Source organism: Sphingobacterium sp. NPDC055431, assembly GCF_053644255.1.
In genome coordinates this window covers 49,299-106,969 of the sequence record NZ_JBSHLH010000007.1, presented here as the reverse complement: position 1 = coordinate 106,969, position 57,671 = coordinate 49,299, and the positions used below count along the sequence as shown (strand labels likewise).

The following is a 57,671-nucleotide window of genomic DNA, read 5'->3' as shown; positions in this document are numbered from 1 at the left end:
ACAAGCCATGCGATTCAGTGAATTGAATGAATCGCTGAGTGGGAAGGCGATCGATGTGGGAATCGATGCGGCAAAGGATCTGCTTGCCAGAAAAGCGAAGCTAATCAAGGTGACCATTAAGGATGGTTATCGGGTCTTGCTTAAGCAGAAATAATAAAGAGTCAACAACATTTAATCAATAGATAGATCATGAAAAACATCATTATGTACTTGGCAATCCTTGGGATCTGGTATCCTTGGAATGCCGCGGCTCAGCAGAGGAAGCCGACGAAACTCGCCATAAGCCATAACAAAACCACCAATATTGTCTTTCCTTTTTCCATTGTCGGTGTTGATCGCGGAAGTCCGGATATTTTGGTGCAGAAAGCCCAAGGTGTCGCACACATCCTGCAGGTAAAATCTTCCATAGCCGATTTTGACACCACAAACCTCTCGGTTATTACCGGAGATGGACGTCTGCACAGCTTTATATTAAGCTATGCAAAATCACCAAAGGAGCTCGAGTATGTTGTTCCTAAAATCAGTAGCAGACAGATTCCGGGGCCAGATGCCAATGAGGAGCGCTTGGAATCAAATATCAGATTATTAAAACAGCTACCTACCGATAAGCTGATTAAAAGTAGCAAAGCATTCGGTATGGAATGTGCGCTTCAGGGATTATTCGTGCAAGATAACCTGTTTTATTTCGTATTCCAGATCAGCAATAAATCGGCTATCGATTATGACATGGAAAACCTGAGGTTCTTTGTCCGGGATAATAAACAGGTCAAAAGGACAGCATCCCAAGAACTTGAAATCAGCCCGATCCCTACACCTAAAAACAACGTATCCGTGGCAGGTTCTGCAAAACAAAAAATCGTCTATGTGCTCCCCAAATTTACGCTGGCCGATCAAAAACACCTGCTGATAGAAATCAAGGAGAAAGAGGGCGGAAGAAATTTTGAAATACGGCTGAAAAACAAAGACTTGATGAAAGCGAAATGGATAAACGATTAAATATACCAATCATGAACAGCAAAAATTTTGAATACCTACGTGAACAGGTCAAGTTCACCGGTTTCGGAGAAGGATTAGAAAATGAATTACGTGAAGCGCTGACTCAAGGAAAGCCAGCTTTCACATTAGACTTTCATGCCCAATACCAAGAGGATTACCTGCAGGCAAGTCTCAATTTCAGCAAATCCAAGGAAACGGATTTCTATTTTTTCAATTCGTACAAAATGGAACTTCAGAAGCAGGGCGCTAGCCAAGAACTTAGCCAGCAATTCTATATCCATAAGGGAAAGAACATCACGATGAAGGAAGCCTATAACCTGCTCAGTGGCCGTTCGGTCTATAAAGAGTTAACCAACCAAAACGGGGAGGACTATAAAGCTTGGCTGCAATTGGATTTTAGACAGACAGACTCGTTTGGGAATTACAAAATGAATCAATATCACGACAACTACGGATTTGATCTATCCAAAGAATTGGAAGGGATCGGTATTGAATCATTCAAGAACCAGCAATACCGAGATGAATTTCTTGATTCACTGAAAAAGGGAAACCTACAATCTGCGAACATGCTGCGAGGTGAAGAGACAATCAAGATCTTTGTGGAGGCAAATCCGCAATACAAAACCATCAATATCTATGATACCAATAATAAGAAAATTAGCCAATCCATACCTCAACATCAACGAAAGGAACAAGCACAAGAAGAAAAAAAGTCTGCGAAGGTGAAAAAGGGAACAGCAGCTGAGGGAGAATCCTCCGAAAAGCCTTCCAAGCGGAAAGTAAAACAATCCTTAGGATAATATCATGCATTCAGGAAATGAATTGGAGCTGATCAGCAAGTTTATGAACGGAATTGTAAGCGACGGTCGCATCGGTTCGACCCATATTGCGATATATACTGCCATTTGGATATATTGGATGGAATGTGATCGGCCAGCCTACATTCAGGCCTATTGTCGGCAGATCATGCCGATGGCTAAAATTCGGGCATCAAGTACTTATTATGGGTGTTTATCCGACTTGAATGATTTTGGTTACTTGCATTATGAACCCTCATACAACCGAAATAAACCGAGTCGTATAAGCCTATATAAAATAGAGACGGGATTTTGAAATAATGTGAAATTAAAAAATGGTGCTGCCTTGTCGATTATGAAAAGGCAGCATTTTTTATGAGGAGATAGATGATGAATGAACAGGGGAAAGGAACACCAATGAACATGGACCGGAAGGCTCAGTCTGCTGAGGCTTTGGATATAGAACGCCAAAAGATCGTTAAACTATTGGCAGAAATCATCCTTCAGAACGTGCGGAGAAGGTACCTAGAAACTGATTTTGGAGTATGGGGATATAAAAGACCCTCTCGAAGAAAATAAATGTTAAATAATTTTGCTTAAATCGGATTTATTCCGATTTTTATGTAAATATTTAACATGAAAGTCGAAGATGTCTTATTGAAATACCGTGAGCAGGTGCTTACACGCCAAATTCTCCTGAGTTTGCTGAATGACTATCAACGTCCCAATGACAAGATCAGCGAAATGATCAAACAGGGGAAATTGATTCCATTAAAGAATGGCCTTTATATTCCGGGACCGAATTTGCGTATGGATCCACCTAGTCATAAATTAATTGCCAACCATCTTTGGGGGCCAAGTTATGTATCTTTGGATTCTGCACTTTCATATTGGGGGATGATTCCAGAAAAGGTTTTTGAGGTGTTATCCTGTACCACTAAATTGGCCAAGTATTATCAAACGCCTATCGGCCGTTTTCGGTATTACCATGTTGAAGAAAGCTACTACTCTTTGGGAATTAAAAGCATCAAGGTAACGGAAAGGCAGAGCGTACTGATGGCGAGCCCCGAAAAAGCACTCTTTGACCGGATCATCCTCACTTCGGGCATTTTATTGAGAAGTAAATTACAAACTGAATCATTTTTATTTGAAGATCTACGAATGGATGCAGATCAACTTTCCTTGTTGGACGTGCAAATGATGGAGGAATGGTTGAAGTTATCACCTAAAAAGAAAAGCCTTGAATGGTTAATTAGGGTCATTAAAAACAATTGATTATGATGATAAAAGAATGGCTGGCATCCTATGGACCAAAGAATCAAGAACAGGCATTCTCTGCCCTTCGCGAGATTATGCAAGAAGTAGCCTTGGCTGGTCTTCAACGATCTGGATTTTTTGAGAAAGCGGCATTTTATGGAGGTACTGCCTTGCGTATATTTTACGGACTGGATCGATTTTCAGAAGACTTGGATTTTTCATTGCTATCGAGTGATCCTGAGTTTTCGTTAGAACCCTATTTTAAAGGGCTGGTGGAGGAGTTTGCTCATGTTGGGTTGCAAGTTAGTATCAAAGAAAAGAAAAAGACTAAAGGAACTTCGATCGATTCTGCCTTCTTAAAACCGGAAACAGTCTGGAGAGAACTGATCCTAGAAGGAATGGTGCTAGAGGCGGGCTTGGGTGCAATGGTTGGTCTCAAGATTAAATTGGAGGTGGATAGACAACCACCACTGCGTTTTGAAACCGAGGAGAAGCTTCTGCTCAAACCTTACTCTTTTTATGTCAAATGCTTTACCAAATCCAATCTATTTGCAGGAAAAATGCATGCTTTACTATTTCGTAAATGGCAAAATAGGGTGAAGGGTAGGGATTGGTATGACTTAGAGTGGTACATCAGAAAAGGAGTACCATTGAATCTGGATCATTTCCTAGCCAGAGCGCAAGATACAGGCGACTGGACGAATTCAACCATCGAGAAAGAAGAATTACTGGATCTTTTGAAGAAACGTATTGACTCTGTATCCTTGGAGGCGGTGAAGGAGGATATTGTCAAGTTTATTCCAGATAACCAAAAACTTGAAATCTGGTCAAAAAAGTATTTTTTGGAACTGATCGAACAACTTAAGTTTGAATAAGCTCCATACCCGATAAGAAATGTCAATAATTTCATATATAATCGGAATTTTTCCGATTTAATGTTGTTTATTTAACAAATCTATCCTGTTAAAATTATGAAAAAAGGGATTCGATATTTAAGGTTCAGTAATTATGACCAAAGCCGTCACAGCATCGAACGACAAGATTTTATTACCTCGCAATGGACAACTAGTGCAGATGTTGAAATAATCGATACTTTCCGGGACGAGGGTTATAGTGCCAAGACATTCGATCGACCGGATGTAAAAGCTCTATTTTCATTTATCAAAAAGAACCATCGGGAAATTGATTACCTGATTGTTTCTGAACTGACACGCTTTAGCCGGATTACGGGAGATGCGATCAACATGGTCATGAAAATCCAAAAGGAATACGGCATAAAAATCGTCAGTGCAGGCCGGGGCATGGTCTACGATGTTACCGATCACAGTTCTTACTTTATGATGGGACTGGAATTTCTATTGGGTGATTCGGAAAACATCAAGCGGCAGAACGATATCAATTGGGGAATCTATTCTGCTAAGGCTATCAAAGGGAAATACATTCATGGTGGTGCAGCGCCTTACGGTTATGTAAAGGTGAGAAGTGAACGCGAAATGAAGTTGGTGATCGAGGAGGAGGAAGCGCAAATAATCCGGAACATCTATGATTTATTTTTAAAGGATGTCCCCATCTATAAGATTCAGGAAATTGCCATATCTCAGGGTTTCTCGCATACAGGCAATTCTAGCATCCATCGTATTTTAAAGAATCCGCTGTACAGTGGTTTCCAAAAAGTAAAAGCATGGAAAAACAATCCTGGTGGAATGTTTCCGGTAAAAAATGCAGAACCTATTATCGATCAATATTCTTGGAACCGAGCTCAAGAGAAATTCCGGAAAGAAGAACGGACAGTTGTTACTTTGCATGAGGATATCCCACTTCGAGGGTTGTTACAATGTCATTGTGGACGTTATATGACTGGTGCCGCCTCCCGTGGAAAGACAGGACAATATTATTACTACTATCGGTGCCGACTGACCTCGAAGCATAACAATATCAGTGCTATCAAGGCACACGAAAAACTCATCGATATTCTGAAATTAATTAGTCTGCCAGAGGATCTCATTCAAGATGTTCGCACACTGGCCACGGAACTCTTAAACCACCAAGTTAAAGAAGAAAATCAGCGCAAGGAAATTAGAAACAAGGAGCTTGCGGCAGCTGAAAAATCCTTGCGATCGGTCGAGGAGAAATGGATCAATAATAGTATTAATCAGGAGACCTATTCCAGATGGCATAGCGATCTAACGCAAAAAATACAATCGCTAAAACTGAATAAATTTGATCTTGGAAAAGATAAAGAAAGGCTGAAAAAGATACTGAATTCGGAGTTGAATAAGCTCTCGGATCTATCGAAACTTTATGAATCATCCAATGTCATAGATAAGCGTACGCTACTTTCAAGGGTGTTCAATTTGGGGCTCATCATAGATAATGGGAGCTATCGAACTCTCGAAATCAATCCTTTGTTCAATCGTAACTTGCAGAAAATGAGTGAGTTAAACTTGTTAAAAGTGACAAAAAAAGGGATTGAAATGTCTTCAATCCCCTCGGGTGGAGCCGGAGGGATTCGAACCCTCGTCCAAACATAGTATGATTTACGCTTTCTACATGCTTAGCTTCTCTTTGATTGTCGGGAGAGGGAAGGTGAGTCGCTTACCTATACCGTACTCCGTAGTTGCTGTTTCTCGTCCTTACTTAGCAACGTCGCAAGGACCAGTCCTACGATTCGGTGCCTCGGATGTCAAGCGGTAGAACAAAGCTTGACGAGACAAAAGCTAAATCTTAATTCTAAATTAAGCAGCTAAGGCGTAGTTTTCTTCGCCATTTGAAAAGTTGAAAGTTCAGATTAAAGTGCTAGACTAACAATGCACTGCATGCTTACATAACCATCGCTATCCTGTCAATTCCGGTCGACCCCGTTATGTATGGGCAACAAATGTAATCAATTTATATGACTTCAAAAACCCAATTAAGTTTAAATGGATAGGATTTTATAAACATATTTGCTATATTACTGTTTTAAAAGATGATAAGTTAAAATATTGTCCTGATTGAATTAATATTCGTCCACTTTATGGATATTGTTCCTAACAATAACGCTTTTTTAGCAGCAATATAGAAACTCAATTCAACTCAAATTGCACAAAACAGTAAGCAAAATAAGCTTCAATGAATAAATGACAGGGTTTTGATCATCAAGACCTGTAAGAAACAAAATACTGAACTATACAAAAACTATAAACAATGGCTGAGGAAAACAACGCGAAAACAACAGCTACGGAAACTGCAGAAAACAACAGTCCCGTTAAACCTGTAAGAGCCACTACTAGAAAAGCTCCTGCAAAGACAACTCCAGCAAATAAACCAGCTGCGAAAACTCCAACCCCGAAACCTAACCCGACTACTGGAAATTCAGGTGGCGAAGGTGCAGGAACCCGTGCTCGTAAAACTTCTATTCCAAATGTTAAAGTTAGTCCTGTGATTGCTGATACTTCAGCAAAAACTGCCAACAAGAAAACAGCAACAGCTAAAGCTACCCCTGCAAAACCTGCTGCAGCAAAACCAGCAGCAAAATCATCGACTCCTGCAGCTAAAACAGCAAGTCCTGCTAAACCAGCGGCTGCAAGTACTGCAAAAGCTCCGGTAGCAAAATCTACTGCTGCCAAGCCAGAAGCTAAACCTGCTGCAAAGGTAGAACCTAAGGCAGCCGTTCCTACAAAAACGGAAGAGGTGAAAATTGAAAAAGAAGCTTCTTACAAAGAGGAAGTTCCTAACAATAAAACCGTTAAGGAAAACCCGGAGAAAAAACCAAAGGATAAAAAAGCTGACAAGAAACCTGTAAAAGCAAAAGATGAAAAGAAAGCTAAAGACAGCAAAAAGAAGAAAGAGGAAGCTAAGTTAAAAGAGGAGAAGCCAAAGGCGAAAAAAGCTCCTAAGAAAAAAGCGAAAAAAGATTCTGCTAAGGCAAAGGATGAAAAATCTTCTAAAAAAGCGAAAAAGAACGAGGGTAAAACCTTAAAGAAACTTAAAACTGCATTCGCTGAAATTTACCATAAGATTGTTGGTGAAGACAAAGGTAAAAAGAAGAAGAAAAAGAAATAATTGAGGAATCAATCGAAATTGAAAAGGGATGTCCACTTGGATATCCCTTTTTCTGTTTCTTTATTTTTTGCGTATGCTCACAGCATTCTTATGGGCATGTAAGCCTTCCAGTTCCGCCAAAATTTCAACGGTAGAACCGATATGTTGTAATCCTTCCTCAGAAATATGTTGGAAGGTAATCTTCTTGACAAAAGAATCTACAGACACACCTGAGTACGACCTAGCAAAGCCTGAGGTCGGTAGGGTGTGATTCGTTCCGGAAGCATAATCGCCAGCACTCTCAGGGGTTAAATGACCCAAGAATACCGATCCTGCATTCAGCACTTTATTGATCAAGCTTTTCCACTCATTGGTCTCCAAGATCAAGTGCTCCGGAGCGTACAGGTTTGAGAATTCCATGGCTTCTTGAAGAGTATCTGCAATTACCATGTAAGAATTTTGCATCGCTTTCTCCGCCAATTCTTTTCTTGGAAGAACTTCCAATTGTTTCTTCAGTTCTTCCTGCACGGCATCGGTTATTGTTTTCGAGGTTGCCACCAATATCGCTTGGCTGTCGATTCCATGTTCTGCCTGTGCCAATAAATCAGCCGCTACAAAAGCCGGATTGCAACTTTCGTCTGCAATGACCAATACTTCCGAAGGTCCGGCAGGCATGTCTATGCTGACATCCGTCAAGCCTTGGATCAGACTTTTTGCCTTGGTCACAAATTGGTTCCCTGGTCCAAAGATCTTGTTGACCTTAGGGATGGTTTCCGTACCATAAGCCATCGCAGCCACGGCCTGTGCTCCACCAACCAAGTAAATCTTATTGATCTGCAACAGTTTCAAACAATAGGCTACGAATCCATTGATCTTGCCATTGTTTTGCGGAGGTGAACATACCACAATTTCCTTGCATCCCGCAATCCTTGCAGGAACTCCCAACATCAATAGGGTACTAGGCAAAACGGCCGATCCACCAGGAATGTACAGACCTACCTTTTCGATGGGTCTTACCTCGCGCCAGCATTTTACACCGGGCATGGTTTCAACCGTGCGCTCGCGTTTCAATTGGGTCTGATGAAATTTATGGATATTCTGGAAGGCTATTTCCAGAGCGCGCATCTGGTCACGGGATATAGTCGATGCCAAGACATCGATATCATCCTGTCCTAAATATAGCTGCTCAAGATCTACCTTATCAAATTTCTTTGCATATGATTTCAGGGCCTGATCGCCATGCCCCTTAACTTCCTCCATGATATTGAGGACCGTATCTTGAATCGCATGGTTCGGATCGGTGTTCCTATTCACCAATTCCTGGATCTGCTCCTTGCTTAAGTCTTTATATAGATAAGTTTCTAGCATTTTACATAATGATTTTTTCGATCGGCATCACCACAATACCTTGTGCGCCTGCCGCTTTTAGTTTATTGATCTTCTCCCAAAAATCATCCTCAGATATTACGGTATGGACAGCTACCCAGCCTTCTTCAGCCAATGGAACCACCGTTGGGCTCTTTACCCCGTGCAAGAGTTCTGTAATTTGCGACAGGTTCTTTTTCTCCACGTTCAATACCACATACTTCGTTTCCTTTGCACGCAATACAGATTGGATTCTTTGTAAAAGTTCACAGATGATTGGATTTTCTTCCAAACCATCTCTGCCGATCAATATCGCTTCAGAATTTCTAACATCCACGAAAGGTTTCAACCCATTGCTTTTTAAAGTTCCACCGGTCGACACAATATCACAGATAGCGTCACTAAGCCCAAGTCCCGGAGCAATCTCAACCGATCCAGAGATCATTTGGATGTCTGCATTGATCTTATATTCGTCCAAAAATTGCTGTAAGATATTAGGGTAGGAGGTTGCGATGGATTTGCCGTTCAGGTCTTCTAGGCGGTCGATGGTTGAGTCTTTTGGAATGGCTAATTTTAAGGTGCATTTCCCAAAACCTAAACGCTGTAGATACTGAACATTGGACAGGGTTTCCTCAATTACATTTTCTCCAACGAGACCGAGGTCAGCAATTCCCTGTTCTACATAGCCTGGGATATCATCATCTCTTAAGAATAATATTTCAAGGGGAAAGTTGGAAACTGTTGTAATTAATGAGCTTTTATAGTTTTCGAAGTCCAATCCACAGTTTTTAAGCAATTGGACCGATTTTTCGTTTAATCTACCTGATTTTTGGATAGCAATTTTGAGATTTTTCAAAATGTAGAGTTTATGTTGAGTGAAAAAATTATTAACAATAAAGAATCTGGGGGTTACTTGCGCTCCACGTAGAAGCCAATACTAATATCTATCGCCACAATGGCGATGATGCATTACGTATTGATGTGTACAAGCGTTCTTCATTTTAATAATGGAACAAAAGTAATGGATATCACCTTTCTATGCAAGGAAATTATTAAAAAAGAATGCAATAGGGTTTTCGGTCTTCGGCTAGCGTTGTGGGGCCTAAAAATTTTAAAGCATGGACCAACTAAACCAACCTGCGAAAATAATCTGGACGAATAAAAATAACTTCGCTAAGAAACCAGGTGTTCTGGCAAAATAGATGATGGAGAAGATGCTAAGGACAATCGCTGAAACGATAAGTAGGATATGGTCGATTTTCCATAGGTTCCCAAATCGCCGTTGCGCCTCTTCAAAACCATTGGAGTTTTCAATTAAATAAATCCATGTGCTAATATAGAGCACATTCAGCAATAAAGAAAAATAAGCTGCAACGGTCTTGATGATATTCCATGTTCTAGCACTCATGATCAAATTTTAGATACTTAAATTTAACCATAAATTAGTGAATAACCTATCAATCCTCTCCAATTAGCACTTGACTGCTTGCCTAATTAACAAAAAAGCGGACACTAGGCCCGCTTTTCTTGGTCAGCTGATAGAATTCCCGCACATTACACCCTCAATTTTCTATCACTGACCCTATTCACATTATTTAAACTATTTCAAAAATAACTAACCCTCACTATATCCATAATGTCTCCTAAAAATCAAACTTCACTCTTGCACGTATTCCCCATTCTGGAGCATCTGGATGATCTAAATAGTTTAATCTCTTTACCACATCTACACGTAATACCTTAAATATATTCGCTACACCGGCACTTGCCTCCATGTAGGGTTTATTTCCAAACGTAAAGGACATCTGCTCACCTGATCCATTGGTCTGCCAATCATAAACCTGATTGTTCATGCTCGGATTGTTGCTGTCACGTAATCCACCATAAACGCCTTTGAAACTAAATACCTCTCTCAACTTCAGTTTTTTCAACAATGGAACCTTATTGAAAATAAAGCCATTCATATAATACTGTACATTCCAGGAAGCATGATGATCGGAAATGAATTCCATAAAGTTCATCAAGTTATAGGATTGCAATTGATATGCATAAGTCTGGTTTGCACGATGGATGTTCAATACTGGGAAAGGAAGGTTATTCCCAGCGATATAAGTTCCATCTACGTTTATATCAGCATAGCCCAATTGCGATAGGTAGAATCTTTTGAAAATACCCGCAGAGAAGTTATGGTAATTGTATTCTCCTCCGAATACTCCTTTCACGCCCGCGGTATAGTTGAAGGTCATGATCGGGTATTTATTGAAAATTGGAGTCCTGTATAATTTCCCTTGATAGAACTCTTCTTTTGGAGCATATCGGAATCCAACATTAAATTCGGTGCTCTGTAAGTTGTTCACGATCTTATGTGAGCCATCTGCCATCGGTAGGGAATAGGAAAGGACACCTGCTGGCGTTTGTTTCCAAGTTCCCAAACCAGCATTCATCGAGAAGTTATTGCTGAACTCTACCTTATAATCTAAACGGTAAACCTCATTGTACAGATAACTCTTGTTCTCACCACGTTTAAAGGATAGCAAAACGTTGTCCTCTTGAACGAATTCCAGATTCTGTCCAGGGATCTTTGTATCATATGAAGCCGAAACCCTTAAATAATGCTGTGGAAATTTATAGATCGACTTATTGTTCAAAGAATAAGTACCTGCAAGGAAGTATTTCCATTTTTGGTCCTCAAATCCATATGCACCATAACCTTCAGCATAGAAACGCTTGCTCAATTGCTCTGTGGTACGGCCACCAACACGTAAACGGAAACCTTCCACTGGGTTGTAGGAATAAAAGGTATTCACAGGGCCAATTTCAACTGGACCCGCTTGTTTATATCCTGACAGTACCAATGCAGAGATATCCATGAACGTACGGAAGGACGGCATGCTCTGCAAGGAATCAATGTTCGTATAGATCGAACGCTCCGATTTCGATAGCGGTTCTGGCCTTAAGGTTGCCCAATAGCTTTCAGATTTTGTTTCCTCCACTTCTTTCTTCTCCTCTGGAATGACCACATATTTATCCGGTACCGCATAAATGCTGTCTGGACGCACATTGCCATTCACATAATCATTGATCAGTACAACGCGTTTTCCTTTGATACCTTTGCCTTTATTGGTAATGGAGAAATCTATCCCTAAACTTGATTTTGTCAAGTAATACTTGTTGTCATTGGTCTTGTTGAAGCCAAGCTCAATATTCAAGTCCCTAACAAAATTTAAGTTGATCTCGTCACTTACGGTCATTTCAGCGCCTTTAACCGCATAATTCCCATCCAAGGTTACATATAGCTTACCTTTAAACAAAAGGTCGTTTTTATTTCTAGGGAAGAAGCTTAACTCTACCAAAGATTCATTTTCGTTCTTTATCGTATCCGTAATATAAAAACGGTAGAAGGTAGGAGCCGAATTGGCGATTGGGCTCAAGAATTGATTGGTCAAGATGGTAATATTGTTATCATAGATCTCCACCTCATCATAAAGACGGTTGAAATATTTACTTAGACCATCATTGTCAATAAATTTAGGGTCAAATTCAGCCTTACGGTCCGCAATGATATATTGCTTTTTGGCATTGGGATCTTTTCTGAAGTAAACTTTAGAAAATTTCTCCTCCATGTAAGCCGGCAATACATAGTTTGCTGCTGTTTGTGAAGTGTCATCCTTCTCAAACAGGAACTGATATTTTTTGAATACCTTTTTGTTCTTGAACTTTTCATCTAGATTGCTCAATCCCAAACTGATCTTTTCGTATTGGTCGTATTCAGCATAAGCCTGACCGGTCAGACGGTTTTGGTCGCGATGTTGAACCACCTTTCTGATCAATTCTACTGCAGGATTGTTTTTGTTAGAGTATTTACCTCTTTTAGGTGCCCTTACTACGATTTCCTCAATAGAGTTGGCAGGGAACAGCATCACACGGATAGTTTGTTCTTTCTCATCAGCAACAGGATATTCCTCTGGATCAAAACCCACAGAACTGATCTTGATTTTTTTATACTCAGCTGGAATGGTCAGCGTATATTCACCATTTTCATTGGAACTTGTCCCAATATCCTTATTGGCACCCATTACTTTAATGGAAGCATAAGGTATGGCCTCATAGTTGTCTGCGTTCATTACCTTCCCTTTGATGGTAATAAAACTCTGTGCGGACAGGCCTTGGAACGAAAAAATCATTCCGATTAGTATGGTCAAGTAAAATAATCTCGTTTTCATGCTATGACTTTTTGACTTTTTACGATTTGTGTTCAAAAAGTATTGCAAATAAAGATAATATTGATGATTTATTAAATAGGCTTATTGACGATTTGACTTTTTCATGATAATTAGTCAGTAATATTTGGTTGTTTTGACAAATTGTTTACAGGAAGATTTTAAAGCGATTTAAATCTGTGGGAAGTCAATTTGGAATTGTAACAGTTGAGTGATTTTTTCGGACCTGGCTTTGACCTTATTCGAGACACATTCGGAAAATTCGGAATGTGTCTCGAATGAAACTAAGTTCGAAATCGGAAAAAGTGTATCTATTTTAATGATGCAATTTGATGGAGTAGGGCAAAGGCAGGATTTGAATCTTCAAATGAACTCGTAGGCTTAAGTGATTGAACGAATTTAATAAAAAAAGCGGATGCCAAGGCATCCGCTCTTCGTAAAATTTTATCGTTGATGTCTAATCGTAGAATTCTTGATCAAAGCTCTTTCCTTTGTTTTTGTCAGCGTTTGTACTATCAGGAGTAGAATTTCCCTTTTCAGGGTTTTCCTTTGACTTTTTGGTCTTCTTTTGACCAAACTCAGCGACTTCCACAATCCTTGGGATACTACTTTTGGGTGCCATATGGCGTAGTTTGCGGATTTTACGTCTGCGTTTGTAGTTTTTAATGATTGAGCTGTCGCGGTATAGGTTCCAGTTCATGAGTAACACACTGAACAGGACTACTGCAAGACCTATGATCTGCATCCTGCTAACCACATGGTCCGTAAAGAAATGGACCAATATCAGTGCTACGATCGGGTTCACGTAAGCGTAGGTGCTGACTTCGGTAGCTGGACGATATTGCAATAGGAAAATATAACAGCTGAAGGCCAAAATAGATCCCAACAAAGCTAGGTAAACCATGGCTCCCCAGTATTCTAATGGAACGGAATTAAATTCAAAACTTTTATATTCCCCATTCAAAAGTGCAACAGTCGTAAAAGCTATACCAGCAACTACCATCTGCCATGCTGTTTTGACCATGACATTGAGGTCTTCCTCAGTTTCTTTTACAACATTCGGTTCAGCACTCTTTTTGTTCTCTGATTTCTTGTTGTATTTGGAAATTAGTGAACCTACCGTCCATCCAATGGTTCCTACAGTCATGACGATCATGGCAGTAAGTTTTTTGTCATTGTCTCCGTCATTTGCAGAAGCTCCAAAGATTTGCTCTGCAAACAACATGACTACACCGAGGAAACCAAGGATCAATCCCAATAATGTCGGAATGCTGGAAAAGTTTTCTTTCCATTTAGGTTTATCCAAAATAATAAACCATATGGCTGTAGCAGCAGAAAGAATGGATACAATGGCGCTGGAAATGTATTGTTCCGACCAGATGATGGCCGCCATATCGACAAATAGTAAAAGGAAACCGACTAATGCAGCGTCTTTTACAGCACTCTTAATGTAAATCTTATATCCCTTTACCCAACAGTAAAACATCAGCAGTGAACCCGCGATGATAAACCTGATCGAGCCCAAAACAAAAGGAGGGAAAGCGTGCAAGGCTTTCTCAATAAAGAAAAAGGTAGATCCCCAAACGATGTACACCACCAAGTAGGCAAAGATGATTATGCTGCCTGATGGATTTGATGATTTTACCATGGTATTTTTTAGTCCTTAGCAGGAATTACTAATTTATTGTCTTCTTTTACGGTCTCCAGAACGATTGTAGTTCTTGTGGAAATAATGCCTTCTATCTTGCTGAGAGTGTTGCGCATAAGGTCAACAAGTCCCGCAGAATCATTGGTCCTTACTTTGATTAAGTAACCATCCTCACCAGCTATATCATGTACCTCCAATACTTCTGGTATTTCGGCCAAAAGTAAGCCTACTTTTTGTACGCCGATGATATCCTGAGTCTTGATAAAAATAAAGGAAAGCATTTTTTGGTCCAATGCAACAGGGTTGATCCTAGCATTATATTGTAGGATAACTTCTTTCTGCTCCAGTTTTTTTACCCTTTCTAAGATCGCTGAAGGGGCCATGCCGAGTTCACGGGCAATATCAGCATTGTTCGTGCGGGCATTGTCCTGCATGATCCGGATTATCTGAAGATCAATTTGATCCAAGGAAATTTCTAGTTTCGCCATAATGCCGCAAATATCGGTAAAGCCGAATTAAATTCAAAGAAATAAGCTAAAAAAAGAATATTATTCAGTTGATTATGACTTTAATAAGATAGGAAGGATTTTTTGGAGTTGAAAATTGGCGTTTTTGCACAAAATATTGTTGCTGAGGCTTATACGAATATAGTCAAATTAGACTATATATGGAAATATATGTTTATGACTTATAATTAATGAAACAATGCGTAGTTTTGTTATTCAATCTATCTTATCGTGTCAGTAGAGTTAAAATTAGCAGCCTTAGCTGAATCCCTAAAGGGGGATTTCTTTTATGATGAAAATATAGCATCCCATCAGACGATGCGTTTAGCCTATTCCACAGATGCCTCGGTGTATCAGGAATTACCATTGGCGGTCTGTATTCCCCAACAAATAGAAGATTTGAAGACCTTGATCCGGTTTGCAAATGAAAATCACATTACCTTGATTCCAAGAACGGCCGGTACCTCCTTGGCAGGTCAGGTTGTAGGGGCAGGTATTGTTATCGATATTTCTAGATTTTTCAATCAGATATTGGAAGTAAATCAAGGGGAGAAATGGGCGAGGGTTCAACCCGGGGTAATCCGTGATGACCTAAATGCCTATTTGAAACCATTTGGACTGATGTTCGGACCTGAAACCTCCACAGCCAGCAGGGCTATGATCGGAGGAATGATCGGAAATAATTCATCCGGATTGCATTCAATCGTTTGGGGAGATACGCGTCATAACCTATTGGAAGCTAATATGCTATTGGACGATGAGTCAGAAGTGCTTTTTAAGGAACTGAATGAAGCTGCCTATTTTGAAAAGCTTTCGTTAAAATCCCGTGAAGGTGATATTTACAGGAACCTGAACGAACTATTGACCAACAAAGAAAACCAAGAAGCTATACATGCTGGATATCCTAAATCGGAAATAACCCGTAGGAATACGGGCTATGCGCTGGATATGCTGTCAGATAACAGTCAGCCCTTCAATCTATGTAGACTATTGGCCGGATCGGAAGGGACCATCGGCATCATCACCGAGGCTAAAATTAAGCTGATGCCTTTACCAGCAAAAGAAATTGGCCTTTTATGTGTTCATTTCGACGATATGGTGGAATGTATGAAAGGAAATGTAATTGCCTTGAACAATAATCCAGAAGCATCTGAATTGGTAGATAAATATATTTTAGATTTTACAGTTGGGCATCCAACATATCAATACAACCGTTTTTTTATTGAAGGAGATCCTGAGGCCTTATTGATCGTTGAATTCAGGGGCAATAGCCAGGAAGAGATAGCCTTAAAAGCGGAGCGTTTGGTTGTTGAGTTAAAAGCAGCCGGTTTGGGCTATGCTTATCCATGGATCACTGGGGTTGAAAAGACCAATTTGGTTTGGGACGTACGTAAGGCTGGTTTGGGATTGATCCGGAACCTCCCTGGCGATTCTCAACCTGTGAACCTGATTGAGGACTGTGCAGTTTCCCCAGAGGATCTGCCGGCCTATGTATCCGATATACAAGTGCTGTTGAAGGAAGAGCAGGTGCATGCTTCATATTATGCGCATGCTGGTGCAGGTGAACTGCATATTGAACCTTTTATCAATCTAAAAACGGCCGAAGGAAAAAAGCAATTCCGTCGTATTTTGGAGAAAACTACGGATTTGGTATTGAAGTATAATGGTTCATTGAGTGGTGAACATGGTGATGGTAGATTACGGGGTGAATTTATTGGAAAAGTTCTAGGAGATAAGGTATATCAACTTCTGTTACAGGTTAAAAACATTTTTGACCCAAACAATGTGTTTAACGCTAAAAAGATTGTAGATACCCCTCCAATGGATACCCATCTGCGTTATGACCAGGTGACTGATGCCAAGCAGATCAAGACATATTTTGATTTTACGAAGAATGAAAGCATCCTACGTTTGGCCGAAAAATGCTCGGGTTCCGGAGACTGTAGAAAAACAGAGATAACTGGTGGGACCATGTGTCCATCTTTTATGGCTACTAGGGATGAGAAAGATACCACACGTGCTAGAGCAAATATGCTTCGTCAATTCCTGACCAATTCAACACAGAGCAATCGATTTAATCATGAGGAGATAAAAGAGGTCATGGACCTTTGTTTGAGCTGTAAAGGTTGTAAAACGGAATGTCCATCCAGCGTGGATATCGCGAAGATGAAGGCAGAGTTCCTACAGCATTATTATGATGCGAATGGAAGTCCTTTTAGGGCGAAGCTGATTGCCAATTTTACTGAATCCCAAAAACTGGGGTCTATGGTTGCTCCAATCTATAATTTCTTTGCAACAAATAGTTTTACCTCAAGTATCATTAAATCTGTGGTTGGTTTTGCGCCTGGAAGATCCTTGCCAAAGGTGCATGGAACTACCTTCAGCCAGTGGGCATCAAAACAACCTAATACCACAAGTACACGTAAGGTTTTCCTGTTCAGTGATGAGTTTACCAATTACAACGACACGGAAGTTGGGATAACCGCCTATAAGTTATTAACCGCTCTGGGATATGAAGTTATCGTTCCTAAGTTAAAGGAAAGTGGTAGGACCTATCTGTCGAAGGGATTTGTCAAGAAAGCAAAAGAACTTGCTAATCAGAACGTTGACTTAGCTTCGCAGGAAGTGAGTGCAGAAAGCCCTCTGCTAGGGATTGAGCCTTCTGCTATCATAACCTTTAGAGATGAATATCCGGATTTAGTCGATGATTCTAAACGAGAAAAAGCGAATACATTGGCAAAGAATGCCTTAATGATCGATGAGTTCTTGGTTCGAGAAATGAAAGCTGGTAGGATTCATCCAGAGCAATTCACGGCAGAACCACAAAAAATAAAGTTGCATGGTCACTGTTATCAGAAAGCCTTCAAATTGGTGGATACTACCAAGGAGTTTTTATCCTTTCCTTCCAATTATGAGGTGGAAGTGATACCTTCAGGATGTTGTGGAATGGCAGGTTCGTTTGGCTACGAGAAGGAACATTTTGATGTTTCGCAGAAGGTTGCTGAACTGGTCTTATTCCCAACTTTGCGTAAAACAGGTGGGGAATACCTTATTGCAGCAGCAGGAACAAGCTGTAGGCATCAGATCAAGGATGGTTTGCAGCGAAAATCCTTCCATCCTGTGGAGATCATTTATGATGCTTTGATCAAGAAATAATAAACAAAAACGATATTTTATTGTATTAAAAGTAAACATATTAGATTATGAAAAAGATAACAACTATAGCTTTGCTGGTTTCTACAGCGGTTTGGATGGGTTCATGTGGTAACTCTAACAAAACCGAAGGTGGTTCGGGTGATTCCACAGGTACAACGGCTTCTACCGCTTTGAAACCGATGACCAATACCACTGATGGAAGTCTGTTGCACCTTTATTTTGATTTAACAAATCCGAACCCAACGGACTCTTCCATCGTTTATGAAGCTAAAGCAGAATACAATAATGAGCCTGTAGGTTTTACTGTTGAAGTATTAAAAACCATTGATGCCGGTATTGATGCACAAGGTAAACCAGATGAAGAATTGGGATTTAAGAAAGGATCTGTAAGGATTACCTCAAATGGTGCAGCTTCAGATAATTTCGTAAAATCATTGGGAACATTGTTCAATTTGCCTACCGATGGCAAAATGACCACTACGACCTTGGAGCCTTTGGTTTTTTCATCTAACAAGGATAAAGTAGACCTTTCTAAGCCTGGAACCTATAGTTTCAAGTATTTCTTTGATAACGGTTCAGGTAAAGAAGCTGAGATTTTTGGTTATGTTGATACTTACAAACAATCCTTCGAACTTGGTGAAAAAGATTCGACCAATCGTGCAGCATTAATTTCTGCATTTGAAGGTAAATAAAATTTATTTAGTGTATTTTAGAGGATCAGTTAAAAGCTGGTCCTTTTTTATGCAATTACACTACGTACGATTAATATTTTGCCTGTTTATCTTAGTCCTTAGCGGTAATCAATGTCTTGCTCAAGAAGTCCTTCATGGCGAACGTGTTGCTAAGGGAAAAGTAAGCGATCCTGCATTGGATGAAATTTCAGGCATAATTTCTTCCATCAATAACCCCGGTATGTTTTGGGTGCATAATGATAGTGGCGATGATGCTAGGGTATATTTAATTGATTCCGCTGCAAACCTTATGTGCAGTTATCAACTAGATGGGGTGGAGGCAATTGATATTGAGGATATTGCTTGGGTGGAACTGGACGGACAGTCCTATGTGGTTTTGGGGGATATTGGTGATAATTTGGCCAAAAGAACCCAATTATCTCTATATATCTTTCCTGAACCCGTTTTGAAACCGGGAGTGACGTTTGATTCTATTTCAAGGTCTGCAATTTCGATCAAGCATTTAAAATATCCTGGTAAAGCCAGGGACGCTGAGGCAATTTTTATAGATCCCTTGGATAAACAATTCTATTTAGTTTCAAAAAGGGAGCTTAGGTCCAGTCTTTATTCTGCTGAAATCTTCAAGGGGAATCAAGATACCTATATCCTCAAACCTATCTTAAGTTTTCCATTCACATTTATTACAGCTGCAGATATTTCTCCAAAAAGGGATGCTGTAGTTATGAAAAATTTAACAAGTATATTTTATTGGCCTTTAGCTAGTAAAGCACCATTGATTGAAGCGCTGAAGAAGCAGCCGCTACCTATTCCTTATGAGCCAGAACCTCAAGGGGAGGCTATTTCTTTTGACCGAAAATCAGACGGAATTTTTACAATCAGTGAGCGTCCATTCGGCCTAGACTCGTATCTTTATTATTATCATATATCTAAACACTAAATCTCATGAGAATCATTTTATCCCTACTGACTATCTTCCTAAGTTCCGGGTTAGTTCAGGCGGCAAAGGTGGATACCATTGCAGTACACAGTGCTGCCATGAACAAAGCAATCAAAACAGTCGTTATTCAACCAGAGGGATCAAAGAAGAAAGACCTGCCTACCTTATATCTTTTGCATGGCTATTCAGGGAATTATGGAGATTGGATAAATAAGGTTCCGGCGATCAAGGAATTGGCAGATCACTATGGAATATTGATTGTTTGTCCTGATGGTGGTTTTGGCAGTTGGTATTGGGATTCAGAAATTGATCAAGATTTTAAATATGAGACCTTTGTGGCGAAGGAGTTGGTCAATTATATCGATGGAAAATATCCTGTTATCAAAGATCGCAGCAAACGTGGAATCACTGGATTGAGCATGGGCGGACATGGAGCTTTATATTTAGCCATTCGCCATCAAGATACCTTTGGTGCGGTAGGAAGTACCGCTGGAGGGGTGGATATCCGTCCTTTTCCTAATAATTGGGATATGGCAAAAAGGATAGGGTCGTATGATCAAAATCCTCAAGTGTGGGAGGGTCATACTGTGATGGAATTGACGCACTTGATTAAGCCGAAGTCTTTAGAGATTTTCATTGATTGCGGGACAGAAGATTTTTTTTATGATGTAAATGCAAAATTCCATGAAAAATTAACCTACTTAAATATTCCACATCGATATTTAAGCATGCCAGGGGCCCATAATTGGGATTATTGGAGCAAATCAATTCAATACCAATTGATATTTTTTCAGGACTTCTTTTCTAAAGTATAGGATTATGACTTTTTTGGATAAATTATTTGCTAGATTGAATAATATTAATAAATTTGGACTTTATACGAGATTATAAACCTGTAAAAGCCATTTTGTTGTTCAGAATGGCTTTTTTAATTTTGACCATGATTTTTAACCTAAAGCGAATGAAATCGCTATCCCAATGCATGAGCATCAGTCTCATCGTGCTGTTAGTTTTTGTAAGTGATTTGACGTTGGCACAGGAAAAATTAACCTTAAGCGGTTATGTTCGTGATGCTAATTCAGGTGAAAGTTTAATTGCAGCAGTAATAAGAGTGAGGGCGCTTAATTTAAGCACTTATTCAAACAACTATGGATTCTACTCGATCAGTTTGCCGGAAGGTAAGCATGAGATTGAAATATCATATGTAGGATATGCAAGCAAGGATGAACAGGTGGAAGTCAATGAATCTAAACGCCTTAATTTTGAGTTAGTGTCTAACTCAAGTGTAATTGAGGAAATTGTTGTAACTGCTAAAAAGGAGGATGACCATGTTACTTCTGCGCAAATGGGGAATCTGAAATTCAGCATGGAGGAACTGAAGAATATACCAGTCCTGTTTGGTGAAAAGGATGTGTTGAAAAGCATTCAATTGCTTCCGGGAGTATCTCCTGGGGGTGAAGGCAGTTCTAATTTCTATGTGCGCGGTGGCGGAGGGGACCAAAATTTAATCCTATTGGATGAGGCAACTGTTTATAACGCATCTCATTTAATGGGTTTCTTCTCTACTTTTAATTCTGATGCCATCAAGGATGCAAACCTGTTTAAAGGGGGGATTCCCGCTCAATATGGCGGTCGTATTTCTTCGGTAATGGATATCAGTATGCTGGACGGAAACAACAAGAAGTTCAGTGGGGAAGGTGGAATTGGGTTAATTGCATCTAGATTGAAGTTGGAAGGACCGATTGTAAAAGATAAAAGCTCCTTTATGATCAGTGGGCGACGGACCTATGCGGATCTGTTCTTGAAGCTTTCTCCGGATGAAAAGGCTAGTCAAAGTAAATTATATTTCTATGACCTGAATGCCAAATTCAACTATAAATTGAATGATCGCAATACTATCTATCTATCGGGTTATTTTGGAAAGGATGATTTAGGATATTCAGATCTATTTGCCTTCGATTGGGGTAATTCTACAGCCACAGTGCGCTGGAACTCCATCATCAATCCGCAATTGTTTAGCAATACTTCCTTAATCTATAGCGATTTCGCCTATCACGTTAATGTAAACAGTGATGATTCTAAGTTCAGGATTGCTTCCAAGATCAGGAACCTAAACCTGAAACAAGACTTCTCATATTACTCCAATGATAACAGTACCATTCGATTTGGGGTCAACCTTTTGCGTCAGGAAATCCGTCCTGCCAGCATCAGTGCAGTAGATGAATCATCAGATATCAACAGTATTGAAATTGAAAGAAGGCAGGGCATTGAGGCTTCTGCATATATATCCCATGATTGGAAACCTTTTGAAAAGCTCTCCTTGATCTATGGCGTAAGATTCAGTGATTTCATGGTCATGGGTCCAGGTACATTCTATGAATTTAATGAGGAAGGCGACGCAATTTCCGAATCTTATTATGAGTCAGGGATTGCCAAGCATTATTTCAATATTGAACCGAGATTATCTCTTTCCTACGCATTCAATTCCAGCAATAGCATCAAAGCCAGTTTCAATAGGATGTCGCAGAATTTGCACCAATTGACGAATACGACGGCGAGTTTACCGACCGATCAATACATGGTCAGCAGTATGAACGTAAAGCCACAGATCGCTGATCAAGCGGCATTGGGTTACTTCCGTAATTTTAAGGATAATACCTATGAGTTTTCAGTAGAGGCCTATTATAAATATATGCACAACCAAATTGACTTTAGAAATGGTGCCGACCTGCAGGCTAATAAGCAATTGGAAGGGGAACTGTTGTATGGTGTCGGTCGTTCTTATGGAACAGAATTTCTCTTAAGGAAGAGAAAAGGGAAATTCAGTGGCTGGTTGGGCTATACACTTTCAAAGAGTGAAAGACAATTCGATGAAATCAATGATGGTGCTTGGTTTGATGCTAGGCAAGACCGTACCCACGATATTTCTTTGGTTGGTATTTATCAGTTGACCAAAAAATGGACCTTGGGAGCAACTTTCGTTTATTATACTGGAAATGCTATTACTTTCCCAAGTGGCAAGTATCAAATTGACGGAAGGACCATGTTCTATTATGCAGAGCGTAACGGTTACAGGATGCCTGATTATCATCGTTTGGATCTATCAGCTACCTATGAGCCTAAAAAGGAGAACAAGAAATTTCATTCAAGCTGGTCATTCGGTGTGTATAATGCCTATAACCGCAAGAATGCCTATGTAATTGATTTTAGGGAAAATAAAGAAAATGCAAATATCACTGAAGCCTATAAAATAGCCTTGTTTGGCGCTATTCCTTCAGTAACTTGGAACTTTAAATTTTAAGATGATGCAAAAGAGATCGCTATATAGTTTGTTCATTTTATCTTTTATACTCTTATTCAGTAGTTGTGAAGAGTTGATCGATGTAGACCTCAACGAGGTCAATCCGCAGATTGTGATTGTTGGGGATATGAACAACGAGGAGAGTACGCATGAAGTTCTTGTCACAAGAACAGTTGATTTTGATGAGCCTAGACCTTTTGAGCCTGTTCTGGATGCTTCTGTTTTTATCCAATTGGGAAACGGCAGGACCTTTAGGTTCAACTCTGTTGGAGAAGGACGATATGCAAACTCCAATATGCCAATTTCTGTTGGCGAAACTTACACCTTGACCGTAAGTGTTGATGGCAAAGAATATAAATCAACGACAAAGATGTTGCCTTATATTGAAGTAGAATCGATCGGGGTCAATCAGGAGACCCTTTTTAAGGAGACCTATTTCTTTTTGAACTTTAAGTTTTATGATCCGGAAGGAGAGGAAAACTATTACCGTTACAGCATTAAGATCAATGATGGTCCGTTTAAGTCAAATTCAGTATTCTCTGACAAATACAATAATGGTAATGAAGTCACCCACCAATTGGGCCGGGAATATGGCAATGAGATCAAGCCTGGAGATAAATTATTGGTAAGAAGGTATGTAATCAGTAAGGAATCCTTTAATTATTGGTCTGAATATATGTCCACTAACCCTGGTAGTGCTTCTCCAGGTAACCCAAGCTCAAATATCAGCAATGGTGCATTGGGTTATTTCAGCGTTAGCAGTGCGAGGGATTATACAGTTGAAATCGATAAGGCCTCAGAAGGATAGGGTCTTAAATTGAAAACCTCTTGCTAAGAGGGTATCAATGCTTTTTGGTAAAGCATATTTCACATTATCAATGGCTTTTAAATTGTCATGAAAGACAATGATGCTGCCATTTCTTGTAAAGTCAACACAATTCTCATAACATTGTTCGGGGCTGATCCGATAATCGTAATCACCCGTTAGAACATCCCACATGATGATTTTATAATCTTTTGATAAGATCTTCATTTGGGATTTTTTGGCTCTACCGTAGGGTGGTCGGAATAAAGGTGTTTTTGTCAAGGCATTACACTTGGCAATATTGTCCAGATATAGTTGGTTGTCTGTGTCCCATCCTTTTAAGTGGTTGTAGGTATGGTTTCCTACCGCATGGCCTTCCTCAAGGATCCTTTGAAAGATATCCGGATGCTTTTGGACATTTTCTCCTACGCAAAAAAAGGTCGCCTTGATGTTTTTTTCTTTCAAACAATCCAGTATCCAAGGGGTGATTTCAGGAATTGGACCGTCGTCAAATGTTAAGTAAATATTATTTCTTTCTTTTTCTTTTCTCCAAATCGCTTGTGGATACACGTAATTGAGGATAAAAAAAGGGCGGACAAAATGCATATTGTTTCGATCGGATATTTTTACAAATTTAATCAAAGTTTTAACAATGGATTAGCATAAGTTTTTTGAATATGCGAAAGCTTGCCGAGTACTTTCAACTATCCCAAAAGGAGCAAAGAGGGATGTTGTTTTTGATCTGTATCTTATTTCTGCTCTTTCTCGCCCATATCTTCCTTCCTATATTCTATCCTAAAAAAGAGATTACCCTACGAATTGAACATTTCCATGTAACGGAAAGGGCAGAGCCTCAATACGAGGAAGGATCTTATGTAGAAAAGGGACCTGTATTAAGGAAAAAGCCCAAGACGGAATTGTTTCTGTTTGATCCGAATACCTTGGATAAAGCAGGTTGGCAGAGGCTAGGTCTGAGCAGCAAACAGGCTCAGGTAATTATCAATTACAGAAATAAGGGTGGGACCTTTTATGACAGGGAAGACCTGAGGAAAATTTACTCGCTGAGCGATGAGAAAGTAGAGGAGATATTGCCCTTTGTGAGGATGCCTGAGTTGAAAAGAAGGGAATACAAGGAGAAATTTCCTAGGTATGATAGAAAGGAGTTTGCGAAAAAGGAGAATCGGATTCTAGAGGTCAATAGTTCGGATAGTTTGGCGTTTATGGAATTAAGAGGTATCGGTCCAGCCTTTTCTAGACGAATAGTTCGATTCAGGGAAGCTTTGGGCGGTTATGTTAAACTGGAACAGCTTGCAGAGGTCTATGGTCTACCGGAAGAGACCTATCAGAATATTTTACCCTACCTTAGGATTGATACCAGCTTGGTCAAAAGACTTTCGATAAACCATATTAGCCAAAATGATTTAGGTAAACATCCCTACGTTAAATACAAAAGAGCACAGACAATCATCAATTATAGAAAACAGCACGGTGCATTTAAATCTAAGGAAGATTTAAGGAATGTTCATTCGTTGGATGAAGAATTTTTCCGTAAAATTGAACTTTATTTGGATTTTAGATAGCATCGATGATTGAAGAACAACTGAAGACCTATATACGTGATATTCCTGATTTTCCGCAGCCAGGGATCGTGTTTAAAGATATTACTCCATTATTGCAACAGCCTGAGATAGTAAAACTAGCGGTCCAGGAGTTTGCGAAAAAACTAGAAGGAATTGAGATTGATGTCATTGCCGGAATTGAAAGCAGAGGCTTTTTATTCGGGTTCCTTTTGGCACAAGAGCTCAATAAACCTTTTGTACCCATTCGTAAGCAAGGGAAATTGCCCTTCCATACCATTTCTGAATCGTATAAATTAGAGTACGGACAGGCAACGATAGAAATGCATGAGGATGCCATTCAACAAGGTACCAAAGTATTGATGCATGATGATCTGCTGGCTACCGGCGGGACAGTAGTTGCGGCAAGTAAGTTGGTGGAAAAGTTAGGCGGAGTGATCACAGGTTATTCTTTTGTGATCAGTTTGGATTTCCTTCAAAGTGCTGGCAGATTGACCCGATTCAGCGAGAATATCATCTCACTGGTTCATTATGAGGATTAATTAAAACAATCTAGCCCTTTATGGGGTTATTGGATTAGACGACGCTTATACACAAAAAAAGGCTCGAAACAGTATTGTTTCGAGCCTTTATGTTTGGACGCATTAAAACTCGCCTTGGACTTTGTAATAATTTTCTCCCATAACCTTTACATGCTGATTCTTTTCAACCAGATAAAATTTATCCTTTTCATAAACTAGGAATTCAGAAGTCTTATACAAGGTGTTTCTTACTTCCTTTTCTATAGAAATCATTTCTGCATTTCCTTCCTTGTTTAATTTAATCCGAACACAGGATAGATCTAACTCAGGATTAGTGAAACTATATTGGATTAAGGAGTCAGTGGAATCTACTTTTACAAAACCAGCATAAGCTGGTTTGTTCAAGTCTATGGCTTGAAAGCTTGAGAGCTCAATTTGCCAATCCTTGATCTTTAGATTTTTTGTTTCCTCTTGGTCGTCCTTTTTAACAGTTTTATTGATTTCTGGGTTTATGGATGCTAAAGAGTCTATTTCCTTTTGGAAAAAGGCTGGGATGTCAAAATACTTTTCTGGACTGCTAGGGTCCTTCTTCACTTGGTTGCCATTGCTGCAACTAGAAAAAGCAGCAGTAATGATTACTGCCGCCAAGATTTGAATATTTTTTATGTTAATATACAAGGACATCTCCTGTCATTTCGGTAGGAATTGGCAAGTTCAACAGTGCTAATACGGTTGGAGCAACATCACCAAGCTTACCATCCTTAATGTTTTTAAATTGACTGTCAATCAAGATACAAGGAACTAAGTTGGTTGTATGTGCCGTATTTACAGAGCCATCTTCATTGATCATGAACTCAGAGTTACCGTGGTCTGCCAGAATAATAAAGGAATAACCGTTATTGATTCCAGTTTCAATCACTCGCTTGGTACAAGCATCAACCGTTTCAACTGCTTTTACCACCGCTTCAAAAACTCCAGTATGGCCTACCATATCAGGGTTTGCAAAGTTGAGGCAGATGAAGTCTGGACCGTTTTCTTCCATATCCTTACAGATAGAGTCGGCAATGATATTGGCACTCATTTCAGGTTGTAAGTCATAGGTAGCAACCTTAGGAGAAGGAATCAATAATCTTCTTTCACCTTCAAACTCGTTTTCACGACCGCCCGAGAAAAAGAACGTAACGTGTGGATATTTCTCAGTTTCAGCAATCCTAACCTGTGTTTTATGTTGTAAGGACAAGGTTTCTCCTAAAGTCTGTGTTAGATTGTCTTTTTGGAAGATCACTTTCACATCCTTAAAGGTGTCATCATAAGAAGTCATGGTCACATAATACAAGTTCAGTGGATGCATATCGTATTCCGGAAATGCTTGTTGCGTGAGGGCAACAGTGATTTCACGACCACGATCTGTACGGAAATTATAACAGATAACTACATCACCTTCTTGGATGGTAGCTTTTGGAAGTCCATTCGCATCCACCATTACGATTGGTTTCAGGAATTCATCTGTTACACCTTGGCTATACGATTGCTCAATCGACTCAACAAGGTTGTTAGAAGGGATACCGATACCTTTGGTCAATAGGTCATAAGCTTGTTTTACTCTTTCCCAACGATTATCACGGTCCATTGAATAGTATCTACCAATTGCGGAAGCAATTGTTCCTACTGAATGTTTCAAGTGATTGTCAAGATCAGTAACATAGCCAACACCACCGTTCGGGTCTGTATCACGACCATCTAAGAAAGCATGGATAAACACTTGCTCATTAGTAAGGTTTGCATCCTGAGCGGCATCCGTTAAAGCCTTTAAGTGTTCAATATGTGCGTGTACCCCTCCATCAGACAATAAGCCGATGAAATGTACTTTTTTGTTGTTTGTTTTTGCATAATTGAAAGCAGCTTGTATTGTAGGGTCAATTTTGAAGACACCTTCTTGAGCGGCTTTGTTGATCCGTCCTAATTCTTGGTATACGATTCTACCAGCACCTAAGTTCATGTGTCCAACTTCAGAGTTGCCCATTTGACCTGCAGGTAAACCTACGGCTTCGCCAGATGCTTCAAGTTTGGAGTTAGGATAGGTTGACAGCAAATAGTCTAAAAAAGGAGTGTTAGCGGCTATTACAGCGTTTGAATTATCATTTTTTCCGTAGCCTAGTCCATCCAGGATCAGTAGTGCTACTTTTTTATTTTCAGAACTCATTACACAAATATACTTATAATTCATAAAAATATTAAGGAATGGGGCTGTATAGTTTGTATTGCAACAAAATAGTGAATATGTATTTTTAACAAGGATTGGCATAATTTTCGCTGAATGTTCCTCGGAAAATGAATTTAATGTTTAGTAGCTGTTATCATGCATAATATGCTGCTTTTGACTCCAAGTCAATTATGATAGAAATGAGGAATGGTTATTGGAAAAAAATAAGGCAGATTGCTTTTGCAATGCTGCTTTTGCCGTTTCTATTGTTCAGTAGTTTTCAATCTGACGTAGGATTAGAAATATTAGGGGCATTGAAAGCGAATAACGCAAAGAATGTTGCTAACTTTTTTGGACAGAATGTTTCCTTATCCATCAAGAATGATTCGGGGTATTATTCCAAGTTCCAAGCTGAGGTAATCCTGAGTGATTTCTTTCGCTTGACCAAAACTTCCGAAGTGAAACAGGTTCAGCGGACTAACAGCAGTAACAACAGTTTTTATATAGTCTATCAAATCAAGACAAACCAAGGTTCTTACCGTGTTTTTGTCAAGTTAGTTCAATCGGGGGGAGATGCCCAAATCAATGAACTTCGAATAGAATAATCTTCAGTTTTTCGTATTTAAGTTTCCATATAAATATATTTTTATTCATCTTCGCTTAATTTTAAATTGTAAATGGAGAGAGAATTCAAAGATAAACTAGTACATTTTGTTCAAGAGGCCCTTGTGGAAGATGTAGGAGCAGGGGATTATACCTCATTATCTACGATAAAAGAAGAACAATTAGGAGAGGCTCAATTATTAGTCAAAGAGGAGGGTGTCCTTGCAGGGGTAGAAGTGGCTAAAGAAATATTTTCTCAAATTGACCCAACCATAGAATTTACGCAGCTTATCGCTGATGGCGACTCTGTAAAATACGGAGATATAGCCTTTAAAATAAAAGGTAAAATCCATACTATTCTTAAAGGAGAACGTTTGGTTCTCAATATCATGCAGCGAATGTCTGGTATTGCTACCCAAACTGCTCAATATGTGAAGGCCATTGCAGGAACTCATGCAAAGGTATTGGATACCCGTAAAACAACTCCCTTGTTGAGGTTTTTGGAGAAAAAAGCTGTTGAAATTGGGGGAGGTTCCAACCACCGTTTCGGTCTATATGATATGATCTTGATCAAGGATAATCATGTGGATTATGCAGGTGGTATCTCCGCTGCGGTTAATGCAGCCTTTGATTACAAAAAACAAAACCAATTAGATATTGCTATTGAAGTAGAAGTCCGAAATTTTGAGGAATTAAATGAAGTGCTAAACCTTCCGGCTGTTGATCGTGTTATGTTAGATAACTTCAGTCCAGCACAAGTGAAGGAAGCTGTTGATTTAGTTGATGATAGATTGGTTACAGAAGCTTCTGGCGGGATCACTTTAGAGACGATTGCTGAATATGCGAAAACCGGTGTAGATTTTATCTCTGTTGGAGCATTAACGCATTCGGTCAAAAGTCTGGATTTAAGCTTAAAAGCAAAACTTATTTAGTAAATTGCTGTAAATGATATCAATATACCTTGTTGGAATTGTCATATTAGCATATCTTTTCGGTTCGATCCCTACTGCGGTATGGTTTGGACAGGCATTTTATGGAGTAGATGTACGTGAATACGGAAGTGGAAATGCCGGTGCCACCAATACCTTTCGTGTATTAGGCAAAAAGGCGGGGTCCATTGTGATGTTTGTCGATATCTTAAAGGGCTGGACAGCCACTAATTTACCATATTTATTAGATGCCACGATTGTAGGAAACCATGATGCACCTCAATTTGTCAATGTACAGTTGGCCTTGGGGGTAATCGCTGTATTAGGGCATTTATTTCCGATTTTCGCAGGGTTTAGAGGAGGGAAAGGTGTTGCAACCTTATTTGGTATGGTCCTAGCGATCCATTGGCCAGCAGCGCTGGTATGTGTGTCAGTCTTCATCGTCGTACTCCTAGTTACCCATTATGTATCCTTGAGCTCCATTATGGCCGGCTTTGCCTTTCCATTTAGTGTAGCATTTATTTTTAAGACGACCGTTCCTTCCATTCTCCTATATGGAATCGCTATTTGTGCCCTCATTCTGGTCACTCACCAAAAAAACATTGAAAGACTTCTCAAAGGCAAAGAATCCAAAATATATTTATTCAAGAAAAAAACACAGGATTAAACTTTTGGGTACAAGTTTTGTTTAATACTTCAAGATAATTTAAATGTATTAGATAAACTAAATCAAGAACACTTATGAAACGAATAACAAAATACGCCTCCATGCTGCTCTTAGGAGCTACTTTGGTAGGTTGTGCCACTTCCGCTATTACCGGGCGAAAGTATCTTAAATTGGTAGACTCTCAGACTATCAATAATCAAGCTGCATTGGCATATAAAGATTTTTTAAGTAAAAATAGCTCTAAAGTTGAAACCGGTTCAGCTGCTGCTACTCAAGTAAAACGCGTGGGTAACAGAATTGCAGCTGCTACAAACGAATATTTGAGGCAGATTGGGGCTGCTGATAAATTCAATTTCAACTGGGAATTCAACCTGATTGAAAGTGATCAAGTGAATGCTTGGTGTATGCCAGGAGGTAAAGTTGCAGTTTATACAGGTATCTTACCAATCGCAAAGAACGATGCCGGATTAGCTACCGTAATGGGGCATGAAATTGCTCACGCAATTGAGGAGCACTCAGTATCTCAAGTATCCAATGCAATGGCTGCTCAGTTTGGAGCACAATTATTAAATGCTGCCGGAACGATCAGTAACAGTAGATATACTGGTTTATTCAACCAGATTTATGGTATTGGTTATCAAGTAGGGTCATTGAAATTCTCAAGAAACGATGAATTAGCAGCTGATAAAGCTGGTCTTATCTTGATGGCAATGGCAGGTTACAACCCACAAGAAGCTGTAGCATTCTGGGAAAGAATGTCTCAAGGCAAAAAAGGTGGAAACCCAGAATGGTTGAGTACTCACCCTAGCGATGCTAGACGTATCAGCCAATTGCAGGCAATGGTTCCTGAAGCAATGAAGTATTATAAAAAATAAAATTAAAATAAAACGAAGAAAGCCGACAAGTAATTGTCGGCTTTCTTCGTTTTAGACTAAGAGACATAAGACATCAGACCTTTACATACATCTCGGTACTAGGCATTAATATTCTTACAGAACCATTGATTTTTGGTCCATTTCCTTAGGTCTAATGTCTAACTGTCTTATGTCCTAAAAAAAGTAACGGAAAAATATTTTATTTTTTCTGTTACTTTTTTTAACAAATACGTACTAATTAATAGAAACATCAAACAATTATAAATGGAACTTAAGATTACGAATTTAACGAAGACATACAACAACGGTGTTAAAGCACTAGATCATGTTAATTTAGAGATAGGAGCCGGTATGTTTGGGCTATTAGGACCCAATGGAGCAGGTAAATCTTCGCTCATGCGTACCATCGCGACCCTTCAGGGCCCTGATAGCGGGAACATTCAATTCGGAGATATAGATGTACTAAAAGACAACAATGCCTTGAGGCGCATCCTTGGTTACCTTCCACAGGAGTTTGGAGTCTATCCCAACCTGTCAGCTGAAGATTTACTGAACTATTTCGCTGAATTGAAAGGTATCAGCAATAAACAGGACCGTAAGAAGATCGTGTCCAACGCCTTAGAAATCACAAATCTTTATGATTTCAGGACCAAAAGCGTAAGCGGTTATTCAGGAGGTATGAAGCAACGATTCGGAATTGCCCAAATGTTGCTCAACGACCCTAAATTAATCATTGTCGATGAACCTACAGCCGGATTGGACCCAGCAGAAAGACATCGCTTCCTGAATGTCCTGAGAGAAATAGGTGCCCAACATACGGTCATCTTTTCAACGCATATCGTCGATGATGTCCGAGAGCTTTGCCATGAACTTGCAATTATGAACGGAGGTAAGGTCCTATTTCGTGGCAGTACGCAAGCAGGAACCGATAGCTTAGTTGGAAAGATTTGGAAAAAGAAAATAGATCGCGCTGATTTTGAGAAAGAAAACTCCATCTACAATGTGATCTCTTCCAATTACAACCAAGATAACAGCTTAAATATCCGTGTACATGCTGAGCAGCTGCCACATGAATCTTTTAGCCCAGCGACGCCAATCCTTGAAGATGTTTATTTCGTAACCCTAAAGAGTGACAAGGTAAATGTTTAAGACCATCTTTCTCTTCGAGATCAAGCGTTGGTTGAAGCAACCAGTGTTCTATATTTATTGCGCTATTTATTTTGGTCTAGCTTTCTTAACCACTATTTCCAATTTAGGAGCATTTGACGCGGTGACGAGTACAACCTCTACACCCGTATACATAAATTCTCCGATCAATATAGCAGCCTTTTTCAATAGTTTTTCCACCCTGATCTACTTCTTGTTGCCTACGATAATCGGTGCTTCCGTTTATCGGGATTATCTGTACAATGTACATACCTTATTGTTTTCCTATCCTCTGGAAAAGCTGAATTATCTTTCGGCAAAATTCCTGAGTTCCTTTGTCGTCGTGACCCTTATTGCCATAGTCTGTGCAATAGGCTATTATGCAGGACAGTTTTATCCAGGAATTAATGCGGAGTTACTAGGTCCCAATGAACCAACTGCCTATTTCTATGGGTTTTTGATTACGATTCTTCCCAATTTTATGCTCTTTGGAAGCATTATTTTTGCCTTGGTTACCTTCAGCCGAAATATATATGTGGGTTTTGTCTTCGTCCTGATTTTGTTCCTGTTGCAAGCCCTATTTGATGCCGCAGTTAAAAATGTGGACAACCGGTATCTGGTAGCTTTGTTAGACCCATTCGGTTTTGAACCTATTCTATACTACAGCCGCTATTGGAGTGTAGATGAACAGAACCATAATTTATTACCGATTTCGGGCGTTTTGATCTACAACAGGTTGATCTGGTTGGGTATTTCACTTTTGTTTTTTGGATTGGTGTACTTTAAGTTCAGCTTCTCTCAGCTCGGTATTTCCTTTAAGAAATCCAAAGATTCTGCAAGGATGACTAAAGATAACTTTGGAAGCATCTTAAAAATTGCACTACCAACAGTAAAAAAAGACTATAGCTTCTTTGCTAACCTCAAGTTGAGCTGGAACCTATCCAATGCCGATTTTAAATTCCTGATCAAGAACTGGACATTTATCATCCTACTCTGCATAGCCTTTTTGTTTGTTTTGATCGTGATTTCAGTTTCCGGCGAATTGTTTGGAACCCATACCTATCCGGTAACTTGGCAAGTCCTCGTCGCCATGGGGAGCATCTATACCTTCTTTTTGAATATCATGATCTTCCTATTTGCTGGTATGCTGATACAAAGGTCTAGACAGACCAATATGTTTCTTTTGATTGAAGCCACTGCAGTTCCTAACTGGGTTCTATTACTTTCAAAAGCATTGGCCATGTTAAAATTAGTGTACTTGGTCCTATTAGTTTGTTTGATCAATGGTGTTGTATATCAGGCCTATAAAGGTTTCTATAACTTCGAGCTAGGTCATTATGCCTATGAATTGTTCATTCTGTATCCTTTAAAGTTCCTTTTCCTGATCTTATTGTCCTTATTCATCCATAATTTCTTCAAGAATTATTTTATCGGATTTATTGTTTGCTTGATTTTGTTCTTTGCCATTCCGCTATTGACCAAGATTGGAATCGAACAAGCTATATTCAAACCAGGGGAGGGACCCTCGTTCCGATATTCGGACATGAATGGATATGCCGATATCCGCCATTTTATCTATTATCGAATTTATTGGATCCTTTTTGGACTGGGACTATTCGGCTTGACCTTGCTGTTCTGGAGACGTGGAATTGTTTCCAATCTTAAAGAGAAAATCAGTCTTTTCTTTAAGCGATCCAAACCCGCATTGATCATTCCTATGCTGCTCGCTTTTGCTGGCTTTATTGGCTTAGGCTATGCCATCTACGTAGAAAATAATATAAAACAGCCACGTTACAGTGTTCTTGAAAGAGAGTTGCATGTAGTCGATTATGAAAAAAAATACAAAAAGTATGAGGATAGGGCGATTCCTAGATTGACTGATGTATATGTTCTTTTAGATTTAGATCCTAAAAACAGAAGTTTTAAAGCAGAGGCCTCTTTCACCTATTTAAATAAAACTACGGAGCCAATAGATACCATCTTCATGAATAAAAGCGATGCTAACCACATCGAAATTATATTTGAACAGGATGCCAAGTTGTTCTTAAGAGACAGTGCTTTGGCAGTTGATATCTATACCTTAGCAAAACCCTTAAACCCAGGTGATACCTTGCGGATTGATTATAACGTTAAGAATAAGGAGAACGGTTTCTTGTTTGATCGTTCCCCTGTAATGGAAAATGGGACATTCCTGAACAATATGATGTTTCCAACCCTAAGTTATTCTAATGCTGCGGAGCTTTCCGATAATCGGGTCCGTAAGAAATATGGCCTTCCTGATAAAAACAGAATGGCAGACCCTAGAGATTCGAGCAAACTAGGAAACAACTATATTTCCAATGATGCAGATTGGATCAATTATGAATCCATTGTGAGCACCAACTTGGATCAGATTGCCATTGCTCCTGGTTATTTGCAAAAAGAATGGAAAAGCGGAGATAAACGGTATTTCCATTATAAAATGAATACGCCAATCTTGAATTTCTATTCTTTTATGTCAGCTCGCTATGAAACCAAAAAAGAAAAGCATAATGGAGTGGATTTAGAGATCTATTACCATAAGGGGCATGAGTATAACCTTGATAGGATGATGGCATCCATGAAGAAATCTTTGGATTATTATGAATCCAATTATGAACCTTATCAATTCGATCAAATGCGTGTCATTGAGTTTCCAGTTGCCATGGGGACCTTTGCGCAGGCTTTTGCCAATACGGTACCATTTTCCGAAGGTATTGGCTTCATTGCCAAAGTGGATGAAGATGATCCAGATGCAGTAGATTATCCTTATTCGGTGATAGCCCATGAGTTTGCCCATCAATGGTGGGCCCATCAAGTGATCGGTGCCAATACCCAAGGGACAACCATGATGTCTGAGTCGTTAGCAGAATACAGCTCGCTGAAAGTCTTAGAACATACCTATGGGAAAGAACAGATGTTCAGGTTCCTGAAAGATGCATTAGACCAATACCTATTGGGCAGATCTCAAGAAATGATTCGTGAAAATCCGCTCATGTTCAATGAAAACCAAGGCTATATCCATTATAACAAAGGTTCTTTGGTGATGTATGCGATGAGCGATTATCTGGGAGAAAAGAAGTTCAACGAATTCCTTAAAAGCTATAACAATAAAGTGAAATTCCAGAACCCTCCATATACCACCTCCATTGAGTTTGTAAATATGCTTAGACCTGTAGTTCCCGATTCCTTGCAATATTTGATCAAAGATATGTTTGAAACCGTAACAATCTACGACAATGAGGTCAAGGACGCCAAGGTCAAAAAACTGGCAAACGGAAAATATGAAGTAGAAATTAATTTTCAGGTTTCCAAATATAGAACTGATCCTTTAGGTAAAAAGAGCTATGAGGATACGAAAGGAACCGCATTAGCCCACAAGAATGGCAAGAAAACAATTCAATCCTTGCCTTTGAAAGATTATGTGGAAGTAGCTGTGTTAGGAGAACCTGTAGAAAAGAATGGGTATAAAGTAGATAATATACTATACCTGAAAAAAGTAAAGATCGATAAGATCAATAATAATATTAAGATTACTGTAGATAAAAAGCCTGTAGAGGTTGGAGTCGATCCGAATTACAAGTTATTGGATACCGATTCCGGGAATAACCGAAAAGAGGTTTAATGAATAAGCCGTTCAACTGAATTGAGCGGCTTTTTATTGCCGCAAATATCCATTTAAGCCTTATCTTTACCGTCTAAACAGTAGTAGGAAATTATGAATATTCAGGACCTTATTATTAAGGATAAAGACCTTGTATTACTTGATGATGTATTCTTGAGTGGAGAAAACCGTTCAAAGATCGATCAACTTATTAAAGAGCATCGCTATTTTGAAGAGTTAAATGAGTACGGTCTACCAGTCAGTAATAAAGTCCTCTTGTTTGGTCATTCAGGTTGCGGTAAAACTACCACCGCCAAGGCCATAGCAAACAGCCTTGGAAAACCTCTGATTATCCTGAACCTGAGTAATGTGATCAACTCCAGGATAGGAGAAACCTCCCAAAATGTAAAGCAGGTATTTGATCGTGCAGCACGAGATAAAGCCGTATTGTTTTTGGATGAATTTGACCAATTGGGTAAGGCGAGGGGTGACGATGATAATGATGTTGGGGAAATGCGTCGCTTGGTCAATTCCATTATCCAGCAGATTGACTATTTACCAGCAGATGTATTGCTGATCTGTGCAACCAACCATGTAAACATTATCGATACGGCCTTGATCAGAAGGTTCCAGATCAGGATTCAATATGAAATGCCGGATCAAACAGCACTTGATGAATATTATGATGCCTTATTGGCGAGATTTCCTGATGAGCTACATCCTAAATCCAGGCGCTATGGAATATCTTTTGCAGAAGCAAAAGATAGCTTATATGCCATCGTAAAATCCAATCTGATCAAGAAATTGGACATGAAAGGCAGGATGTTGTAATAGTATGGTCTAAGGATTATGCCGTCTGAACCTGTGGTTTTTCCTTCCTGAAGATAATGAACATGAAAGCCACAATACCCATCAAGAATGGATAATACAAATATTGCATCACATCAATCGGGGAAAGTAATGCTCTTCCTTCTTCAGAAAGAACCACATTTGCCGCAGCCATTGCCGCAAGGATCTGCGCTCCATAAGGAACTAAACCTTGGATAAAACAGGAAATCGTATCCAATATACTGGCAACTCGACTTCCTTCCAGACCATTTTCATCTGAGATATCCTTTGCAATTGGTCCTACGATGACAATGGTGATCGTGTTATTAGCAATAGCTAGGTTGACCAAACTAACCAAAAAAGCGATGCTTAGCTCCGCCCTTTTCTTGGAATTAATGCGTTTGGTTACCGTATTCAATAGATAATCTATTCCACCATTTAACCTGATGATACCAACTACACCACCGATGATCAAACAAAGGATACTTAATTCAAACATGCCCGCAAAACCATCATTTATGGATTTTAAAACCGTCAGGAAATCAATGGAATCAGTGCTCAAGCCAATGATTGCAGCACTTAAAATACCGATTCCTAAGGTCCATATCACGTTTAGCCCAGATAAAGCGAGGATAAAGACCAAGACATATGGAAGGATTTTGATCAGTTCAAAATCCCCTACATTCATGTTTGAGCTATCATGTAGCATTTGATTGCCTTGGAATGCATAGATGATCATTACGATAATAGCAACCGGCAGCACCATTTTAAAATTCACTTTAAATTTCTCTTTCATCCCGACGCCCTGCGTTCTGGTGGCTGCAATGGTGGTATCGGAGATAAAGGAAAGGTTATCTCCAAACATGGAGCCTCCGATTACCGCTGCCAAGGCAATAGGCATGATCCCACTGATATTCTCATCCAAACCAACTGCAATAGGCGCAAGGGCTACAATAGTCCCAACAGATGTACCTAATGAGGTGGATATAAAACAGGAAACTAAAAAGAGACCTGATATGACATATTGTGCAGGGATATAGGTTAAGGCAAAGTTGATGGTGGAGGAGATGGCACCTATATTTTTGGATACTTCGCCGAATGCCCCAGCAAGTAGGAAAATCAAGATCATGATCAAGATGTTCTCATTTCCGGCTCCTTGCGCAAAATGTGCTAATTTTTCATTAAAAGCTCTTTTAGGAAATTGAAAAAAGGCGACGAAAAGACAAAGTACAAAGACTACTAAAACAGGTAAGGCATAGAAATCACCTAATATAAATGATCCTGCGAAGTAAATCACGACAAACAAGATGAGTGGTAACAAGGCCCAAATATTGCCTTTAGTCATAAGCTTAGATTAAATGAAAAAATTTCCCAAAATTAGCATATTATTCAGACAATCAAACCTTTCATGGATAGAGATTCCCTTATGAAGCTATATTTGGACATATTTTTAGCCATATAAACTGATTTTCAAAGCCTTGATGCTTTGCTAATAGGAAATAATGTGTAACTTTAGTTACAATCACCAGAATAAACATAAAACAATTGAAATGAAAAGAACCCCATTGACAACTTTAATTCTGTTGTTATTAGTGGCATTCGTTTTAGTGTTTGCTACTACCTGCTTCGGGATTCATTAACAAAAAAGCGAGATTTGATAACGCCATCAAATCTCGCTTTTTTGTTCATATCACTGGTATTTTAATCCTCTTTGTTTTCCCAGAAATCCGCATTTTTTATTCCGATAGCCTTAGGGTCAAAGGAAGGATCTTCAATTCCTTGTTTTCTTTTGCTTTTATAGTCTTTCCAAACCTTCATGGCGGGTTTGCTCAATAATAAGATGGCAATAATGTTGGTCCAGGCCATTAAACCTACGCCGATATCACCGATTGCCCATGCAGTATCAGCTGTTCTAACTGTTCCAAAATAAACGGTACTTAAAAAAACAATCTTAAATATCCAACCGAGGATTTTTCTTGTTTTCTCACTTTTTACGAGGTAAGCTACGTTGGTATCTGCATAATAGAAATAGGCCATAATCGTTGTAAACGCAAAGAAGAAGAGCGCAATAGCGACGAATCCATTTCCAAATCCAGGGAAATGATGGGATACGGCGGCTTGGGTAAATCCATTATAATCTACATTGGGTAAGTTTTCCACGAGCAGTGTGGTCGGTTGCCCTGCAGCATCCACATTTGTTACATTGTACATTCCTGTAAATAAGATCATCAAAGCAGTTGCAGTACAGACAAATAAGGTGTCCACATATACAGAAAATGCCTGAACCAAACCTTGTTGAGCAGGATGGGATACATCGGCCGCTGCTGCTGCGTGAGGAGCAGTACCTTGTCCAGCTTCGTTGGAGTAGATTCCGCGCTTAACCCCCCAAGCGATAGCCATACCGATAATACCTCCAAAAGTCGCATCTAAACTAAAAGCACTTTTAAAGATAAGTCCAAATACTTCAGGTATTTGTTGGAAGTTAATTCCAATGATGATTAAGGTCATTAAGATATATCCACCTGCCATAAATGGAACAACAAACTCCGCTACAGAACCCAGACGTTTTACTCCTCCGAAAATAATGAGGACCAATAATCCTACAATAGCAATTCCTGTGTAGGCAGGAGGGATTTGATAAGCGTTGAAAGCTGAGGAAGCGATTGCATTACTTTGCACACCGGGAAGCAGTAAACCAGCACTTACAATGGTTAGAATAGCAAATATTGCTGCGTACCATTTAACCCCTAGTCCTTTTTCGATATAGAAAGCAGGACCGCCTCTAAATTCATTGCCTTCTTTCTGTTTGTACAATTGACCTAAAGTCGCTTCTACGAAAGCTGAGGCTGAACCTAAAAAGGCAATGACCCACATCCAGAATACTGCACCAGGGCCACCATAGAATATTGCAGTTGCTACGCCAATGATATTTCCAGTTCCGACACGACCAGAAATTGCCAAGGCAAAGGCCTGAAAGGATGAGATGCCTTCATCTGATTTCTTCTTGGCGAAGAGCAACCTTAGCATGTCTTTTAAATAAGTAACTTGAAGGAATCCTGTACGAATGGAGAAGTAAAGCCCTGTGCATAAGCACAAATAAATTAAAACTTCACTCCATACTAGATTGGAGATCGAGGAGATAATATTATCCATTAATTTGGTTTAAATAGTTATTAGCCACTAATTATTGTGTAAAGTAAAGGTTTTTTTAGAAAATCTCACAAATTAATTATTTGAAGATTTTCGGAAGAATTCTTCCGCAGTACCTGAGGTTAATAGCTTGTCATTTGACGAAAATTTTCAAATTCCCTTGGAATTATGGATTTCAAGCTAGAATATTGTCTAATTATTACACGACTATTATTTGCTCCAAAATATGATGTTAAGGTTAAATTCCATATTCATTCTGTTTTCCGGAATTATTTTCCTGAATTCCTGCGCTTCAGTCAAAAACATTGAAATTAGAGATCTACTGCACCATAGCAATTGCAATCAGCAAAATGTGTATGAATATGAGGTAGATAGCCTTCCTATTCCTCTCCATGAACAGAACGTATCCCCATTGTTGGCGAATAAATTGACTTTCAGTAGCCTAAATATGGCTAATGCCATAGGTATTCTAAAGACCGTTTCTAAATATGCTGAGCTAAAACAAAATCCTAAACCTGAGGATCTCAGCTATAGACTGGAACTATTGGAACTGAAACAGGCTATCGATCAAAAGATCAACAGCTCTTCACTTGAAATTTCAGCCATTTCTTCTGAAATGGACTGTGAGGAGGAGCGGACCAGCCAAGTGGCCAATTACCTCGAAGGAAAGATCCAAGGAAAAGAGTCCAAACTGACTGTTGCCGCCATCGTAGTCGGTGCCTTGGGTGCGATCTTGACCGAAGGTGTGGTCAAGGATGAGGGGGCTAGCCATGTCGTTGGTATCTCAACGGGTGTTGCTGAGGCCACCTTTGGGGTGATGATGTTGTTGAATGATGAAAAGACAGATTTTTTCCATAAAAGAAATGCCTTGAGGGATGTGTGGTTTGGAGCAGCAACCTCGAAAAACTTTCCCGCTGCAGTTTGGTATTATTTAAATTACGCCAGTCCTGAAAATGGGATCAAGACTTCACTAAGAGAACAGATTGTTCAGAAATGGAGTAGTTTCGGGCAAATTACCAAATCATCTGAAAAAGAAATGTTGGAACTCTATTTTGGAGAAGGGGGAGAGTATACAAGCGAACAGTTGGAAAACAGAGCAGATATGTATGATCAGTTGGAGTCGAATATCAATTTGATGAAACAGGATTTAAAAGCCCTCTCTGCTGAATTGGAAAGACTATAAAAAAATGCCATGCTTAATAAAACATGGCATTTTTTCGATAAATCTAAAAATTATTGATTTGCTGGTTTCAATTCTAGTTCATAGAATTTAGGGTCATATTTCATCATTGCCCCAGTTGCAGCATCGATGGCCCAACCTACCATGCCCAGTAGGTTTAAAATGGAAACTGTATTAAAAGTAGTTTCAGGATTGAACTGGTACTTTTCATAGCCGTCCTTGGTTAACGTAATGACTGGACCATTAAATCCTTTCTTCAAGGAAACAGTGGCAGGAGTGACACCTCGATCTACCCCGTCCACTTGGATTTTAGCACCACTGGGATAAGATTTGATCAAGACATCTTGCTTGGTCCCCGTAAAAATAGTTCCGCATGAGCTTGTGAATAAAACAATAGATGCTAAGGCAATTAAAAATACTGCTTTCATGTTAAAATAATTAATAATTGTTAAAGTATATCGTATTGACTACATCTGGTTTGAAAGGTTTAAAGGGTGTTTATTAAATATTTTTAAGAAAATTAACCTACTGTTTTGTAATGTTCATGAAACAAAATGAAACTAAGATTATTGCTAGAAAATTGTGCAGAATCAAGGGATAAAAAGGACAGCTTACTACCTTCCCAAACTCAATAAATAACTGTATCTTTGCGACATGATTAACGTTTCGAATTTATCTCTTCGTTATGGCAAACGTGTCCTATTCGAAGATGTCAACTTAAAGTTCACTCCTGGAAACTGTTACGGTATTATTGGAGCGAATGGTGCCGGAAAATCGACTTTTTTAAAAATCATCTCTGGAGAAGTAGATCCTACTTCTGGATCAGTAGCCTTCACTCCGGGGGAGAGGATGTCTGTATTAAATCAGAACCACTACGCATTTGATGAGTTCTCTGTTATCGAAACGGTAATGATGGGTAACCAAGAGCTATATAAGGTGATGAAAGAAAAGGATGAAATCTACATGAAAGAAGATTTCTCCGATGCTGATGGTGAAAGAGCTGGTGAATTGGAAAGCCTTTTTGCTGAGATGGATGGTTGGAATGCTGAAAGTAATGCAGCAACCCTTCTGAGCAACCTTGGAATTAAAGAAGAACTTCACTATAAATTAGTTAAGGAGTTGGATGGTAATGAAAAAGTTCGTGTCCTTTTGGCACAGGCTTTATTTGGTAATCCAGATATCTTAATCCTGGATGAGCCTACCAACGACTTGGATATTAATACCATCGCTTGGTTAGAGGACTTCCTTGCTAGCTATGAAGCGATCGTATTGGTTGTTTCCCACGACCGTCACTTCTTAGATGCTGTCTGTACCCATATCGTCGATATCGACTTTGGTAAGATGACTATCTACTCCGGTAACTATACGTTCTGGTATGAGTCGTCGCAATTGGCATTGAAACAACGTGCTGACCAAAACAAGAAAATGGAAGATAAGGTGAAGGAATTACAGGAATTTATCCGTCGCTTCTCAGCCAATGCTTCTAAATCCAAACAGGCGACTTCCCGTAAGAAAGCTTTGGACAAGATCAATATTGAGGATATCAAACCATCAAACAGAAAGTATCCTGCGATTATGTTCAATATGATGGACAGAGATCCAGGGGATCAAATCCTGACGGTTGAAAATTTAGGCAAGACCGTAAATGGCGAAGTATATTTCAAGAATATCAGCTTTATGGTCAATAAAGGTGATAAGATCGCTGTATTAGCAGAGAATAACTTGATCACTTCTGCATTCTATGATGTTCTTTCTGGACGTGATAAGGATTATGTTGGTGAATTTAAATGGGGTGTAACCATTACTCCTGCAGATATGCCAATCGATAATGCTGAATTCTTCGAAGGGAAAACAGATAACTTGGTAGACTGGTTGAGAGATTATACCACTAAACCTGATGCAGATGAGCAGTTTATCCGTGGTTTCTTGGGTAAGATGCTTTTCTCAGGAGAAGAAGTACTTAAGAAGTGTTCTGTGCTTTCTGGAGGTGAAAAAATGCGCTGTATGTTCTCTAGAATGATGCTTCAAGGGGCAAACTTCTTGATTTTCGATGAACCAACCAACCACTTGGACCTGGAATCGATTACCGCATTGAACAACGGTATCAATGATTTCAAAGGATCGGTTCTGTTTACATCACGAGATCACGAGTTGACACAAACTGTTGCCAACCGTATCATTGAACTTACGCCAAATGGCATTATTGATAAGTTGATGACTTACGATGAATACATTAATTCTGAAGCTGTAAAAGCTCAAAGAGAAGAAATGTACCGATAAATATTTTTTTTATTTTTTTTTAGGGACTGAAGAAATTCAGTCCCTTTTTATTTGTTGAGCAGGCCTGTCTTAAAAACGATTCCCTAAAACTTTGTATCTTGCTTCAATAAAGGGGAGCATTCATTAGCCTTGGTGAAAAATTCAAATTTTTCCTATGCGTTTTTGTTCCCATTTCATCAACATCTTTTTTGTAGCCAAAATTCTTGCCCCCCATGTTATACTGAAGATTTATTTAGACCTTATTCGAGACACATTCCGAAAATTCGCTAAATGTTTAAGGTGAATCTGCATTTATACTGTAGAAATATTTGAACGGTTCCCGAATATGTCTCGAATGAATCCAGAATAAGGTCGGGATAAATTGCCCTTTAGAATTCTTGTATTTGTGGGCATGGATTCGCCAATCCCGCTTGGATTTTTATGGGTAAAAATATTCATCTAGGAAAAATAATTGATCAATACGTATCAAAAATTTTATCCATTGATACTTGGAATAGGCGATAGAATTGCTATATTTAGTGTTGCTAAATAGTATAAGCAAGAATATGCTATCATTTAAACCGAATTTAAATCAAGATCACAAAAGTTTATGAGTGTTTTTCAAATTAAAGAAAACCCTGAGGTTTTTGATGCCATTGTAGTGGGGTCAGGAGCTGGCGGCGGTATGGCTGGATATATTTTGGCAAATGCAGGGCTAAAAGTCCTGATGCTTGAGGCGGGGCCATTTTTTGATCCTGCAAAGGATGCATTGCAAATGCGCTGGCCATGGGAGTCTCCACGACGTGGGGCAGGTGTCACAAGGCCTTTTGGTGATTTTGATGCGGCTTATGGCGGTTGGCAATTAGAAGGAGAGCCTTATAGCAAAGTGGCAGGAACAGAATTTGAATGGTTCCGTGCAAGGATGTTAGGTGGAAGAACCAATCACTGGGGAAGGATTTCCTTACGTATGGGACCGGATGACTTCCAACCTACAGATGGCCTTACCGATGCCTGGCCTATTACTTATGATGAGGTTAAACCTTATTACGACCGTGTAGACCGTATGATCGGTATTTATGGTACGGTAGAAGGTATACATAATGAACCGGATGGAATCTTTATGAAACCACCTAAGCCAAGATTGAATGAATTGTTCATCCATAAAGGTGCTAAAAAAGCCGGTGTTCCTGTTATTCCTGGTCGTGGTGCGGTTTTAACAGAGGCGTCACCAGAAATTAAGGGTAGGGGAACCTGTTTCTATTGTGGGCAATGTGGTCGATCATGTAAGGTATACGGGGATTTCTCCTCTTCATCATGTTTGGTTATTCCCGCAATGAAGACCGGTAATTTGAAAGTGATTGACAATGCCATGGTTCGTGAGGTGTTGACCAATGACGAAGGATTGGCAATAGGAGTGTCATACGTGAACACTACAGACCTTCAGGAGTATTCCGTAAAAGGTAAGAAAGTTATCCTTGGTGCAAGTGCCTGTGAAAGTGCCAGACTCTTGTTGAATTCAAAATCTAAGGCGCATCCAGGTGGAATTGGAAACAGCAGTGGACTTGTTGGGAAATATTTACATGACTCTACGGGGGCAAGCTTAGGCGGATTTATCCCTGAACTTTTGGATAGAAAACGCTATAACGAAGATGGTACCGGAAGTGTGCATATCTATTCTCCTTGGTGGGAAGACAATAAGAAATTGAATTTCCCTAGAGGTTATCATATTGAGTATGGTGGCGGTTTACATATGCCATCCTACGGATTTATGAACTGGGTACCTAATGTAAACGGAATGGTTCCAGGAGCAGATGGTGCTAAAAAAGATATGGGAGGTTATGGCGCAGGGTTGAAAAACGATTACCGTCGTTTCTACGGGGCAAACGTGGGAATGGCAGGTCGGGGTACAGCTTTGGCGAGGAAAGACAACTATTGTGAAATTGATCCAAGCAAGGTCGATAAGTTTGGTATTCCAGTTTTGCGGTTCCATTATAAATGGGCCAATGAGGAAATTGCACAGGCGAAGCATATGCAAGATACTTTCCAATCGATCATGCATGAGATGGGAGCAATCATTACCTCCAATATTCCAGGTGCTGATACCTTATATGGTCTAGAGGCTCCAGGAAAGATCATCCATGAAGGCGGAACAACCAGAATGGGGAATGACCCTAAGTCTTCAGTTTTGAATAAATGGGGGCAGGCGCATGACTGTAAGAATGTATATGTGGTGGATGCTGGACCATTTGTTCAACAGGGCGATAAAAACTTGACTTGGACCATCTTGGCCTTGTCGATGCGTACAGCAGAATATATTTTAGAAGAAAACAAAAAATTAGCATAACCCAAAAGCGATGAATAGAAGAGATTCACTTAAAGCCTTAGGGCTACTTGCAGCAGGATCTGGTGTATTGGCCGCATCCTGTAAAGATGACAAAAGTTCGGGGCAAGCAGGAAAAGCTGCCGCTGGCAGTTCGGAAAAATTACCGGGGGTTCAGGAATTTGAATATAAACGTACAGAAGCCTTAATGGCTGAGAAGTTCTTTACGGATCATGAAATGGCGACCATCACGGTATTGGCGGATATCATTATTCCAAAAGATGATGTTTCAGGTAGTGCCTCAGAGGCTGGTGTACCGGCCTTTATCGAGTTTATGTCCAAGGATATCCCGAGCTATCAAACTCCTTTACGTGGAGGCTTGAAATGGCTTGATGTACAATGTCAAAAAACGTATGGAAATGCATTTGTAAAATGTAAGAAGGAACAGCAGATTGCGATGGTTGATGAAATTGCCTACCCGCAAAAAGCTAAACCAGAAATGGCCCAAGGAGTAGCCTTCTTTTCCTTGATGCGTGACCTGACTTCAACGGGATTCTTTACCAGTGAAATGGGCGTGAAGGATATTGGATACGTAGGTAACAAACCAGGAGTTTGGAATGGCGTACCTGCAGATGTCTTGAAACAATACGGTTTCGATCCAGAAAAGTTTTTTGGATAGGAATATCAAAAAAATTGGAAAGGGAGCTGAATTTCAGCTCCCTTTCTGTTTATTTTTTGATTGTTTCCACGATTTCCAAGATCAGAGGGTAGGTGTTTTCCTTAACCTTTTTCAGTTCGGAGGATTTTAACCATTCCGCCTGATCGATATCTTCTTCGAGTTGAGGTGTCAGTTTAGGGATTTTGTTAACACCCATTTGGTACCATTTAGTCTGTTTCAGTACGAATTTATTGCGCATATAATAGGTATGGTAGGTTGTTGCCACCTTTTTACCTAGGTAATCGACTTCAATTCCGCACTCTTCTTCGACTTCCCTGAGGGCGGCATCTTTCATTTTTTCACCTTCTTCGACCTTACCTTTAGGCAAGTCCCACTTTCCAAGGCGATGTATGAAGAGGTATTCACCATTACCATTAGTCACTAATCCACCGGCAGCTTTAACGATACGGGTTGTAGATAATATCTTTTTAAAAACTTTTCTGATATTAGGGTGTATGTATAGGTACACAGATTTATCTGTGCTGTGAGCGGAGTCGTTGAAAAGTTTTTCCAGATCAATGTCTTGTAAACCAATTGTTTGAACGTTTTCTTTAATATGAGGGGTAAAATCTGCCAAAATTAACAGAGATTGGTTCATATAAATTTTATAAATTTGTGCCATGAATTATTTAAATGAGGTTGAACAAAAAGTTGCTGAATCCTTATTGCAAATTAAAGCAATAAAATTACAACCTAAAAACCCTTTTACTTGGGCGTCTGGATGGAAGTCACCAATTTATTGTGATAATCGCGTTGCGTTATCGCATCCAGCTATCCGTACATACATCCGTCAAAAGTTGTCACAATTGATTCAAGAGGAGTTTGGTTCAGTTGATATGATATCGGGAGTAGCGACTGCAGGGATCCCTCAAGGAGTATTAGTTGCGCAAGATTTAGGCTTACCTTTTTCATATGTACGCAGCAGTGCAAAGGATCATGGTCGTCAGAACCTGATTGAGGGTGAAGTTATCAGTGGTCAGCGTGTTGTTGTCATTGAGGATTTGGTATCTACCGGAAAAAGCAGTTTGCAAGCCGTAAAAGCATTGCGTGATGCAGGTTGTAACGTTGTGGGATTGGTTTCAATCTTTACTTACGGACTAGAAGTTGCACGCAAAAACTTTGAAGAAGCAAAATGCACTTTCCACAGTTTGTGTAACTACGATGCCCTAATTCATGTTGCCGCTTCTAACAGCTATATCTTGGAATCGGATATTGAACTTTTGGAGAAATGGAAAATTGATCCAGCAAACTGGAACCCAGAATTATAAACTATGACTATTATTCAAAATACTGTAGAAATCAATAAACCCGTTTCTGAGGTTTATAATTTTCTTTCGGATATGAACAATCACGAGCAGTTAATGCCAGAAAACATCGTTAACTGGAGCTCAACAGCCGATGAGGCAAGATTTACCATCAAGAATATGGCTAAATTGTCCCTACGTATCAGTGAAAGATTAGAGAACAAAGAATTGGTAAGTGTGCCGATTGAAGAAGCACCATTTCCTTTGACATTACGTTGGAAATTGGAACCTTCTTCCGATAACAGTACCAGTGCCACATTCGTGATCGAAGCAGGTTTGAATATGATGATGAAAATGATGGCTTCTGGTCCATTACAGAAGTTAGTTGATTTTCAAGTTGATAAATTGAAATCAGTATTGGGATAGTTATATCCTGAAGATATGAAATAGGGAAGAGCAATGAGAATTGCTCTTTTTTTTGTGATAGGGAAGGTTTTGAACCAGGATGAATGGGATGAGAGGATGGGCCAAGATTAGGTTTTGAACCAGGATGCTAAGGATTAGAGGATGGGCCAAGATTAGGTTATGAACCAGGATTAAAGGGATGGGAGGATAAACCAAGATTAGGTTTTGAACCAGGATTAAAGGGATGGGAGGATAAACCAAGATAATAACAATTACTAGCTTTCCATTTATCAAGTTTCGTAGGCTGTATCGCATACGCCCGCCAAATACATTTCTGTAATTATTTTACACTTTAGGATGAATAAATACTTTTTAATTCAATTAAATTATTAATGGTTTCTAGTCGTATTGTAACCAATGACATATTTGAAGTTTGTCTAGAACCCCCAGCGGGGGTGACATCTTTGTAGAAAATCGAATCGCTAAACGGATAACCCACAGCGTGGGTGAAATATTTTTCTGAAAATCCCATTTATGGACATAAAATAATAAATAATAGTTCCCTCATCTTACGATTCGGCATGACAGCGATCCTAAAAAAATAAAAAATAGATTCTTCATTTCACTCTGAATCCCTCTTTAGGATATTTGCGATTCTGAGCGATTAGCGAAGAATCTGTCCTCTTCTCCTCTCACAATTCCTGTCATCCTGTACCGCAGGTACAGGAACTGTTCGCCAATGAAATCAATGTTTGTAAAGTTCAGAGACCCTTCCTGCCTACCAATGACATGTTTGTTAAATCTTTGTTTTTAGGTATTTAGCTCCTATATTTATTTTTCTGATTTATTTCTCTTTTGGCGAACAACTGCCCTGGAAGGGCAGAATTATTTTAGAATTGGTGTTGAACTATAGAGGGTTAATGCAAAAACGATGTTCGATTAATCGAACATCGTTTTTGCGCGAATTCCAGGCAAACGTGCCATGCCAGCTAAAATAATGGAACCCCAAAGGGGGTTCTATATTTAAAAAATAAAAGAGTTAATTTATTTTCATTGCCAACAAGCTGTCATCACCTTCCAATAAATTTAGCCCAAATTTTTACTTCTCTGGGGGACAGTGTGGAGTTATCCGCAGGTACAGGAACTATACGCCAATGGAAACTTTTAATATGTTCAAAATATGAAGCGGACCTATGCGATATGTCGCTTACAATGCGTGTTGCCTTTCCGGTGTGATCTTGGTCCATCCTCTCATCCTTAGCATCCTGGTTCAAACCAATTCTTGCCCTATCCGCTCATCCTTTACCCTGAGCGGCGTCGAAGGGAATCCCAGTTCAAATACTATAAAATAATACCTCAATTTTATTATTATGATAGAATCTTTCCTTATATTTGGGGCATATTTGCTAAAGACAATAGTCCAGATTTGAAACTCTTCTTTACATATATCCTATTAGTGAGTTTGACACTGCAATCTTTTTATCGCAGTATCATGACTATGGAGTATGAGATTCATCTTCCGGACTACATTGCCAACTGTATCAACAAGAGTCGCCCAGATTTACATTGTAATGGTCAGTGTGTGTTGATGCAAAAGATCAGAGACAAAGAGAAAAAAGAATCCAAAAAGAATTTCGTGGTCTATGAATATAGTTCGCATTATGTTCATAAAGAATTCAGTACGTTGATCAAACCTATTACGGTTGAAGAGCCTGTTGAAAAGCCTCTTCCAATTTACATCTCTGAATATAGATTTGAATTCAGCAATCCGCTTTTCCGTCCCCCAATTGCTTAATCCTTAGCAGTAGGACAGCCCTTTATGGAATTTTATTAAAATTGATCCTCATGCGCATGATGCATTTGTTGGTCTTTGTGCAATTTTTCTGAATTCCCTCTTACTGCCCTTCTTTTCATTTTTAAAACAGCAATACCTATTTAATAATGCAGAAAATAATATTGATTATTTCGCTGTGCCTATTATTCATATCCTGTACAAAAGAAAAAACAGATTATGAAGCTGAAATTGGCACAGAAGAACCTGAAAAACTGGAATTTAAGGAAGCCTATTCCTTTGAAAAAAATGGCTATAAAGTAAGTGTAGAGGCTTTGAATGGTACTTTGACCAAAGGGTATAATGAGCTTAGGATCAGAGTTTTTAATATACAAAGCAATGCAGAGGTCAATGCTGCATCGCTTGGCTTTTTACCGATTATGACAGGGGTAGAGGGTAAACAAGTGTCATGTCCTCATCGCTATCAATTGACATATAATTCAGAGGAGAAGTTCTATGCTGCCTTCGCTGTATTTACAGAGCTCAGCAGTAATGAAAATAAATGGGACCTGTATATCAGGATGAACGTTGGAATGCAAGAATTGCTGATCAAGGAACCGATTACAGTAAAAGAACAGACCAATAAAAACCTGAACATGGTTTCCTTTTTCGGAAATGACAATGAACAATATTTTATTGCACTCTTGGGGCCTCGGTCTCCAAAAGTAGCTGAAAACAACTTGTTGGCAGCAGTGTACAAGTACAATAAACCTTTGACTCCCTCAAAGACAGAGTTTCCTGATCCAAGTCAGTTCAATTATTCTGAAGTCAAAGGTTTTACCTTGAAATTGGATCCTAGGATGCCTGAACCTTCCATGGGAAACCATTCCTCGCCAAATAATAAGGACTTAGTTCAAGGGGAAGACGGTTTTTATCATGGCGTAGTAAACTATACCATGACCGGAAATTGGACCTTGAATTTCATTTTCATGAACCAAAACGGAAAAATACTTAAGGGAACTGAGGTTCCAAAGGATTTTACACCAGGTGTGGAAGGTAAAAAAAGTGAACTGTTCATTGATATATTATTCTAAAAGCTATGCGTAAAATCATTTCCATCCTTGTGCTTATCCTTATTTCCCTACAATCTCAAGCACAGGATACATTAAGGAATAAACAAGATACGGTTCAAAAGATTGAAGAGGTTAAAGTAAAAGGGGTTCGGAAACGAAAGATTGAGACGGAAATGAAAATGGCTGTTTCGGTGGATGAATTCCTAGCCTCATCAGATAAGATCAGTTTTATCAAGAGGGGGGCTTATGCTTGGGAGCCCATGCTGAACAATATGAGCTCGGAACGTTCGACCATTACCATTGACGGGATGCATATTTTTGGCGCCTGTACAGATAAAATGGATCCCATTACTTCCTATGTGGAGAGCAATAATCTGTCAACCATTGATATCAAATCTGGTCAAGAAGGAAGCATGCATGGAGCCACAGTTTCTGGAAGCATTGATCTGAAGCGAAAAAGTACGGCATTTGATAGCGTTTCATATTATAAAGGCTCTTACCAAAGTGGCTTTGAGTTCAACAATAACCAATTCTTTAACTTAGGCAACCTTTCCTATAGTAGCGATAAGTTTGTAGCGGACGCAAGTGTTGCCTATCGTAAAGCAGGCAATTATCTTGATGGGAATAATGAGGAGGTCAAGCATTCGCAATACCGGAAGTTCAATAGTTCACTTGGACTTGCCTATAAGACCAGTGATCTTTCATCCATCCGAGTAGATGCAATCTTTGACCAAGCTAATGATGTAGGCTATCCTGCCTTACCAATGGACCTATGGCTTTCCAGGGCAATCATTACTTCAGTTGCCTATAAACAATTGTTTGAGGAGGGCCTATTTAAAGTTTGGGATACCAAAGTCTATTTTAATGCCATCGAACATTATATGGACGATACCAAAAGACCGGAAAATCTTGTTCATATGGATATGCCTGGTTGGAGCAATACATTTGGTCTGGTGTCTAGTGTGAACCTCAAAGAAGGTCGGTACAGTTCAGATATCCAATTGAATGCCTATCAGAACCTATCGATTGCAGAAATGACCATGTATCCACAGGATCGTAGCAAGAAAACCATGTTTGCCTACAGTTGGCCTTGGGTAACTAGCAGATTTGCCAGTGTATCGATGAACAATTCCTATGATTTTACGGAAAATAGCAGATTAAATTTTGGTGGATCATTGGGCTATAACTATAACCATTCCAAGTATGTGGAATTTAACTGGATTTTTCACCCAGGCACTCCTCAGGAAAAGAGTAGGATCCTTCCAGGCTTACATGCCAGTTATGACTTAAGCGTTGAGAGGTTTAATTTTTCTGTGGGAACAGGTTATGGACAGCGAGCGCCGTCGGTATCAGAAGGTTATGGTTATTATATCTACAATAGTTTTGATCGCTACGATTATATCGGTAATCCAGATCTGAAAAATGAAATATCCTTTGAAGGAAATGCGAGTGCCGGTTACAAGACAGAAAGAATGGGGATCGATGCAAAGGTTAACTATTTCTACATTCAAAACTATATCGTAGGAAGGATCTTAAGCTTAGGGAGCCCGATGAACTACCAATCGGTAGGAGTAAAAGGATATTCCTCTTTAGATCATGCCAGGATTTTCAATTTCAGTTTAAATGCTAATTATGATATCCTGCCACACCTGCATTGGAAAGGGAATGTAACCTATGCCCGTGCAACAGATGAAAGAGGCGGAAACCTACCTTTTATCAGGCCATTGAGCTATCAGACTTCCATACATTACATGTATAAGCAGTTTGGAATTCAGACCTCCCTAAATGGCGACATGGAACAGCGAAATTATAGCCCTGAGTATGGTGAAGACCTCACATCGGCCTATCAGGTATGGAATGTGTCGGCAGACTATAACCTGACCTTTGGGAAGTATACAGCCATGGTTCAGGTCGGAGCTGAAAACCTATTCAATGAATATTACAGCACTTATGCAGACTGGGGAAATATCCCAAGAATGGGAAGGAATATTTTTACGTCCATAAAATTAAGCTTCTAAGATGTTGGTTCGAGTAATAAGTGGTTTATTGATGTTATTGTCTGTGCTGGTCGGTTTTCAGCAGGCTATAATCGTTATGCACTTTAAGCTCAACCAAGAAAAGATTGAAATGGCTTATTGCGAGAACAAAAATAAGCCCGAGATGCAATGCCATGGACTTTGTCATTTGAAAAAACAATTGGAAGATCAGGAAAATTCAGAAACAGCACCCCCCAAGAATTATCCTAGGGTAGATATGCTCGTTGCCACAGATTTTGAATTTATTTTAAGTGATTATGATTCGGAATGCAGTGAAGTAATCACTGGTTATCAAGAAGTCTATTATAAGGAACCCTTAAGGGAGATTTTTATACCACCGCCTATCTGGTATATAGTATAAGTTTATATAAGAGAAGTTAATGTTATAAAAATCAAATAATTAAAATAATTAAGAAATTAATCTAATGAAAAATTCAATCAAATATATTGCTGCTTTACTTGCTGTTTCTTTGTTCGTGTCCTGTTCTAAGGATAATGTTGATCCAGTAGCCAATAATATTACTTTACACTTTGATAATACCTTTAAGGGGAAAAGTATCGTACTTGGTGATGCAAATAGCAGTACCGCAAGCCAAAACACTTCAGCTGCCGGACAGGTACATCAGTTCTCTGAAATCAAGTATGTAATCAGTAACATTCGTTTGATCAAAGCAGAAGGTACGGAAATCCCATATAACATTAATGATCTAGATAAAGGGGCTGCTGTAATCAATCAAGCTAAAGCGACGACTTTAGATTTTGTGTTGAGCAATATCCCTTCAGGAGAGTACAAACAGATCAAATTTGGTCTGGGTGTAAAGCAGGAATTGAATACCTTGGATGAAACCAAGTTCCCTAATTTTTATAAGGCGGCAGGTGCCAATGATACCGAAATGATGTGGGAGTGGGGTTCAGGCTACCGTTTTACTAAACTTGAAGGTTTCTATGGAGCAGATCATAAAAAGATGTCTATCCATACCGGTAGTACAGTTGAAGGTAAAGAAGGAGCTTATACCCAAGGAGTAGATGCCTATAGAGAAATTTCTTTGAATCTGACTTCAGTAGCTACTGTAGGACGTACTTCTCCAAAAATCACCATCAATGCTGATTTTGATAAGTTATTAAGTGGAAAGACCAATACCATTACCTTGTCAACGGGTACTGGAATGGGTGACAATGCTACGCCGAATATCCATACTGCTGTGCAGATGGTGAAATTCGTTGACAATTTAGGTGGAAATGGAAGTAGCGACCTTTCAGGTATGTTCTCCATTAGCAAGGTAGAAAATTAATACATTAGAGCCTTTCTTATTCGAGAGTAAGGAAGGCTCTTTCTTTTATTTTTTCCATATGAGAAAGATAAAATGGTTAGTCGTTCTATTCCTTGTGCTTGGATTTGTGAGTTCCTGTCAAGACAGGGAAGAAATTGAAGAAATTCCATTTGACAATCCTGAAATACCTTTGGATATCCCTATGGATTTTCCTGCGATGAATTCTTCGGTTCAGGGGAATAAGCCTACAAAATATGGAGTGGAACTTGGGAAGCTGCTCTTCAATGAAAAAAGGTTCAGTGGAAATAATACGATTTCCTGTGCTTCTTGCCATCAGCCTGAAAAGGCATTTGCGGATGAGAATCCTAAATCTATAGGGGTATACAATCGAGTTGGGCTAAGAAATACGCCTGCTGTCCAAAACATGGCCTTTATGAGGCATTATAATTGGGATGGTAATATCCTTCAACTAGAGAAACAGCCTTTGGTGCCTATCATTACTCATGAAGAGATGAATTCATCGATCATGGAAGTCATTGCTAAACTTCGGGATGATCCTACCTATAAAGAGATGTTCAGGAAGGCATTTGGCGATGAACAAATCACTGCTGACCGAATTTATAGAAGCATAGTTCAATTTGAATATACATTGATCAGTGCAAATAGTAAATACGATAGGGTTGTCCATCAAGGTAGGGAGCAATTTACCGAGTCGGAGGAAAAAGGGTTAAGAGTGTTTGAGGCGAAATGTAAAAGTTGCCATGGAACAGGGCTGTTTACCGATCAGAGCTTTCGGAATATTGGTTTCCCGATTAACCCTGATACAGAAGAGGCGGGAAGAGCACGAGTAACGGGAGATCCAAAAGATTGGATGAGCTATCGGGTCCCTTCGTTGAGAAATATTGAATTTACTGCGCCTTATGGGAGCTTTGGGCAATTTAAGACGTTAAAAGACGTATTAGATTATATGGATCAAGGTGTTTTGTATGCAGAGAATTTAGATCCTATTTTTAAGGCAAATGGGAATAGGTTACCTATGAGTGAAGAAGAGAAAGCAGACATCATCGCTTTCCTGAAAACATTGAGCGATCATTCTTTTGTTGCTCGAAAATAATTGATTTTACATTCAAAACACTTATTGTTGGTTTAATTGGTCTTTTGTGAGCAATAGATTTTGTATTTTTGTCATATTTGCATGAGCATAACATTAAATAGAAAATGGAGTTAAACTTAAAGCGCCCGTTGGCATTTTTTGATTTGGAAACTACGGGTGTCCAAGTGTCAAGTGATAGAATTGTAGAGCTTTCCATATTGAAGGTCAGTCCAGGTGGAAAAGAAGAGACGTTGACAATGAAGGTGAACCCTGAGATTCCGATTCCGGCTGAGTCTTCTATGTTTCATGGGATTTATGATGAAGACGTAAAGGATTTGCCGAATTTCCAAGCGAGGGCGAAAGAAGTTGCTGATTTTATTGGAGATGCGGATTTAGCAGGATACAATTCAAACAAGTTTGATGTTCCAATGTTAATGGAAGAGTTTTTACGCGCAGGGGTTGACTTCTCTTTAGAGGGAAGGTCCTTTGTCGATGTACAGAACATTTTTCACCAGATGGAGCAGAGAACGCTAAAGGCGGCTTATAAGTTTTATTGCAATGAAAGTCTAGACAATGCCCATACTGCTGAGGCCGATGTAAGAGCAACCTATGAAGTCTTGAAAGCACAGTTGTCTAAATATGAAAATGTAGAATATGAGGATAAGCATGGGGTTGTTTCTGTACCTGTAGTTAATGACGTTGAAGCTTTGCATTCATTTACCAACTTGAGCAGACCGGTGGATTTTGCCGGACGTTTGGTCTTTGATGCGGATGGCGATGCAAGCATTAACTTTGGAAAACACAAAGGGAAAAAAGTTGTTGATGTTTTTGATGTTGAACCGAGCTATTATGCTTGGATGCAAAATGGAGATTTCCCATTGTATACCAAGAAGGTATTGGAAGGAATTTGGAACGAGCATAAAAACAAGAAAAGAGAGGCAAGGGTAAACAATCCGGTCCAAGCAACAAGTCCAAGTAAGGATTTTAAAAAACCGGAAAGGAAACCAGAGCCAAGTAAACCCATTACCAATGATATGTTAAAGGGTTTGCAAGATAAATTTAAAAAATAAAGAACCATTCAATATTATGATGAATAAAGAACAAGAGATTGAACGTATTTCCTGTTTAATTATAGGATCAGGACCTGCTGGATACACTGCTGCCATTTACGCTGCACGTGCTGATTTAAAACCTGTTATTTATACGGGTATGGTTCCGGGAGGACAATTGACCCAGACTACAGAAGTTGATAATTTTCCGGGTTACCCACAGGGAATCACTGGTCCGGTAATGATGGAGGATTTACGTGCTCAAGCTGAGCGTTTTGGAACAGATGTACGTTTTGGATATGCTACGAAGGTTGATTTTTCAACGGATGGTGGAATCCATAAGGTAGAGATTGATGGGGTTAAGACCGTTGAGGCTGAAACTGTTATTATCGCTACGGGTGCAACTGCGAAATGGTTAGGATTGGATTCGGAAGAAAAATATAACGGATTTGGTGTTTCGGCTTGTGCTGTATGTGATGGATTTTTCTACAAAGGTCAAGATGTTGCCATTGTAGGAGCTGGAGATACGGCCGCTGAAGAAGCAACTTACTTAGCTAAGCTTTGTAGAAAGGTTTATATGTTGGTTCGTCGTGATGAATTCCGCGCTTCTAAAGCAATGGTTCATCGTGTGAACAATACGCCAAACATTGAAGTTCTTTATAATACGGAAGCAGTAGAGATTTTAGGAGATGGTCAAGTGGTAACCGGAGTACGAGTGATCAATAACGAAAGCAAAAATCTCCAAGACCTAGATGTTACGGGATTCTTTGTCGCTATCGGTCATAAGCCAAATACAGAGTTGTTCAAAGGGATCTTAGATATGGATGAAACTGGTTATTTGATAACCAAAGCCGATAGTACGGCTACCAATATCCCTGGTGTTTTTGCTTGTGGAGATGTTCAAGACCATGTTTTCCGTCAAGCGATCACAGCTGCAGGAACTGGTTGTATGTCTGCATTAGAAGCAGAGCGCTATTTAATGGCTAAGGAAGACGTGGTGCTTTCTTAATATAGACATAAGACATTAGACAACAGATCTTTTATTTCGCCGATTGTAAGGGAGTCTATTAGATTTTTTTAATTGGTGTTTTGAAATATTTAATAATGAAGAGCCTTTCTAATTTTTAGAGAGGCTCTTTTTGATGTTTGAACCAGGATTAAATGGATGAGAGGATGTGCCAAGATTTGGGGAAAGAACCAGGATTAAATGGATGAGAGGATGTACCAAGATTTGGGGAAAGAACCAGGATTAAATGGATGAAAGGATGTACCAAGATTTGGGGAAAGAACCAGGATTGAATGGATGAGAGGATAGACCAAGATTTGGGGAAAGAACCAGGATTAAATGGATGAGAGGATGTGCCAAGATTTGGGGAAAGAACCAGGATTAAATGGATGAGAGGATGTACCAAGATTTGGGGAAAGAAC

50 protein-coding genes and 1 other RNA gene (1 of these 51 only partly in view) are annotated in these 57,671 nt (G+C 39.4%); 37 read left to right on the top strand and 14 right to left on the bottom strand.

The features are described from left to right. The 7 genes from traM to ACWIB3_RS08715 form a co-directional block, all read left to right on the top strand. A protein-coding gene (gene traM, locus ACWIB3_RS08745; protein ID WP_313258236.1) for a conjugative transposon protein TraM crosses the window boundary here: on the top strand, nt 1–154 show its 3' portion. Its footprint begins 1,079 nt before the window's first position; only the last 154 of its 1,233 coding nucleotides appear in the window; the start codon falls outside the window, past its left edge; the stop codon is at nt 152–154. Between the two features lie 35 nt (nt 155–189). Further along, nucleotides 190–996: a conjugative transposon protein TraN gene (gene traN, locus ACWIB3_RS08740; RefSeq protein ID WP_313258235.1), complete on the top strand. Its 807-nt coding sequence runs from the start codon at nt 190–192 to the stop codon at nt 994–996. Nucleotides 997–1,007: 11 nt separating this feature from the next. Continuing rightward, nucleotides 1,008–1,796: a hypothetical protein gene (locus tag ACWIB3_RS08735; protein WP_313258233.1), complete on the top strand. Its 789-nt coding sequence runs from the start codon at nt 1,008–1,010 to the stop codon at nt 1,794–1,796. A gap of 384 nt (nt 1,797–2,180) precedes the next feature. Continuing rightward, a complete protein-coding gene (locus ACWIB3_RS08730; RefSeq protein WP_313258231.1) occupies nt 2,181–2,372 on the top strand; it encodes a hypothetical protein in 192 nt (63 codons plus the stop codon). 57 nt (nt 2,373–2,429) lie between these two features. Next, entirely contained in the window at nt 2,430–3,068 is a 639-nt protein-coding gene (locus ACWIB3_RS08725; RefSeq protein WP_313258228.1) for a type IV toxin-antitoxin system AbiEi family antitoxin domain-containing protein, read from the top strand. A 2-nt stretch (nt 3,069–3,070) separates the two neighbouring features. Further along, nucleotides 3,071–3,925: a nucleotidyl transferase AbiEii/AbiGii toxin family protein gene (locus ACWIB3_RS08720; protein WP_313258226.1), complete on the top strand. Its 855-nt coding sequence runs from the start codon at nt 3,071–3,073 to the stop codon at nt 3,923–3,925. Nucleotides 3,926–4,021: 96 nt separating this feature from the next. Next, nucleotides 4,022–5,581 (top strand): recombinase family protein, encoded by a 1,560-nt coding sequence (locus ACWIB3_RS08715; protein ID WP_313258224.1) that lies wholly within the window; start codon nt 4,022–4,024, stop codon nt 5,579–5,581. Here ACWIB3_RS08715 and ssrA read toward each other — a convergent pair. Then, nucleotides 5,542–5,910, bottom strand: a transfer-messenger RNA (tmRNA) gene (ssrA, locus tag ACWIB3_RS08710). The genes ACWIB3_RS08715 and ssrA overlap by 40 nt on opposite strands. Nucleotides 5,911–6,236: 326 nt before the next feature. Here ssrA and ACWIB3_RS08705 point away from each other — a divergent pair. Beyond that, entirely contained in the window at nt 6,237–7,094 is an 858-nt protein-coding gene (locus ACWIB3_RS08705; RefSeq protein ID WP_454291383.1) for a hypothetical protein, read from the top strand. A gap of 60 nt (nt 7,095–7,154) precedes the next feature. Here ACWIB3_RS08705 and hisD read toward each other — a convergent pair whose 3' ends face one another. The 6 genes from hisD to ACWIB3_RS08675 form a co-directional block, all read right to left on the bottom strand. Further along, complete coding sequence (hisD, locus tag ACWIB3_RS08700; RefSeq protein WP_454291382.1) at nt 7,155–8,441, bottom strand: histidinol dehydrogenase; 1,287 nt, start codon at nt 8,439–8,441, stop codon at nt 7,155–7,157. Between the two features lies 1 nt (nt 8,442). After that, nucleotides 8,443–9,294: an ATP phosphoribosyltransferase gene (gene hisG, locus ACWIB3_RS08695; protein ID WP_185211844.1), complete on the bottom strand. Its 852-nt coding sequence runs from the start codon at nt 9,292–9,294 to the stop codon at nt 8,443–8,445. A gap of 255 nt (nt 9,295–9,549) precedes the next feature. Further along, nucleotides 9,550–9,846 (bottom strand): hypothetical protein, encoded by a 297-nt coding sequence (locus ACWIB3_RS08690; protein ID WP_454291381.1) that lies wholly within the window; start codon nt 9,844–9,846, stop codon nt 9,550–9,552. A 235-nt stretch (nt 9,847–10,081) separates the two neighbouring features. Further along, the gene (locus tag ACWIB3_RS08685) at nt 10,082–12,661 is read right to left on the bottom strand and encodes a DUF5686 family protein (protein WP_454291380.1); all 2,580 of its coding nucleotides are present in this window, start codon (nt 12,659–12,661) and stop codon (nt 10,082–10,084) included. 454 nt (nt 12,662–13,115) lie between these two features. Beyond that, entirely contained in the window at nt 13,116–14,306 is a 1,191-nt protein-coding gene (locus tag ACWIB3_RS08680) for an EamA family transporter (protein WP_454291379.1), read from the bottom strand. Between the two features lie 8 nt (nt 14,307–14,314). Beyond that, nucleotides 14,315–14,794, bottom strand: a complete 480-nt coding sequence (locus ACWIB3_RS08675) for an Lrp/AsnC family transcriptional regulator (protein ID WP_185211848.1) — start codon at nt 14,792–14,794, stop codon at nt 14,315–14,317. 249 nt (nt 14,795–15,043) lie between these two features. On the opposite strand from ACWIB3_RS08675, the gene ACWIB3_RS08670 reads away from it, so the two are divergent. The 6 genes from ACWIB3_RS08670 (at nt 15,044) to ACWIB3_RS08645 (ending at nt 23,706) form a co-directional block, all read left to right on the top strand. Next, nucleotides 15,044–17,968: an FAD-binding and (Fe-S)-binding domain-containing protein gene (locus tag ACWIB3_RS08670; RefSeq protein WP_454291378.1), complete on the top strand. Its 2,925-nt coding sequence runs from the start codon at nt 15,044–15,046 to the stop codon at nt 17,966–17,968. Nucleotides 17,969–18,015: 47 nt separating this feature from the next. Then, entirely contained in the window at nt 18,016–18,660 is a 645-nt protein-coding gene (locus ACWIB3_RS08665) for a hypothetical protein (RefSeq protein ID WP_185217832.1), read from the top strand. Then, on the top strand, nt 18,647–19,597 hold the full coding sequence (locus tag ACWIB3_RS08660) for a hypothetical protein (protein WP_454291377.1): 951 nt from the start codon (nt 18,647–18,649) through the stop codon (nt 19,595–19,597). Before ACWIB3_RS08665 ends, ACWIB3_RS08660 begins: the two co-directional genes overlap by 14 nt. 5 nt (nt 19,598–19,602) lie before the next feature. Beyond that, the gene (locus tag ACWIB3_RS08655) at nt 19,603–20,412 is read left to right on the top strand and encodes an alpha/beta hydrolase (protein WP_185211851.1); all 810 of its coding nucleotides are present in this window, start codon (nt 19,603–19,605) and stop codon (nt 20,410–20,412) included. 146 nt (nt 20,413–20,558) lie between these two features. Further along, nucleotides 20,559–22,898 (top strand): TonB-dependent receptor, encoded by a 2,340-nt coding sequence (locus tag ACWIB3_RS08650; RefSeq protein ID WP_313258209.1) that lies wholly within the window; start codon nt 20,559–20,561, stop codon nt 22,896–22,898. A 1-nt stretch (nt 22,899) separates the two neighbouring features. Then, nucleotides 22,900–23,706 (top strand): DUF4249 domain-containing protein, encoded by an 807-nt coding sequence (locus ACWIB3_RS08645; RefSeq protein ID WP_254529929.1) that lies wholly within the window; start codon nt 22,900–22,902, stop codon nt 23,704–23,706. Here ACWIB3_RS08645 and ACWIB3_RS08640 read toward each other — a convergent pair. Continuing rightward, entirely contained in the window at nt 23,695–24,345 is a 651-nt protein-coding gene (locus tag ACWIB3_RS08640; protein ID WP_313258206.1) for a polysaccharide deacetylase family protein, read from the bottom strand. The two genes, ACWIB3_RS08645 and ACWIB3_RS08640, sit on opposite strands and share 12 nt — an antisense overlap. A 35-nt stretch (nt 24,346–24,380) precedes the next feature. Between ACWIB3_RS08640 and ACWIB3_RS08635 the strand changes: the two genes are divergently transcribed. Together ACWIB3_RS08635 and ACWIB3_RS08630 are read left to right on the top strand one after the other, a co-directional pair. Beyond that, complete coding sequence (locus tag ACWIB3_RS08635; protein ID WP_454291376.1) at nt 24,381–25,283, top strand: helix-hairpin-helix domain-containing protein; 903 nt, start codon at nt 24,381–24,383, stop codon at nt 25,281–25,283. A 5-nt stretch (nt 25,284–25,288) separates the two neighbouring features. Next, the gene (locus ACWIB3_RS08630; protein WP_185217837.1) at nt 25,289–25,822 is read left to right on the top strand and encodes an adenine phosphoribosyltransferase; all 534 of its coding nucleotides are present in this window, start codon (nt 25,289–25,291) and stop codon (nt 25,820–25,822) included. Nucleotides 25,823–25,924: 102 nt separating this feature from the next. Here ACWIB3_RS08630 and ACWIB3_RS08625 read toward each other — a convergent pair whose 3' ends face one another. Continuing rightward, on the bottom strand, nt 25,925–26,449 hold the full coding sequence (locus ACWIB3_RS08625; protein WP_254534202.1) for a hypothetical protein: 525 nt from the start codon (nt 26,447–26,449) through the stop codon (nt 25,925–25,927). A gap of 19 nt (nt 26,450–26,468) precedes the next feature. Continuing rightward, a complete protein-coding gene (gene gpmI / locus ACWIB3_RS08620; RefSeq protein WP_454291375.1) occupies nt 26,469–28,004 on the bottom strand; it encodes a 2,3-bisphosphoglycerate-independent phosphoglycerate mutase in 1,536 nt (511 codons plus the stop codon). Nucleotides 28,005–28,195: 191 nt separating this feature from the next. Between gpmI and ACWIB3_RS08615 the strand changes: the two genes are divergently transcribed. The 7 genes from ACWIB3_RS08615 to ACWIB3_RS08585 all read left to right on the top strand — a co-directional run bounded on the left by ACWIB3_RS08615 (nt 28,196) and on the right by ACWIB3_RS08585 (nt 36,677). After that, complete coding sequence (locus ACWIB3_RS08615; protein ID WP_185211858.1) at nt 28,196–28,609, top strand: DUF4783 domain-containing protein; 414 nt, start codon at nt 28,196–28,198, stop codon at nt 28,607–28,609. Nucleotides 28,610–28,681: 72 nt separating this feature from the next. Then, entirely contained in the window at nt 28,682–29,539 is an 858-nt protein-coding gene (gene nadC / locus ACWIB3_RS08610; RefSeq protein ID WP_185217840.1) for a carboxylating nicotinate-nucleotide diphosphorylase, read from the top strand. A gap of 13 nt (nt 29,540–29,552) precedes the next feature. Beyond that, a complete protein-coding gene (gene plsY / locus ACWIB3_RS08605; protein ID WP_185211860.1) occupies nt 29,553–30,203 on the top strand; it encodes a glycerol-3-phosphate 1-O-acyltransferase PlsY in 651 nt (216 codons plus the stop codon). A gap of 74 nt (nt 30,204–30,277) precedes the next feature. Continuing rightward, complete coding sequence (locus ACWIB3_RS08600; RefSeq protein ID WP_185211861.1) at nt 30,278–31,078, top strand: M48 family metallopeptidase; 801 nt, start codon at nt 30,278–30,280, stop codon at nt 31,076–31,078. A gap of 264 nt (nt 31,079–31,342) precedes the next feature. Further along, complete coding sequence (locus tag ACWIB3_RS08595; protein WP_454291374.1) at nt 31,343–32,227, top strand: ABC transporter ATP-binding protein; 885 nt, start codon at nt 31,343–31,345, stop codon at nt 32,225–32,227. Continuing rightward, nucleotides 32,220–35,867, top strand: a complete 3,648-nt coding sequence (locus ACWIB3_RS08590; RefSeq protein WP_454291373.1) for an ABC transporter permease/M1 family aminopeptidase — start codon at nt 32,220–32,222, stop codon at nt 35,865–35,867. The genes ACWIB3_RS08595 and ACWIB3_RS08590 overlap by 8 nt, the downstream gene beginning before the upstream one ends. Nucleotides 35,868–35,960: 93 nt before the next feature. Further along, the gene (locus tag ACWIB3_RS08585) at nt 35,961–36,677 is read left to right on the top strand and encodes an AAA family ATPase (RefSeq protein ID WP_313258192.1); all 717 of its coding nucleotides are present in this window, start codon (nt 35,961–35,963) and stop codon (nt 36,675–36,677) included. A 16-nt stretch (nt 36,678–36,693) separates the two neighbouring features. On the opposite strand, the gene ACWIB3_RS08580 is transcribed toward ACWIB3_RS08585, so the two are convergent. Beyond that, nucleotides 36,694–38,019 carry a Na+/H+ antiporter NhaC family protein gene (locus tag ACWIB3_RS08580; RefSeq protein ID WP_454291372.1) on the bottom strand — a complete coding sequence of 442 codons (1,326 nt, stop codon included), beginning with the start codon at nt 38,017–38,019 and terminating at the stop codon, nt 36,694–36,696. A gap of 356 nt (nt 38,020–38,375) precedes the next feature. Further along, the gene (locus ACWIB3_RS08575; RefSeq protein WP_254529949.1) at nt 38,376–39,827 is read right to left on the bottom strand and encodes an alanine/glycine:cation symporter family protein; all 1,452 of its coding nucleotides are present in this window, start codon (nt 39,825–39,827) and stop codon (nt 38,376–38,378) included. 223 nt (nt 39,828–40,050) lie between these two features. Between ACWIB3_RS08575 and ACWIB3_RS08570 the strand changes: the two genes are divergently transcribed. Continuing rightward, entirely contained in the window at nt 40,051–41,007 is a 957-nt protein-coding gene (locus ACWIB3_RS08570) for a hypothetical protein (RefSeq protein ID WP_313258186.1), read from the top strand. A gap of 50 nt (nt 41,008–41,057) precedes the next feature. Here the strand turns inward: ACWIB3_RS08570 and ACWIB3_RS08565 are convergent, their stop codons facing one another. After that, entirely contained in the window at nt 41,058–41,432 is a 375-nt protein-coding gene (locus tag ACWIB3_RS08565) for a PEGA domain-containing protein (RefSeq protein WP_185211868.1), read from the bottom strand. A gap of 226 nt (nt 41,433–41,658) precedes the next feature. On the opposite strand from ACWIB3_RS08565, the gene ACWIB3_RS08560 reads away from it, so the two are divergent. The 3 genes from ACWIB3_RS08560 to ACWIB3_RS08550 all read left to right on the top strand — a co-directional run bounded on the left by ACWIB3_RS08560 (nt 41,659) and on the right by ACWIB3_RS08550 (nt 46,262). Beyond that, nucleotides 41,659–43,284: an ABC-F family ATP-binding cassette domain-containing protein gene (locus tag ACWIB3_RS08560; RefSeq protein ID WP_185211869.1), complete on the top strand. Its 1,626-nt coding sequence runs from the start codon at nt 41,659–41,661 to the stop codon at nt 43,282–43,284. A 589-nt stretch (nt 43,285–43,873) separates the two neighbouring features. Then, on the top strand, nt 43,874–45,607 hold the full coding sequence (locus ACWIB3_RS08555) for a GMC family oxidoreductase (RefSeq protein ID WP_185211870.1): 1,734 nt from the start codon (nt 43,874–43,876) through the stop codon (nt 45,605–45,607). Between the two features lie 10 nt (nt 45,608–45,617). After that, nucleotides 45,618–46,262 carry a gluconate 2-dehydrogenase subunit 3 family protein gene (locus tag ACWIB3_RS08550; RefSeq protein WP_454291371.1) on the top strand — a complete coding sequence of 215 codons (645 nt, stop codon included), beginning with the start codon at nt 45,618–45,620 and terminating at the stop codon, nt 46,260–46,262. A gap of 49 nt (nt 46,263–46,311) precedes the next feature. Here ACWIB3_RS08550 and ACWIB3_RS08545 read toward each other — a convergent pair whose 3' ends face one another. Further along, the gene (locus ACWIB3_RS08545; protein ID WP_237235561.1) at nt 46,312–46,899 is read right to left on the bottom strand and encodes an NUDIX hydrolase; all 588 of its coding nucleotides are present in this window, start codon (nt 46,897–46,899) and stop codon (nt 46,312–46,314) included. A gap of 22 nt (nt 46,900–46,921) precedes the next feature. Here ACWIB3_RS08545 and pyrE point away from each other — a divergent pair, with 22 nt between their 5' ends. The 10 genes from pyrE (at nt 46,922) to trxB (ending at nt 57,252) form a co-directional block, all read left to right on the top strand. Beyond that, complete coding sequence (gene pyrE / locus ACWIB3_RS08540) at nt 46,922–47,569, top strand: orotate phosphoribosyltransferase (protein WP_185211873.1); 648 nt, start codon at nt 46,922–46,924, stop codon at nt 47,567–47,569. Nucleotides 47,570–47,572: 3 nt separating this feature from the next. Next, complete coding sequence (locus tag ACWIB3_RS08535; RefSeq protein WP_185217849.1) at nt 47,573–47,971, top strand: SRPBCC family protein; 399 nt, start codon at nt 47,573–47,575, stop codon at nt 47,969–47,971. Between the two features lie 1,477 nt (nt 47,972–49,448). Beyond that, nucleotides 49,449–49,745: a hypothetical protein gene (locus ACWIB3_RS08530; protein ID WP_093095895.1), complete on the top strand. Its 297-nt coding sequence runs from the start codon at nt 49,449–49,451 to the stop codon at nt 49,743–49,745. Nucleotides 49,746–49,891: 146 nt separating this feature from the next. Then, nucleotides 49,892–50,815: a hypothetical protein gene (locus ACWIB3_RS08525; RefSeq protein ID WP_454291370.1), complete on the top strand. Its 924-nt coding sequence runs from the start codon at nt 49,892–49,894 to the stop codon at nt 50,813–50,815. A 5-nt stretch (nt 50,816–50,820) separates the two neighbouring features. Continuing rightward, nucleotides 50,821–52,812 (top strand): TonB-dependent receptor, encoded by a 1,992-nt coding sequence (locus tag ACWIB3_RS08520; protein WP_454291369.1) that lies wholly within the window; start codon nt 50,821–50,823, stop codon nt 52,810–52,812. Between the two features lies 1 nt (nt 52,813). After that, a complete protein-coding gene (locus tag ACWIB3_RS08515; protein WP_185211879.1) occupies nt 52,814–53,191 on the top strand; it encodes a hypothetical protein in 378 nt (125 codons plus the stop codon). 64 nt (nt 53,192–53,255) lie between these two features. Next, entirely contained in the window at nt 53,256–54,122 is an 867-nt protein-coding gene (locus ACWIB3_RS08510; RefSeq protein WP_185211880.1) for an MbnP family protein, read from the top strand. Nucleotides 54,123–54,180: 58 nt separating this feature from the next. Then, entirely contained in the window at nt 54,181–55,215 is a 1,035-nt protein-coding gene (locus tag ACWIB3_RS08505) for a cytochrome c peroxidase (protein WP_454291368.1), read from the top strand. 104 nt (nt 55,216–55,319) lie between these two features. Then, nucleotides 55,320–56,264, top strand: coding sequence for an exonuclease domain-containing protein (locus tag ACWIB3_RS08500; RefSeq protein WP_454291367.1), 945 nt, complete (start codon nt 55,320–55,322; stop codon nt 56,262–56,264). A gap of 19 nt (nt 56,265–56,283) precedes the next feature. Next, nucleotides 56,284–57,252 carry a thioredoxin-disulfide reductase gene (trxB, locus tag ACWIB3_RS08495; RefSeq protein WP_185212099.1) on the top strand — a complete coding sequence of 323 codons (969 nt, stop codon included), beginning with the start codon at nt 56,284–56,286 and terminating at the stop codon, nt 57,250–57,252. Nucleotides 57,253–57,671 lie beyond the last annotated feature (419 nt).

Bases quoted from the DNA above. Each gene is read 5' to 3' on its own strand.
- ACWIB3_RS08720 (WP_313258226.1), top strand. From the start codon at position 3,071: ATGATGATAAAAGAATGGCTGGCATCCTATGGACCAAAGAATCAAGAA.
- ACWIB3_RS08590 (WP_454291373.1), top strand. From the start codon at position 32,220: ATGTTTAAGACCATCTTTCTCTTCGAGATCAAGCGTTGGTTGAAGCAA.
- ACWIB3_RS08655 (WP_185211851.1), top strand. From the start codon at position 19,603: ATGAGAATCATTTTATCCCTACTGACTATCTTCCTAAGTTCCGGGTTA.
- ACWIB3_RS08675 (WP_185211848.1), bottom strand. From the start codon at position 14,794: ATGGCGAAACTAGAAATTTCCTTGGATCAAATTGATCTTCAGATAATC.
- ACWIB3_RS08585 (WP_313258192.1), top strand. From the start codon at position 35,961: ATGAATATTCAGGACCTTATTATTAAGGATAAAGACCTTGTATTACTT.
- ACWIB3_RS08595 (WP_454291374.1), top strand. From the start codon at position 31,343: ATGGAACTTAAGATTACGAATTTAACGAAGACATACAACAACGGTGTT.
- ACWIB3_RS08555 (WP_185211870.1), top strand. From the start codon at position 43,874: ATGAGTGTTTTTCAAATTAAAGAAAACCCTGAGGTTTTTGATGCCATT.
- ACWIB3_RS08570 (WP_313258186.1), top strand. From the start codon at position 40,051: ATGATGTTAAGGTTAAATTCCATATTCATTCTGTTTTCCGGAATTATT.
- ACWIB3_RS08645 (WP_254529929.1), top strand. From the start codon at position 22,900: ATGATGCAAAAGAGATCGCTATATAGTTTGTTCATTTTATCTTTTATA.
- ACWIB3_RS08630 (WP_185217837.1), top strand. From the start codon at position 25,289: ATGATTGAAGAACAACTGAAGACCTATATACGTGATATTCCTGATTTT.
- ACWIB3_RS08600 (WP_185211861.1), top strand. From the start codon at position 30,278: ATGAAACGAATAACAAAATACGCCTCCATGCTGCTCTTAGGAGCTACT.
- ACWIB3_RS08545 (WP_237235561.1), bottom strand. From the start codon at position 46,899: ATGAACCAATCTCTGTTAATTTTGGCAGATTTTACCCCTCATATTAAA.
- ACWIB3_RS08515 (WP_185211879.1), top strand. From the start codon at position 52,814: ATGTTGGTTCGAGTAATAAGTGGTTTATTGATGTTATTGTCTGTGCTG.
- ACWIB3_RS08680 (WP_454291379.1), bottom strand. From the start codon at position 14,306: ATGGTAAAATCATCAAATCCATCAGGCAGCATAATCATCTTTGCCTAC.
- ACWIB3_RS08615 (WP_185211858.1), top strand. From the start codon at position 28,196: ATGATAGAAATGAGGAATGGTTATTGGAAAAAAATAAGGCAGATTGCT.
- ACWIB3_RS08560 (WP_185211869.1), top strand. From the start codon at position 41,659: ATGATTAACGTTTCGAATTTATCTCTTCGTTATGGCAAACGTGTCCTA.
- ACWIB3_RS08535 (WP_185217849.1), top strand. From the start codon at position 47,573: ATGACTATTATTCAAAATACTGTAGAAATCAATAAACCCGTTTCTGAG.
- ACWIB3_RS08730 (WP_313258231.1), top strand. From the start codon at position 2,181: ATGATGAATGAACAGGGGAAAGGAACACCAATGAACATGGACCGGAAG.
- ACWIB3_RS08575 (WP_254529949.1), bottom strand. From the start codon at position 39,827: ATGGATAATATTATCTCCTCGATCTCCAATCTAGTATGGAGTGAAGTT.
- gpmI (WP_454291375.1), bottom strand. From the start codon at position 28,004: ATGAGTTCTGAAAATAAAAAAGTAGCACTACTGATCCTGGATGGACTA.
- hisD (WP_454291382.1), bottom strand. From the start codon at position 8,441: ATGCTAGAAACTTATCTATATAAAGACTTAAGCAAGGAGCAGATCCAG.
- ACWIB3_RS08635 (WP_454291376.1), top strand. From the start codon at position 24,381: ATGCGAAAGCTTGCCGAGTACTTTCAACTATCCCAAAAGGAGCAAAGA.
- ACWIB3_RS08550 (WP_454291371.1), top strand. From the start codon at position 45,618: ATGAATAGAAGAGATTCACTTAAAGCCTTAGGGCTACTTGCAGCAGGA.
- ACWIB3_RS08500 (WP_454291367.1), top strand. From the start codon at position 55,320: ATGGAGTTAAACTTAAAGCGCCCGTTGGCATTTTTTGATTTGGAAACT.
- trxB (WP_185212099.1), top strand. From the start codon at position 56,284: ATGAATAAAGAACAAGAGATTGAACGTATTTCCTGTTTAATTATAGGA.
- ACWIB3_RS08735 (WP_313258233.1), top strand. From the start codon at position 1,008: ATGAACAGCAAAAATTTTGAATACCTACGTGAACAGGTCAAGTTCACC.
- ACWIB3_RS08725 (WP_313258228.1), top strand. From the start codon at position 2,430: ATGAAAGTCGAAGATGTCTTATTGAAATACCGTGAGCAGGTGCTTACA.
- plsY (WP_185211860.1), top strand. From the start codon at position 29,553: ATGATATCAATATACCTTGTTGGAATTGTCATATTAGCATATCTTTTC.
- ACWIB3_RS08525 (WP_454291370.1), top strand. From the start codon at position 49,892: ATGCAGAAAATAATATTGATTATTTCGCTGTGCCTATTATTCATATCC.
- ACWIB3_RS08685 (WP_454291380.1), bottom strand. From the start codon at position 12,661: ATGAAAACGAGATTATTTTACTTGACCATACTAATCGGAATGATTTTT.
- ACWIB3_RS08505 (WP_454291368.1), top strand. From the start codon at position 54,181: ATGAGAAAGATAAAATGGTTAGTCGTTCTATTCCTTGTGCTTGGATTT.
- ACWIB3_RS08715 (WP_313258224.1), top strand. From the start codon at position 4,022: ATGAAAAAAGGGATTCGATATTTAAGGTTCAGTAATTATGACCAAAGC.
- ACWIB3_RS08650 (WP_313258209.1), top strand. From the start codon at position 20,559: ATGAAATCGCTATCCCAATGCATGAGCATCAGTCTCATCGTGCTGTTA.
- ACWIB3_RS08510 (WP_185211880.1), top strand. From the start codon at position 53,256: ATGAAAAATTCAATCAAATATATTGCTGCTTTACTTGCTGTTTCTTTG.
- ACWIB3_RS08520 (WP_454291369.1), top strand. From the start codon at position 50,821: ATGCGTAAAATCATTTCCATCCTTGTGCTTATCCTTATTTCCCTACAA.
- ACWIB3_RS08690 (WP_454291381.1), bottom strand. From the start codon at position 9,846: ATGAGTGCTAGAACATGGAATATCATCAAGACCGTTGCAGCTTATTTT.
- traN (WP_313258235.1), top strand. From the start codon at position 190: ATGAAAAACATCATTATGTACTTGGCAATCCTTGGGATCTGGTATCCT.
- ACWIB3_RS08665 (WP_185217832.1), top strand. From the start codon at position 18,016: ATGAAAAAGATAACAACTATAGCTTTGCTGGTTTCTACAGCGGTTTGG.
- ACWIB3_RS08705 (WP_454291383.1), top strand. From the start codon at position 6,237: ATGGCTGAGGAAAACAACGCGAAAACAACAGCTACGGAAACTGCAGAA.
- ACWIB3_RS08580 (WP_454291372.1), bottom strand. From the start codon at position 38,019: ATGACTAAAGGCAATATTTGGGCCTTGTTACCACTCATCTTGTTTGTC.
- ACWIB3_RS08530 (WP_093095895.1), top strand. From the start codon at position 49,449: ATGGAGTATGAGATTCATCTTCCGGACTACATTGCCAACTGTATCAAC.
- ACWIB3_RS08565 (WP_185211868.1), bottom strand. From the start codon at position 41,432: ATGAAAGCAGTATTTTTAATTGCCTTAGCATCTATTGTTTTATTCACA.
- nadC (WP_185217840.1), top strand. From the start codon at position 28,682: ATGGAGAGAGAATTCAAAGATAAACTAGTACATTTTGTTCAAGAGGCC.
- pyrE (WP_185211873.1), top strand. From the start codon at position 46,922: ATGAATTATTTAAATGAGGTTGAACAAAAAGTTGCTGAATCCTTATTG.